Source organism: Flavobacterium sp. P1_E4 (assembly GCF_056405915.1).
In genome coordinates, this window is sequence record NZ_JBFUBE010000020.1 from 1 (window position 1) to 57,671 (window position 57,671).

General features: G+C 32.9%; 43 protein-coding genes and 1 other RNA gene (1 of these 44 running past the window's edge). 35 read left to right on the plus strand and 9 right to left on the minus strand.

Going from position 1 to position 57,671, the window contains the following annotated elements; all coding sequences use genetic code 11:
• The 23 genes from AC1DY0_RS15795 to bshA form a co-directional block, all read left to right on the plus strand.
• On the plus strand, nucleotides 1-799 hold a 799-nt coding region (locus AC1DY0_RS15795; protein ID WP_477189547.1), incomplete at its 5' end, for an N-acetylmuramoyl-L-alanine amidase.
• Between the two features lie 55 nt (nucleotides 800-854).
• Complete coding sequence (locus AC1DY0_RS15800) at nucleotides 855-1,814, plus strand: MlaD family protein (protein WP_477189548.1); 960 nt, start codon at nucleotides 855-857, stop codon at nucleotides 1,812-1,814.
• 5 nt (nucleotides 1,815-1,819) lie between these two features.
• Nucleotides 1,820-3,154: a 4Fe-4S dicluster domain-containing protein gene (locus AC1DY0_RS15805; RefSeq protein ID WP_477189549.1), complete on the plus strand. Its 1,335-nt coding sequence runs from the start codon at nucleotides 1,820-1,822 to the stop codon at nucleotides 3,152-3,154.
• A gap of 84 nt (nucleotides 3,155-3,238) precedes the next feature.
• Entirely contained in the window at nucleotides 3,239-4,030 is a 792-nt protein-coding gene (locus tag AC1DY0_RS15810) for a (Fe-S)-binding protein (protein ID WP_477189550.1), read from the plus strand.
• A 199-nt stretch (nucleotides 4,031-4,229) separates the two neighbouring features.
• The gene (locus AC1DY0_RS15815; protein WP_477189551.1) at nucleotides 4,230-4,712 is read left to right on the plus strand and encodes an ABC transporter ATPase; all 483 of its coding nucleotides are present in this window, start codon (nucleotides 4,230-4,232) and stop codon (nucleotides 4,710-4,712) included.
• A gap of 142 nt (nucleotides 4,713-4,854) precedes the next feature.
• On the plus strand, nucleotides 4,855-5,352 hold the full coding sequence (locus AC1DY0_RS15820) for a phosphatase PAP2 family protein (RefSeq protein WP_477189552.1): 498 nt from the start codon (nucleotides 4,855-4,857) through the stop codon (nucleotides 5,350-5,352).
• Nucleotides 5,353-5,415: 63 nt separating this feature from the next.
• A complete protein-coding gene (locus AC1DY0_RS15825; protein WP_477189553.1) occupies nucleotides 5,416-6,441 on the plus strand; it encodes a YncE family protein in 1,026 nt (341 codons plus the stop codon).
• Between the two features lie 99 nt (nucleotides 6,442-6,540).
• The gene (locus AC1DY0_RS15830) at nucleotides 6,541-7,701 is read left to right on the plus strand and encodes a TolC family protein (RefSeq protein WP_477189554.1); all 1,161 of its coding nucleotides are present in this window, start codon (nucleotides 6,541-6,543) and stop codon (nucleotides 7,699-7,701) included.
• A 4-nt stretch (nucleotides 7,702-7,705) separates the two neighbouring features.
• A complete protein-coding gene (locus tag AC1DY0_RS15835; RefSeq protein WP_477189555.1) occupies nucleotides 7,706-8,620 on the plus strand; it encodes an efflux RND transporter periplasmic adaptor subunit in 915 nt (304 codons plus the stop codon).
• 76 nt (nucleotides 8,621-8,696) lie between these two features.
• Nucleotides 8,697-11,750, plus strand: coding sequence for an efflux RND transporter permease subunit (locus AC1DY0_RS15840; RefSeq protein ID WP_477189556.1), 3,054 nt, complete (start codon nucleotides 8,697-8,699; stop codon nucleotides 11,748-11,750).
• A 154-nt stretch (nucleotides 11,751-11,904) separates the two neighbouring features.
• On the plus strand, nucleotides 11,905-12,222 hold the full coding sequence (locus AC1DY0_RS15845) for a DUF6660 family protein (RefSeq protein ID WP_477189557.1): 318 nt from the start codon (nucleotides 11,905-11,907) through the stop codon (nucleotides 12,220-12,222).
• Nucleotides 12,223-12,330: 108 nt separating this feature from the next.
• On the plus strand, nucleotides 12,331-16,632 hold the full coding sequence (locus tag AC1DY0_RS15850) for a CusA/CzcA family heavy metal efflux RND transporter (protein ID WP_477189558.1): 4,302 nt from the start codon (nucleotides 12,331-12,333) through the stop codon (nucleotides 16,630-16,632).
• A 9-nt stretch (nucleotides 16,633-16,641) separates the two neighbouring features.
• Nucleotides 16,642-17,796, plus strand: a complete 1,155-nt coding sequence (locus tag AC1DY0_RS15855) for an efflux RND transporter periplasmic adaptor subunit (protein ID WP_477189559.1) — start codon at nucleotides 16,642-16,644, stop codon at nucleotides 17,794-17,796.
• A 63-nt stretch (nucleotides 17,797-17,859) separates the two neighbouring features.
• Nucleotides 17,860-19,851 (plus strand): heavy metal translocating P-type ATPase, encoded by a 1,992-nt coding sequence (locus AC1DY0_RS15860; RefSeq protein ID WP_477189560.1) that lies wholly within the window; start codon nucleotides 17,860-17,862, stop codon nucleotides 19,849-19,851.
• 133 nt (nucleotides 19,852-19,984) lie between these two features.
• Entirely contained in the window at nucleotides 19,985-20,356 is a 372-nt protein-coding gene (locus AC1DY0_RS15865; protein ID WP_477189561.1) for a hypothetical protein, read from the plus strand.
• A gap of 213 nt (nucleotides 20,357-20,569) precedes the next feature.
• Nucleotides 20,570-21,136, plus strand: coding sequence for a DUF3347 domain-containing protein (locus tag AC1DY0_RS15870; RefSeq protein WP_477189562.1), 567 nt, complete (start codon nucleotides 20,570-20,572; stop codon nucleotides 21,134-21,136).
• 1 nt (nucleotide 21,137) lies between these two features.
• Nucleotides 21,138-21,608: a heme-binding domain-containing protein gene (locus tag AC1DY0_RS15875; RefSeq protein WP_477189563.1), complete on the plus strand. Its 471-nt coding sequence runs from the start codon at nucleotides 21,138-21,140 to the stop codon at nucleotides 21,606-21,608.
• A gap of 5 nt (nucleotides 21,609-21,613) precedes the next feature.
• Nucleotides 21,614-22,903: an efflux RND transporter permease subunit gene (locus AC1DY0_RS15880; protein WP_477189564.1), complete on the plus strand. Its 1,290-nt coding sequence runs from the start codon at nucleotides 21,614-21,616 to the stop codon at nucleotides 22,901-22,903.
• Between the two features lies 1 nt (nucleotide 22,904).
• Nucleotides 22,905-24,842 carry an efflux RND transporter permease subunit gene (locus AC1DY0_RS15885; RefSeq protein ID WP_477189565.1) on the plus strand — a complete coding sequence of 646 codons (1,938 nt, stop codon included), beginning with the start codon at nucleotides 22,905-22,907 and terminating at the stop codon, nucleotides 24,840-24,842.
• Nucleotides 24,829-26,082 (plus strand): TolC family protein, encoded by a 1,254-nt coding sequence (locus AC1DY0_RS15890; RefSeq protein WP_477189566.1) that lies wholly within the window; start codon nucleotides 24,829-24,831, stop codon nucleotides 26,080-26,082. Before AC1DY0_RS15885 ends, AC1DY0_RS15890 begins: the two co-directional genes overlap by 14 nt.
• Before the next feature lie 2 nt (nucleotides 26,083-26,084).
• Nucleotides 26,085-27,329, plus strand: coding sequence for a heavy metal-binding domain-containing protein (locus tag AC1DY0_RS15895; protein WP_477189567.1), 1,245 nt, complete (start codon nucleotides 26,085-26,087; stop codon nucleotides 27,327-27,329).
• A gap of 2 nt (nucleotides 27,330-27,331) precedes the next feature.
• Nucleotides 27,332-28,549, plus strand: coding sequence for an efflux RND transporter periplasmic adaptor subunit (locus tag AC1DY0_RS15900; RefSeq protein WP_477189568.1), 1,218 nt, complete (start codon nucleotides 27,332-27,334; stop codon nucleotides 28,547-28,549).
• 135 nt (nucleotides 28,550-28,684) lie between these two features.
• Nucleotides 28,685-29,818 carry an N-acetyl-alpha-D-glucosaminyl L-malate synthase BshA gene (gene bshA, locus AC1DY0_RS15905; RefSeq protein ID WP_477189569.1) on the plus strand — a complete coding sequence of 378 codons (1,134 nt, stop codon included), beginning with the start codon at nucleotides 28,685-28,687 and terminating at the stop codon, nucleotides 29,816-29,818.
• 48 nt (nucleotides 29,819-29,866) lie between these two features.
• Here bshA and AC1DY0_RS15910 read toward each other — a convergent pair whose 3' ends face one another.
• Nucleotides 29,867-30,394, minus strand: a complete 528-nt coding sequence (locus AC1DY0_RS15910; RefSeq protein ID WP_477189570.1) for a hypothetical protein — start codon at nucleotides 30,392-30,394, stop codon at nucleotides 29,867-29,869.
• Nucleotides 30,395-30,709: 315 nt separating this feature from the next.
• Here AC1DY0_RS15910 and aroC point away from each other — a divergent pair, with 315 nt between their 5' ends.
• From aroC to AC1DY0_RS15925, 3 genes are all read left to right on the plus strand, one after another.
• Nucleotides 30,710-31,771 carry a chorismate synthase gene (gene aroC, locus AC1DY0_RS15915; RefSeq protein ID WP_477189571.1) on the plus strand — a complete coding sequence of 354 codons (1,062 nt, stop codon included), beginning with the start codon at nucleotides 30,710-30,712 and terminating at the stop codon, nucleotides 31,769-31,771.
• 63 nt (nucleotides 31,772-31,834) lie between these two features.
• Complete coding sequence (locus tag AC1DY0_RS15920; protein ID WP_477189572.1) at nucleotides 31,835-33,109, plus strand: dicarboxylate/amino acid:cation symporter; 1,275 nt, start codon at nucleotides 31,835-31,837, stop codon at nucleotides 33,107-33,109.
• A gap of 198 nt (nucleotides 33,110-33,307) precedes the next feature.
• Nucleotides 33,308-35,512, plus strand: coding sequence for a response regulator (locus tag AC1DY0_RS15925; protein ID WP_477189573.1), 2,205 nt, complete (start codon nucleotides 33,308-33,310; stop codon nucleotides 35,510-35,512).
• A 33-nt stretch (nucleotides 35,513-35,545) separates the two neighbouring features.
• Here AC1DY0_RS15925 and AC1DY0_RS15930 read toward each other — a convergent pair whose 3' ends face one another.
• The 3 genes from AC1DY0_RS15930 to AC1DY0_RS15940 all read right to left on the minus strand — a co-directional run bounded on the left by AC1DY0_RS15930 (nucleotide 35,546) and on the right by AC1DY0_RS15940 (nucleotide 38,585).
• Nucleotides 35,546-36,010, minus strand: a complete 465-nt coding sequence (locus AC1DY0_RS15930; protein WP_477189574.1) for an Hsp20/alpha crystallin family protein — start codon at nucleotides 36,008-36,010, stop codon at nucleotides 35,546-35,548.
• 174 nt (nucleotides 36,011-36,184) lie between these two features.
• Complete coding sequence (locus tag AC1DY0_RS15935) at nucleotides 36,185-37,435, minus strand: DEAD/DEAH box helicase (protein ID WP_477189575.1); 1,251 nt, start codon at nucleotides 37,433-37,435, stop codon at nucleotides 36,185-36,187.
• A gap of 109 nt (nucleotides 37,436-37,544) precedes the next feature.
• On the minus strand, nucleotides 37,545-38,585 hold the full coding sequence (locus AC1DY0_RS15940) for a formimidoylglutamase (protein WP_477189576.1): 1,041 nt from the start codon (nucleotides 38,583-38,585) through the stop codon (nucleotides 37,545-37,547).
• 87 nt (nucleotides 38,586-38,672) lie between these two features.
• Here AC1DY0_RS15940 and AC1DY0_RS15945 point away from each other — a divergent pair, with 87 nt between their 5' ends.
• Nucleotides 38,673-39,548 (plus strand): hypothetical protein, encoded by an 876-nt coding sequence (locus tag AC1DY0_RS15945; protein ID WP_477189577.1) that lies wholly within the window; start codon nucleotides 38,673-38,675, stop codon nucleotides 39,546-39,548.
• 85 nt (nucleotides 39,549-39,633) lie between these two features.
• Here AC1DY0_RS15945 and hutI read toward each other — a convergent pair whose 3' ends face one another.
• Complete coding sequence (gene hutI, locus AC1DY0_RS15950) at nucleotides 39,634-40,872, minus strand: imidazolonepropionase (protein ID WP_477189578.1); 1,239 nt, start codon at nucleotides 40,870-40,872, stop codon at nucleotides 39,634-39,636.
• 7 nt (nucleotides 40,873-40,879) lie between these two features.
• A complete protein-coding gene (locus AC1DY0_RS15955) occupies nucleotides 40,880-41,950 on the minus strand; it encodes a glutaminyl-peptide cyclotransferase (RefSeq protein WP_477189579.1) in 1,071 nt (356 codons plus the stop codon).
• Between the two features lie 88 nt (nucleotides 41,951-42,038).
• Between AC1DY0_RS15955 and ffs the strand changes: the two genes are divergently transcribed.
• From ffs to fsa, 3 genes are all read left to right on the plus strand, one after another.
• An RNA gene (ffs, locus tag AC1DY0_RS15960) (signal recognition particle sRNA small type) lies at nucleotides 42,039-42,136 on the plus strand.
• Nucleotides 42,137-42,313: 177 nt separating this feature from the next.
• The gene (locus AC1DY0_RS15965) at nucleotides 42,314-43,117 is read left to right on the plus strand and encodes an SDR family oxidoreductase (RefSeq protein ID WP_477189580.1); all 804 of its coding nucleotides are present in this window, start codon (nucleotides 42,314-42,316) and stop codon (nucleotides 43,115-43,117) included.
• Between the two features lie 141 nt (nucleotides 43,118-43,258).
• Nucleotides 43,259-43,915: a fructose-6-phosphate aldolase gene (gene fsa / locus AC1DY0_RS15970; RefSeq protein WP_111410476.1), complete on the plus strand. Its 657-nt coding sequence runs from the start codon at nucleotides 43,259-43,261 to the stop codon at nucleotides 43,913-43,915.
• 259 nt (nucleotides 43,916-44,174) lie between these two features.
• On the opposite strand, the gene AC1DY0_RS15975 is transcribed toward fsa, so the two are convergent.
• The 3 genes from AC1DY0_RS15975 to AC1DY0_RS15985 form a co-directional block, all read right to left on the minus strand.
• Nucleotides 44,175-45,614, minus strand: coding sequence for an MFS transporter (locus AC1DY0_RS15975; RefSeq protein WP_477189581.1), 1,440 nt, complete (start codon nucleotides 45,612-45,614; stop codon nucleotides 44,175-44,177).
• Between the two features lie 198 nt (nucleotides 45,615-45,812).
• Entirely contained in the window at nucleotides 45,813-46,514 is a 702-nt protein-coding gene (locus tag AC1DY0_RS15980) for a LytR/AlgR family response regulator transcription factor (RefSeq protein WP_477189582.1), read from the minus strand.
• Complete coding sequence (locus AC1DY0_RS15985) at nucleotides 46,504-47,358, minus strand: sensor histidine kinase (protein ID WP_477189583.1); 855 nt, start codon at nucleotides 47,356-47,358, stop codon at nucleotides 46,504-46,506. Before AC1DY0_RS15985 ends, AC1DY0_RS15980 begins: the two co-directional genes overlap by 11 nt.
• Nucleotides 47,359-47,823: 465 nt before the next feature.
• Here AC1DY0_RS15985 and AC1DY0_RS15990 point away from each other — a divergent pair, with 465 nt between their 5' ends.
• From AC1DY0_RS15990 to AC1DY0_RS16010, 5 genes are all read left to right on the plus strand, one after another.
• Nucleotides 47,824-50,907: a SusC/RagA family TonB-linked outer membrane protein gene (locus tag AC1DY0_RS15990; protein ID WP_477189584.1), complete on the plus strand. Its 3,084-nt coding sequence runs from the start codon at nucleotides 47,824-47,826 to the stop codon at nucleotides 50,905-50,907.
• Between the two features lie 12 nt (nucleotides 50,908-50,919).
• Nucleotides 50,920-52,506, plus strand: coding sequence for a RagB/SusD family nutrient uptake outer membrane protein (locus AC1DY0_RS15995; protein ID WP_477189585.1), 1,587 nt, complete (start codon nucleotides 50,920-50,922; stop codon nucleotides 52,504-52,506).
• 360 nt (nucleotides 52,507-52,866) lie between these two features.
• On the plus strand, nucleotides 52,867-54,804 hold the full coding sequence (gene nagB, locus AC1DY0_RS16000; protein WP_477189586.1) for a glucosamine-6-phosphate deaminase: 1,938 nt from the start codon (nucleotides 52,867-52,869) through the stop codon (nucleotides 54,802-54,804).
• Nucleotides 54,805-54,945: 141 nt separating this feature from the next.
• Nucleotides 54,946-57,015 carry a beta-N-acetylhexosaminidase gene (locus AC1DY0_RS16005; RefSeq protein ID WP_477189587.1) on the plus strand — a complete coding sequence of 690 codons (2,070 nt, stop codon included), beginning with the start codon at nucleotides 54,946-54,948 and terminating at the stop codon, nucleotides 57,013-57,015.
• A gap of 275 nt (nucleotides 57,016-57,290) precedes the next feature.
• Nucleotides 57,291-57,671, plus strand: partial view of an ABC-F family ATP-binding cassette domain-containing protein gene (locus AC1DY0_RS16010; protein ID WP_477189588.1) — the beginning only. Its footprint extends 1,239 nt past the window's final position; the window shows 381 of its 1,620 coding nt (coding positions 1-381); it begins with the start codon at nucleotides 57,291-57,293; the stop codon falls past the right edge of the window.

Here is a 57,671-nt window from a genome sequence, read left to right on the forward strand (position 1 = left end):
AACCTATGTGATGGGGATGAATAAGATTGCTTCAAATCTTGAGGCAGCCAAAAAGGAAAATGCGGTAATCACAATGGAAAAAGATTATAAACAAAAATATGAAGGATTTGATCCAAATTCTCCTGAAACAATGATCGGTATGACTTTGATGCAAGAAGAATATTTAGATAATAGTATTTCATTGGCAGGTAAGGTAGAAGATGAATTTGCAAAATTAGGTAAGAAATTAAGACATGGAGGAGTGAAGCAAGCGCCATTTATGGTTTTGCATAAAGCCTATATGCCAAGGGTTTTAATTGAAACTGGTTTTATATCCAATCCTGTTGAAGGGGATTTGTTAAATTCAGAAGATGGACAAAATGATATTGCTAGAGCTATTGCTAATGCAATAATCAGTTATAAATATGATTATTTTGGAGATGGAGGAGCAGAAACTTTTGGAGAAAAGCCTTCTCAAATCCTTAAAGAAAATCCTATAAAAAGTTCTGAAACTCCAGAAGTTAATAAACCAGAGATTAATAAAGGAATCATTAAAAAAGACACTTTAGGTTCGATTTATAAAATTCAGTTATCGGCTAGTAAAAAAAAGTTAGCATTGGAGCCTAAAAACTTTAAAGGTTTGCAAAATGTCAAACTCGTTTACGAAGATAATATTTATAAATATCTATACGGCGAAACCTCAGATTATGAAAATGCTAAAAACCAATTAAATGAAGTAAAATCCAAAGGTTATGATTCTGCTTTTTTAATTGCTTTCAAAAATGGAAAAAAAATAAGCATTCAAGAAGCAGTCAAATAATACTTATAAATTAGAATATTTTATATTAAATTTGCCCATTAAAAAAACAAAAATTTTGAAAATTACAAGAGAAATAAAAACTGCCATTTTAGTTATTACGTCAATTTTATTATTCCTCTGGGGATACAGTTTTTTAAAAGGAAAAGACCTTTTTAATAGTTATAAAACTTTATATGTTGAATATGCAAATGTAGAGGGACTTGCGCCTTCTGCACCAGTTACAATCAACGGACTGAGCATTGGAAAAGTGAAAACTATTACAATTAGTGAAAAAGGAACATTATTGGTTGAATTGCAAATCGATACAGATTTTCCGATATCAAAATCAAGCACAGCTACAATCTATGATGCCAGTCTTATTGGGGGTAAACAAGTAGCTATCCATCCTAATTATGAAGATAAAATGATCGCTGAAAACGGTGATTATTTAAAAGGAACTTTAGAAGCCAGTCTTATGGCTTCATTAGGTGATAAAGCCGCTCCAGTTATGGCTAAAGTAGAAAAATTAATGACTAGTGCAGATAAATTAATTACTAGTTTTAATTCTGTTTTAGATGCAAAAGGTCAAGCCGATTTAAAAAAGAGCTTAGCTGAACTTAGCGCTACTATGGAACAATTTCATAAAGTAGCATCAAATGCCAATGTGATTTTAGATGAAAATAAAGGACAGTTGAAAGGTATGGTTTCTAATTTCAACAAAGTCTCTGATAATTTCGTTAAAATTTCAGACTCGTTGAATAAAGCTGACTTAGGAAATACAGTAAGGAATTTGAATGCGACATTAAGTAAAGTAGATGCATTGATGAAAGGTTTAGAATCTGGAAAAGGAACTATGGGGAAATTACTTAAAGATGAAGCCTTATATGCTAACTTGGAAAAAACTTCCAAAGAGTTGGAATTGCTTTTGCAGGATGTAAGATTAAATCCAACACGTTATGTAAATGTCTCTGTTTTTGGAAAGAAAAACAAACCATATGTTGCTCCAAACGATTCTATAACAAAAGTTAAAAACTAGTATTTATGAGTTACCTTAGTAATGTGTTATTTGCCATAGTATTGATTATTGGCTTCGGGTATTTTTATTCGAATGTAAAAAAAATCATTAGAAATATTAATCTTGGTGTTGATGTTAATCGTAAAGATAATGCAAAAGCACGTTGGACAAATATGGCAATGATTGCTCTTGGGCAGTCCAAAATGGTAAAAAGACCCGTTGCTGGAATACTGCATATTATAGTATATGTTGGATTTGTTATCATCAATATCGAATTATTAGAAATCATTATTGATGGTTTATTTGGAACACATAGAATTTTTGCTTCAATCGGAGTTGTTTATGATGTTTTAATTGGATCTTTTGAAGTATTGGCTTTTTTAGTCTTATTTGCTGTTACTGTATTTTTGATAAGAAGAAATGTAGTTAAGCTGAAAAGATTTATTCATTCCGATTTAAAAGGTTGGCCAAAAGGTGATGCTAATTATATCTTGTATTTTGAGATAACCCTAATGACGTTGTTTTTATTAATGAATGCCACTGATTTGCATTTGCAAAATGTACCTGGTGGATTTTCTCACTTTATTAAAGCAGGTTCTTTTCCAATAAGTCAATTTATTGCTCCGGTTTTCAATGGAATGTCCAATGAGTTGGTGATGTTGTTAAACGAAGGTTTTTGGTGGTTGCACATCGTTGGGATTTTGATTTTTATGAATTATTTATATTTCTCAAAACACCTTCATATTTTATTAGCTTTCCCAAATACTTATTTTGCAAATTTAAATCCACAAGGACAGTTTGATAATTTAGCTTCTGTAACTGCTGAAGTAAAATTGATGATGGATCCAAATGCTGACCCATTTGCGGCAGCGCCAGTTTCTGAAAATGAAGCTCCGAGTAAATTTGGCGCCAGTGATGTTCAAGATTTAAACTGGGTTCAGTTATTAAACGCCTATACTTGTACAGAATGTGGTCGTTGTACTTCTTCTTGTCCAGCAAATCAAACAGGGAAAAAATTATCTCCTCGTAAAATTATGATGGATACAAGAGATAGATTGGAAGAGGTAGGGAAAAATATTGATGCCAACAAAGGTGTTTTTGTACCGGACAATAAATCTTTATTGAACGATTACATAACTCCAGAGGAATTGTGGGCTTGTACTTCTTGCAATGCTTGTGTAGAGGAATGTCCAGTTAATATCAGCCCGCTTTCTATCATTATGGATATGAGACGTTATCTTGTAATGGAACAAAGTGCCGCTCCAATGCCTATAAATGCTATGATGACCAATATTGAGAATAATGGTGCACCTTGGCAATACAGTCAACAAGATCGTTTGAATTGGAAAAACGAAAATTAGTATTGTCTTTTGTTATAAATAAAAAAATATAAAATACATCAAAATTAAGGCTTTTGCCTTTGTTGTGAAAAAAATATAAAAGTTATGTCAGAAAATTTAATTGTGCCAACAATGGCCGAAATGCTAGCCCAAGGAAAACAACCAGAAGTTTTATTTTGGGTAGGTTGTGCAGGAAGTTTTGACGATAGAGCAAAGAAAATAACAAAAGCGTTTGTGCGCATTCTAAATCGTGCCAATGTTTCTTTTGCTGTTTTAGGTGCTGAAGAAAGTTGTACTGGAGATCCAGCAAAAAGAGCAGGGAATGAGTTTTTGTTTCAAATGCAAGCAATGATGAATATCGAAGTGCTTAACGCTTATGAAGCAAAAAAAATTGTTACTGCTTGTCCACATTGTTTTAATACTTTAAAAAATGAATATCCAGAATTGGGAGGACATTATGAAGTGGTACATCACACAGAATTTCTTAAATCATTGTTGGATTCAGGACGTTTAACTATCGAGGGAGGACAATTTAAAGGAAAGCGTATTACTTTTCATGATCCTTGTTATTTAGGCCGTGCCAATAATGTATATGAAGCTCCAAGAGATTTAATTCAGAAATTAGATGTTGAGTTGCTTGAAATGAAGCGTTCTAAAGCAAATGGCTTATGTTGTGGTGCTGGTGGAGCACAAATGTTTAAAGATGCGGAATCGGGCAATAAAGAAATTAACGTAGAAAGAACAGAAGATGCTCTTGAAACGAAACCTGATATTATAGCTGCTGGTTGTCCTTTTTGCAATACAATGTTAACGGATGGAGTTAAAAACAAAGAGAGAGAAAGTGATGTTAAAGTAATGGATATTGCTGAATTGATCGCCAACGCTCAGGACTTGTAAAAAGAGATTTTAAGAAAATTTATTTTCATAAATATAAATTTAGAGCATAAGCTCAATATTGATTGTTTTCTAAAGTGAATAAATTATTTGCATTAGAAAGTAATCTAAATAAAAAATCTGCGTTTATTTCTTATTAGAAGCTAAATGCTAAAAATTAAAAATATGCAGTTAAAACCTGCAATCTAAAATAATAAATACCATGTACGTTCCTTTTGAAAATTTACCCGAAGAATCTAGAATTTGGATTTATCAATCGAATAGAAAATTTTCGGATGCCGAGTTTTCTGAAATCGAAACTGATTTGCAATCTTTTCTTAACGAATGGGCTGCACACGGTACTAGCCTTGAATCCTCTTATTTGTTGAAATACAATCGTTTTATTATTTTAGCAGTAAATCAGGATGTACAAGCAGCAACAGGATGTTCTATTGATTCTTCTGTTGAATTTATCCAAGGCTTAGAAAAAAAATACAATGTTGATTTATTGGATAAAATGAATGTAACCTTCAAGCTAGGAGAACACATTGCGCACAAGCCATTGATAGATTTCAAAAAAATGGTAAAAGATAAAGCTGTTACCGAAAATACGATTGTCTTTAATAATTTGGTTAACAATATTGAAGAGTTCAATGAATCTTGGGAAGTTCCTGCGATAGATAGTTGGCATAGCCGATTTTTTTAAATCAATTTACAAATTCAAGATGTCTAAATTTTTTCCCTTTTTTGCATTCTTTTTTTGCTTTTCAATTTCAAATGCCCAAAATTCGGATATAGATCTTCTAAAGAAAATAAATCTAAATAGGAATACAAACATTGAGTCTTCAATGATTGGAATAACAAATAGTGCACTTCCTGTTAGTGTTGGAACTCCTATTGTCATCTATGCAGTTGGACTAATTGAAAAAGATAGCATCACAAAGAAAAAGGCAATTTTCATTGGCGAATCTTTGGCCGCTTCTGTATTTATTTCTTTTGCCTTAAAAAACATCACGAAAAGGGATAGACCTTATGAAACTTATCCTGAAATAGATAATGTTACAGAAGAAGCTAGTTATTCTTTTCCTTCAGCCCATACTTCATCAGCTTTTGCAACAGCGACATCATTGAGTATGGCTTACCCAAAATGGTATGTTATTGCTCCGTCTTTCTTATGGGCTGGGGCAGTTGGTTATTCCCGTTTATATCTTGGAGTTCATTATCCTACCGATGTTTTAGCTGGAGCAATCGTAGGTAGTGGTTCTGCTTTTTTGTGCTATAAATTGAATAAATGGATTAATAAGAAAAAAAAGAAACCCATTTTATTTGATGGACAAAAACAATAAATTAAGCAATATTTAATTTAATATCAAATTGGAATTCCGATATTTATACTCAAAATCGGTCCAATGAAAAAAACATTTTCTGTAGCACTTATCCTTTTCTCTTTTTTGACTTGTATTAGTCAAGAATATAAAGTTTTAAAAAAGATTAAAATAGCAGGAGACGAAGGTTGGGATTACCTTGCTGTTGATGAAGTAAATCAAAATTTGTTTATTTCGCACGGAAATGTTGTTAATGTAGTGGATTTAAAATCGGACGAAAGTATTGCAACCATTAGTGATACCAAAGGTGTTCACGGAATTGCAATCGCAAATGATTTAAACAAAGCTTTTATCACCGACGGGAAGGATAATTCCGTTACAATTGTTGATCTTAAAATTTTTGAATTGATTGCAAAAGTAACCATTGAAGGTCAAAAGCCGGATGCGGTTTTGTACGATCAATTCTCTCATAAAGTTTTTACTTATAATGCCAGTTCAAAAGATGCAACTGTTTTGGATGCCATTACCAATAAAGTTGTAAAAACAATTCCATTGGGCGGAAAACCCGAATTTTCGGTTACTAATACCAAAGGCCTGATTTATGTCAATATTGAAGATAAAAACGAAATCAAAACAATCGATGCCACTAAATTGGAAGTAATCGCAACTTGGAGTATTGCACCTGGTGATGAACCATCAGGACTGGCCATTGATTTAGATTCTAATAGATTATTTTCGGTTTGTGGCAATAAATTGATGGTAGTTGTTGATGCTTCAAATGGAAAAGTTATCAAAATATTACCTATTGGAGATGGTTGTGATGGTGTTGCTTTTGATGCCAAAAAGAAACTTGTTTTTAGTTCCAATGGTGAAGGGACAATTACTGTTGTTAAAGAACAAAACACAAATACCTTTTCGGTTCTTGAAACGGTAAAAACTCAAAAAGGAGCAAGAACCATTGCATTAAACAAAACTAAGGGGGATTTATATCTAACCACCGCTGATTTTGGTGCAAAACCCAAAGCAACTACTGAAAATCCTAACCCAAGAGCTTCTATTGTTCCCAATTCTTCTGTGGTTTTGGTTGTAGCGAATAATAGTAAAAAATAATTTTATTATATAAATCAGTTAATGAGATTCATCTTTTTTTTCATTCTTAGCTTTATTTGTCTAAAGTCTTTTTCGCAAGAAAAAGATTTGCGATTTTATATGGAAAAGGCACAAAATAATTCACCTTTACTAAAGGATTTGTCTAGTCAGATTCAATCCAATACTATAGATAGCTTGCTTAAACGAGCAGTTTATAAGCCTCAGATAGCAGGAAATCTGAATGCAAATTATGCACCTCTTATCAATGGAGTGGGGTATGATAAAGCGATAACTAATGGACAATCTGTTTCGGGTTTGGTTGGAATCAATCAAAAAATAATTGGTAAGAATATTGCAAATTCACAGGCCGAAAGTTTTAAAATTTTAAAAGAGAGTTTGGTTTTAAATAAAAAAATTGCTCTTAAAGATTTGAATAAAGTGATTATCGATCAATATGTCACAGCTTATGGAAGTGCAGAACAAATTGTCTACAATCAAAAGATGATTGTACTATTGAATAACGGCGTCAATACTCTGAAAAAGTTAACCCAAAATTCCATTTATAAGCAAACCGATTATTTAATTTTTCTTTCGACTCTAAAACAACAAGAATTGCAGGTTTTGCAACTGAAACAACAATATCAAAATGATTTAGGATTACTGAATTATTTGTCAGGTGAAACCGATACCACTTTTGTGAATTTGGCAAAACCAGATATTGGTTTAAAAACGATTTCAAGTGCAGAAAAAACTATATTCTTTAAACAATTTGAAGTCGATAGTTTAAAAATTGTCAATCAGAGTAAGTTGATTGATAACGCATATAAACCAACATTGGCTTTGCTTGGTGACGCGGGTTATTTGTCCAGTTTTGAGTATCAACCGTATAAAAATTTTGGCTTTAGTGTTGGATTAGGTTTGTCAATTCCTATTTATGACGGAAACCAAAGATCATTGCAACATCAGAAAAATGAGCAGGCTGTAGCCACTAATTTGGCTTATAAAAATCATTTCAATAAGCAATTTCAACAGCAATTGCTGATGCTTAATCAAAAATTGAAACAAACTGTGGAAACCGGAAACCAATTGCAGTCTCAGCTTCAAATAACTGATGCCCTTATTGAAGCGGACAAAAAATTATTGCTATCCGGTGATGCGCAAATCACCGATTTTGTAATCGCGATAGGTAATGTTATCACGCTAAATAATTCAATTTCCCAAAACAAAATCAACAAATTACTGCTTATTAACGAAATCAATTATTGGATTTCTAATGACTAATATGATGAAGAAAATATTTTCTGTTTATATACTAATTACAGTTTTTTTTATTTCCTGTAAAGATAAGCCAGAACCCGAAACACCAACTGATGTTAGAGTTCCAGTTACATTAACTTCAATTGATACGATTGGTATACAAAGCGTTATTGACCTAAATGCAACAGCTACTTATTTGGTAAAAAACGTCATTAAAGCCAACGCAACTGGCTATCTGAATTCTGTAAATGTGGCACCGAATGATTTTGTAGCCAATGGGCAGGAATTATTTTCGATAAAAACACGAGAAGCAAAAGTGTTGGGGAATTCTATTAATAAAATAGATCCAACTTTGGGTTTTGGAGGAGCGATTAAAGTGCTTTCGAACACCAACGGAACTGTAACCATGGTCAATGTGCAACAAGGTGATTATGTTCAGGACGGAGATGCTTTGGTCACCATCAATGATATCAAAAGTTTTGTAATTGTTTTGAGTTTACCATATGAACTAAAAAAACATATTTCGGTTGGTCAAGAATTAAGTGTTTTTTTACCTGATAATTCAATACGAACAGCCACGGTTGAGAAATTTTCGCCAACGGTTGATGCCATTTCTCAAACACAAAATGTGATTTTACAAATAAATGGCAAACAAGATATTCCTGAAAATTTAATTGTGAAAGTTAGGGTAAATAAAGGTTCTAATTCTAAAAGTATTTCATTACCCAAATTAGCTGTTTTAAGTGATGAAACCGAAACTGATTTTTGGATAATGAAAATGATAAACGCTGATACAGCTATAAAGATTCCGATAAAAAAAGGAATTCAAACAGAAGATAAAGTCGAAATTCTTTCCCCTGCTTTAACAGCGAAAGATAGAATTTTGTTAACGGGAAATTATGGTGTTGGAGATACAATTAAGGTCAGAGTGATTAAAAATTAAAAGGGTTTACCATTGATTAGAAGGATTTTCACAGATTCAATATAATCTTTAAATCTGTGGCTTAAAAAAAATATAAATGAATAACTTTTTTGTAAAGCATAGAAACGGATTAAGCACCATTATTTTCCTGATTATTTTGGGTGGTTTTTTTGCGTATTCCAAAATGCAAACCAGTTTGTTTCCTGAAATTACTTTTCCAAAAATAAAAATCATTGCCGATGCGGGCCAGCAACCCATTGATAAAATGATGATAACGGTTACTAAACCGCTAGAAGCGGCTATTAAAAAAGTACAAGATTTAAAAACTGTACGCAGTACTACGAGTCGTGGAAGTTGTGAAATTTCGGCTTTTATGGATTGGAATGCAGATATAGATTTGAGTAAAACGCGTATTGAAGAGCAAATTAGCCAAATCCAAAATAACCTTCCGCCAGATACTCAAATAACGGTGGAAAAAATGAATCCGTCAATCCTTCCAGTAATAGGTTACGCGATTGAAGGCAAAGGAATGTCTCCCATTGAGTTAAAGAAGATTGCCAATTTCACTATCAAACCCTTTCTTTCCCAAATTGACGGCGTTTCAGAAATTAGAATCATTGGAGGAAAAGAAAAAGAGTATTGGCTGTCGTTGGATTTTGAAAAAATGAGAGCACTTGGCATTTCGCCAAATAGTATTTCACAAATTTTAAGCCAAACCAATTTTATTAAATCCAATGGTTATCTATCGGATTATCGGTATTTGTATTTAACCATCACCGATGCACAAGTAGATAAAAAAGAAGAATTAGAAAACCTTGTAATTCTTAATAATGGCAAAGGAATTATTACGCTAAAAGATATTTCTACAGTTGAAATCAAAGAGGCAAAAGAATACATAAAAGTCAACGCCAATGGGAAAGAAAGCATTTTGGTTGCCGTAATCAAACAGCCAAATGCTAATTTGATTACACTTAGTACTGATATGAATACAAAGCTAGAATCTTTAAAAAAGATTCTGCCAAACGGGATCAAAATCAAACCTTTTTATGAACAGGCTACTTTTGTAAATGATGCGGTTAAAAGCGTTACCGATAGTTTGTTATTAGGCTTGTTGTTGGCTATCATTGTAGCAGTTTTGTTTTTAAAATCGGTTAAAGCCAGTGCTACCATTTTAATCGTCATACCCGTAACTTTAGGTTTAACCTTAATTGTTTTATACCTCACCGGAAATAGTTTTAATATTATGACTTTGGGAGCCATTGCTGCTGCTTTGGGATTAATAATAGACGATGCGATTGTGGTTGTTGAGCAAATTCACAGAACACACGAAGAACACCCTGAGGAGCCTACTGTGAATCTTTTGCAAAAAGCTATTCACTACTTATTCCCAGCAATGGTCGGTTCATCGATTAGTACTATTGTAATTTTTATCCCTTTTGTATTAATGAGCGGTGTAGCTGGTTCTTATTTTAAAGTACTGACCGATACAATGATCATCACCTTGATTTGTTCTTTTTTTGTTACTTGGTTATTGCTTCCGGTGGTTTATTTGTTGCTTACAAAAAATGAAAATTCAGCTAGCGGAATTCAAAAAGAAATTCAGAGTCATGAGGTTAGAACACAGAATTGGGTAGCTTATTTTATTTCAAAACCTATAATTAGTATTGCATTTTGTATTGTTTTGGTTCTTTCCATTTTTATTATTTTGCCCAACCTAGAGACTGGTTTTTTACCTGAAATGGACGAAGGGAGCATCATTTTGGATTACGAAAGTCCACCAGGAACTTCACTTGCTGAGACCGATAGAATGCTTAATGAAGTAGAGAAAATCATAATAAAAAATCCAGAAGTAGAGGCTTATAGCCGTAGAACAGGAACACAGATGGGCTTTTTTATCACCGAACCCAATCGTGGTGATTATTTGATTCAATTAAAGAAAGACAGAAACAAAACCAGTAATGACGTAATAGACGAAATTCGAGCCCAAATAGAAGCAACGCAGCCTGCATTGCGGATTGATTTTGGTCAGGTTATTGGAGATATGCTTGGGGATTTAATGAGTTCTGTTTCTCCGATTGAAGTCAAAATTTTTGGAAGTAATCAAATAGAATTACAAAGGATTGCCAAAGAAGTTACCGGAATTGTTGAGAATGTAAAAGGAACCGCAGACGTTTTTAATGGTATTGTTTTGGCGGGACCTGAAATTACTATTCATCCTAATTATGTGAAATTGGCACAATATGGAATCACACCAACCGATTTACAATTTCAAATGCAAACTGCTTTAGAAGGAAATGTGGTGGGCAGTTTATTGGAAAATGAAAAGCAAACGCCTATCCGATTAATTTATGCCAATGGTCAAAAACGCAGTTTGGAAGATATTAAACAACTCAAGATATTTCTACCGAATGGACAAGCTATTCCAATTTCAAGCTTGGTTGTGATTTCGGTACAAAAAGGAATTGCCGAAATTGAACGAGAAAATCTTCAAATGATGAATGTCGTTACGGGGCGATTGGATAATCGAGATTTGGGAGGTGTAATGCAGGAAATTCAAACGAAAGTTACAGATAAAATTCATTTGCCAAGTGGCTATTATATCGAATATGCTGGAGCTTACAAGGATCAACAGCAATCATTCGAGGAATTATTGATGATTTTGATCGCGTCTTCTTTATTAGTTTTCGGAGTTATTTTGTTTCTTTTTAGAGATTTTAGAATTGCATTGGTTATACTTTTAATTTCTGTTTTAGGTATTGCAGGTAGTTATATTTTGCTTTTCATAACTGGAACTCCTTTAAACGTGGGAAGTTACACGGGAATTATTATGATAGTGGGTATTATTGCAGAAAATGCGATTTTCACTTTTCTTCAATTTAGAGAAACTTTTAAATTAACCCGAAACGTAAACGAATCTATAATTTATTCAATTTCTACACGATTACGCCCCAAATTAATGACTGCTTTGGGAGCAATAATTGCGCTTTTGCCTTTGGCTATTGGAATTGGAACGGGTTCAGAGTTGCATCAACCTTTGGCGATAGCGGTAATTGGCGGATTTATTATTGCATTGCCTTTGTTATTGATTGTTCTTCCAAGTTTGTTGGCTCAAGTTTATAAAAATGAAAAACATTTTAAACATTTTATGTAGTTTTTTGAAAGAATAAATAAATTGTAATTCAATTTGCAATAGTGATTAGTTTGTTGCGATTTTTTCCAATTTATTGACGTTGTGTTCAATTCAATTATGTTTGGCTTCAAAATTTATTTTCTTTCTTTTAAATTTAAACCGTAATTTTGTTTTTGTGAAATGGACTAGTACTATATTGTCGATTATGCTTTTATTACTTTCTTGTTTGCCGTGCGCAGATAAGGAGGGGAATAGTGCTTCAAAGGATGTTGTTGTTAAATGTAGTTCAGAACATAATCAAGATAACGACGCTTGTTCTCCATTTTGTATTTGCAATTGTTGTAGTTCTCAAGTTTTTGCTTTCGGAAATACGATTTATAGTTTTGATTTTGTGATCGTAAAAACGATTGTTGAAAATAAAATACCTGAATACAAATCAGTTTTTGCTTCCAATTTCTTCGGAAGCATTTGGCAACCCCCTCAGATAGTATAATGAAACCTAATTCCAATAATCATTGGAAATTAGGATAGAGAGTTGTGGCCTCTCCACAAAAGTGATAGACCTTTTTGGGTCTGATTTCTCATTCATTATATTTTAAAAATGATACATAAAATCATTAAATTTTCAGTAAACAATAAACTGATTACAGGAGTTCTATTGTCCATATTTGTTATGTTTGGTGTTTATTCATTCACACAATTAAGTGTGGACGCATTGCCGGATGTTACTAATAATCAGGTGCAGGTAATAACCAATGCACCAAACCTCGCTACGCAAGAAGTTGAACAATTCATTACTTATCCATTAGAGACTGAATTTAAATCATTGTCGGAAATGATTGAATTGCGAAGTACGAGCCGTTCTGGTTTGTCTGTAATTACAATTGTTTTCAAAGACAATGTGCCCGTTAATATTGCTCGACAACGTGTTGATGAAAAAATAAAAATGGCAGCTGATAATATTCCAAAGCAATATGGAATGCCAGAATTATTGCCTCCAACAACGGGACTTGGCGAAATTTTTCAATATGTATTGGTTCCCCAAAAAGGCTATGAAAAAAAATACAATTTAACAGAGTTAAGAACGATTCAGGATTGGATTGTTCGTCGCCAATTATTGGGTACTGTTGGAGTTGTGGATGTAAGCAGTTTTGGAGGAAAACTGAAACAATACGAGGTTTCGGTAAAGCCCGAAAGATTGGCGGCCAATAATCTTACCCTTATAGATGTTTTTGATGCTTTACAAAACAACAACGAAAATACGGGTGGAAGTTACATAGACAAAGGTCCCAATATTTATTTTATTCGTGGAGAAGGATTAATCCAAAATATTGATGACATTAATAATGTTGTTGTGAAAAACAACTCAGGTGTTCCAATTTTGATAAAAGACATCGCCGAAGTCAAATTTGGATTTGCCCCTCGATACGGAGCAATGACAAGAAACGGAAATGGTGAAACAGTTGGTGGTGTGGTTTTAATGCAAAAAGGAGAGAATGCTGTTAGGGTAATTGAACGTGTTAAAGAAAGAATACAGTCAATTGAAAAATCCTTGCCTAAAGGCGTTAAAATTGATGTTTTTGTTGACAGAACAAAGCTTATAGAGAAAACGGTCAGTACAGTTTCTACCAATTTATTGGAAGGAGCTTTAATCGTAATATTAGTTTTAGTGCTTTTTTTAGGAAGTTTGAGAGCCGGTTTAATAGTTGCATCTGTTATTCCTTTGGCAATGCTTTTTGCAATAATCATAATGAATCTCTTTGGGTTGAGTGCCAATTTGATGAGTATGGGGGCTTTGGATTTTGGATTAATTGTCGATGGGGCCGTAATTGTTGTCGAAGCTACTTTGCATATCTTTTCTAAGCATTATAAGAACAATATGCTTTCTCAAAACAAAATGGATCACGAGGTAATAAAAAGCTCATCCAAAATTATGAGTTCTGCCATTTTTGGACAAATAATAATTCTGATTGTTTACATCCCATTGTTTGTTTTAAGTGGAGTAGAAGGTAAAATGTTTATGCCAATGGCGCAAACGGTAAGTTTTGCAATTGTTGGTGCGTTACTGCTTTCACTTACGTATGTACCTTGGGCGAGTAGCATTTTTTTAAGCAAAAACATCACTAATGAACCCAATTTTACTGACCGTTTTATCAATAAATTAAATAATTGGTATCAACCGATTTTAGTCATTGCACTAAGACGAAAATTTGAAGTTATTAGCATTTCGATTTTTTTATTTATAGCCTCAATATTTATTTTCAATTCGTTGGGAGGTGAATTTATTCCTGAATTGGACGAAGGTGATTTTGCAATGAATTACACAATTCGTCAGGGAAGTAGTTTACCGCAAAGTATTCAAGTTGGAACACAATTAGAAAAACTAGCACTTACTTTTCCAGAGGTAAAAGAAGTAGTGAGTAAAATTGGTACTAGCGAAATTCCAACTGATCCAATGCCAATAGAAAGTGCTGATATTATTATGGTATTGAAAGATAAAAAAGATTGGACAACAGCAGGTAATAAAGAAGATTTGGCCGAAAAAATGAACGAAAAACTAAGCCAGATTCCAGGCTGTAATTTATCGTTTGAGCAACCCATTCAAATGCGTTTCAATGAATTGATTGCTGGTGTAAAATCGGATATAGCCATAAAAATATTTGGTGATGATTTGGATAAATTATTTTCTGATGCTAATAAAGCTGTCCCAATTATCAGAGGAATTAATGGCTTAACGGACATCAAAGTAGAGCAAGTTACAGGAATGCCTCAATTGGTCGTAAAATACAACCGTAATAAAATTGCTCAATACGGTTTGAATATTGCCGAAGTGAATCGGATTTTGAATACCGCTTATGCTGGCGGAACAACAGGAGTGGTGTATGAAGGTGAACGCAAATTTGATTTGGTTGTTCGTATTCCCAAAAATGGCGATACCGATATTGATGCCTTAAAATCATTATTGATTCCGACGCCAAAGGGGAATCAAATTCCATTGAATGAAGTGGCTGAAATCGCTTTTAAAACAGCGCCTTCACAAATAAGTAGGGAAGAGGCACAGCGAAGAATTGTTGTTGAAGCCAATGTTCGAGGACGAGATGTAGAAAGTGTAGTTTTGGAAATTCAAAAGAAACTGGATGCTAAATTAAAATTGCCGGAGGGGTATTTTATAAAATATGGCGGGCAATTCCAAAATCTTCAAGAAGCCAAAGGAAGATTGCAATTGGCTGTTCCAGTTGCGCTTTTGCTTATTTTTTTCTTACTCTTTTTGTCGTTCCGCTCTCTAAAGGAAGCAACGATAATTTTCTCGGCAATTCCGCTGGCATCTATTGGTGGCGTTTTAGCTTTATGGGGACGGGGAATGAATTTTAGCATTTCGGCAGGTGTCGGTTTTATCGCGCTTTTTGGTGTTGCAGTTCTTAATGGGATTGTATTAATCAGTCATTATAATCAATTAAAAGAAGAAGGAGAAGATAATCTTTTGCAACGCATTTACAAAGGAAGCAGTGCTCGATTAAGACCAATTTTGGCGACAGCCACAGTAGCTTCATTAGGTTTTCTGCCAATGGCATTAAGTACAAGTGCAGGTTCAGAAGTCCAAAAACCATTGGCTACCGTAGTGATTGGCGGTTTATTGACTTCAACACTACTGACCTTATTTGTTTTACCCGTTTTATATTATTTAGTTATGACACCAAGGAAAATAAAGATAAACCCTAAAATTTCATCAATTATTATATTGATTTTTAGTTGTTATTCTTTTAATGCAAATGCCCAAAATAGTCCTTTGCAATTAAACGATGCTTTGCAGGCTGCTCTAAAAAATTACCCAACAATGCAACAGGCTGCTTTGCAAACAGAGCAACAACAAGCATTAACCAAAACTGCCACTATTCTGGATCCATTTAATATTAATAGCAATTTAGGTCAAATGAACAGTAAGTTATTTGATTATAATGTGGGAGTGGCTCAAGGCTTTAAATTGTCGAATAAAGCAGATAGAAATCTTTTGAATCAAAATGTTACCGTTGCCAAATCATTTGAAGCAGTTACTAAAAATGAATTGATTAAAAATGTTTCAAGTGCTTATTTCTTTTGGATTTACAATGTACAACAGTACAGTCTTTTACTTCAAATTGATACAATTTTTTTAGATTATGAAAAGTATGCAGACAAGAAATTTCAAGTAGGCGAAAGCAATAAACTGGAAAAAATTAACGCCACCTTGCAACATAAAGATTTAAAAATGCAATTAGCAGAGGTTAATACTCAAGTATCTTTTTATCTAGCAGAATTGAAAAAATGGACAAGAAATAATGGAGATTATCAAGCTCCAGCAAAATATGAAACGTTGCCTGAAATTAATTTAAGCGATAGTACATTGGTTAAAAATCATCCAGTTTTACAGCTTTTGCAACAGCAAATTATCGCAAAAGAATTAGCAATAAAATCTGAAAAGGCTAAGGCAAATCCATCATTTAATTTGGGAGTCAATGCACAAAGTTTGGACAAAGAAAATGCATTTTATTATGGAAGTGTAGGGATTAATATACCATTATTCAGAAATGGTGTTGAAGCAAAAACGCAAGTAGCTAAATTGGAAACCGAAATTGCTAAAAAAGAATTGGAAAAATCACAACAGGAAATGGTTACTGTTTATTTGCAACAATACCACCTTCAAAAACAATATTTGGAACAACTCAATTATTATAAAACTGAAGGAATCCCAATGGCAGAAATGATTGTCAATTCGGCTCAACGTCTGTACAAATCAGGAGACATTGGTTATATCGAATACACTCAAAACCTGAAAGATGCCAACAAAATTAAAAACGATTATCTGACGGCAATGAACAATTACAATCAAACGGTAATCAATATTCAATTTTTATTAAATAAATAAAATATAGTAATGAAAAATAATATAGCAATCATACTCTTTTCATTTTTGGTATTAGCCTCTTGTAAAAATAATTCTAGTGAAGAGACTGCTCCCAATGATTCCAAGGAGACAGTGACAGATAAATCAGTAGTGACTTTTACGGATGCTCAAATCAAAGCGATTGATTTACAGTTAGGTAATTTTGAAAATAAAAACCTGACTACAACATTAAAAATTAACGGAAAATTGTCGCTGCCTCCACAATATCAAGCACAGGTAAGCATCTTGACTGGAGGTGTTGTGAAAAATATTTTGGTTCAAGAAGGTGAATTTGTAACTGCAGGAAAAACGTTGGCAACTATTGTAAATACTGAAGTAATTCAATTGCAACAGGATTATTTAGAAAACAAGGCTAATCTTAATTATTTGGAAAAAGAGTTTCAGCGTCAAAAGGAATTGAGAGATGATAATATCAATGCTGGAAAAATTTACCAGCAATCACAGAGAGAATTACAGATTGCCCAAGCCAAAAAAGAAACACTAGGATCAAAATTAGCTCAATTAGGTATCAATGTAAATAAGTTATCATCAAAAAATATCGCTTCAAGTATTGCAATTTCGGCACCAATAAGCGGTTATATACAGCATATTAATTTGAGTATGGGTAAATATGCTGACGCAAATGCTGTATTGTTTGAAATCATTGACAATCGTTTTTTGCATTTGGATCTAAAAGTATTTGAAAAAGACATTCACAAAATAAAAATCGGACAATCAATTACATTTAGTGACGCAAATGATGTTTCGCATACTCATCCGGCCAAAATTTACGCTGTCAACAAAGCATTTGAACCCAATGAACAAGCGGTATTGGTACACGCCAAAATAAACGAAACTACTGAAACTCTTTTGCCGGGAATGTATGTGGAGGCGAGGGTAAAAATTGATAATAATAACACAATTGCCTTACCAACGGAAGCTATAGTTAACAATGGTAATGATCATTTTATTTTTATTTCAATAGGTAAAAATAGGTTTGAACAAATAAAAGTGAATATTGGTACATCAGATTTGGGTTTTAGCGAAGTAAAAGTAATTGATAAAGTTCCAGCTGATGCCAAAGTAGTAATCAAAGGAGCTTATTATCTATTGTCAGAATTGACAAAGGGAAGTGGAGAAGAATAAAACAGTGATTTTAAAGACTGTAGTTTTGGTGGTTATGTTGTAATTTTGATATAAATTAGGAAAATGGATAATACATTTAAAGAAACTGAATATATAAAAAAGAATAAACCAGATAGTTGTTGTTCGACTCATGCTGAGCACCAGCATTCGGATTCTGATGGGCACGACCATGACCACGATCATTCACACGGTGATGGAAGTTATTTTCAAATGTTTTTTCCGTCTGTAATTTCTTTTTGCTTATTGCTGATTGGAATTGTTTTGGATAATTATTTTCCTCAAGCTTGGTTTACAGGTTGGATTCGAATTGGATGGTATAGTATTGCTTACATTCCCGTTGGTTTCCCCGTTTTAAAAGAAACCTTTGAGAGTATTAGAAAAGGGCAATTTTTTTCTGAATTTTCATTGATGGTAATAGCAACTTTAGGTGCATTTGCCATTGGACAATTCCCTGAAGGGGTTGCAGTAATGTTGTTTTATTGTATCGGTGAGAATTTCCAAGGACTAGCGGTAAAAAGAGCTAAGACCAATATTAAAGTATTATTAGACCAAAGACCGGATTCGGCTACCATTTTGGAAGGGAATAAAACCGTTTTGAAAAAGGCTTCTGAGATTGCTATCGGCACTATCATTCAATTGAAGCCAGGTGAAAAACTGGCTTTGGATGGAAAACTACTTTCTGAAAGTGCTACTTTTAATACAGCTGCTTTAACTGGTGAAAGTAAACCAAATACAAAAAAAAGAAATGAGGTTGTTTTAGCAGGTATGATTAACTTAAATACAGTTGCCGAAGTTGAAGTTACTACTGTTTACACAGATAGTAAACTATCTAAAATCTTAGAAATGGTGCAGGAAGCGACTGCCAAAAAAGCACCAACCGAATTGTTTATCCGAAAGTTTGCCAAAGTATATACACCAATCGTAGTATATCTTGCATTGGCAATTTGTTTGGTCCCAATGTTTTTTGTCTCTGATTATGTATTTAGTGATTGGTTGTATCGAGCCTTGGTTTTCTTGGTGGTTTCCTGTCCTTGTGCTTTAGTGATTTCAATTCCGTTGGGATATTTTGGGGGAATTGGAGCTGCAAGTAAAAATGGAATTTTATTCAAAGGGTCTAATTTTCTAGATATAATGGCTGCCATTCAGGTGGTGGTTATGGATAAAACTGGAACCTTGACCAAAGGTGTTTTCAAGGTTCAAAAAGTGGTTGCGATTGGGTTTTTAGAAGAGGATTTGGTGAAATATACGGCAGCTTTAGAATCAAAATCGACGCATCCTGTCGGAACCGCGATTGTTGAATATTCAAAAACATTGGATGAAAATCTAAAAGTTACTGAGGTAGAAGAAATTCCTGGCCACGGACTTAAAGGAAAGGTTAATGATTTTGAGTTAATTGTTGGAAATGCAAAGTTGATGCAGAAATATGACATCAAATATGATTTGGAAATTGACACTTCGCCATTTACTATTATAATTGTTGCCATCAATAAGGTGTATTCAGGATATTTTTTAATTGCCGATGAAATCAAAGAAGATGCTAAAGCTACGATTCAAAGCTTACATAAAATAAATGTCAAAACAGTAATGCTTTCGGGTGATAAAGAAACGGTTGTAAAAGCTGTCGCAAAAGAATTGAATATTGATTTTGCTTTTGGTGATTTATTACCGGAAAATAAGGTATTACAAGTTGAAGCATTAAAATTGCAAAATAAGAAAGTCGCATTTGTTGGAGATGGAGTTAATGATGCACCCGTTATAGCCCTTGCCGATGCGGGAATTGCAATGGGCGGGCTAGGAAGTGACGCGACTATCGAAACTGCAGATATTGTCATTCAAAACGACCAACCATCAAAGATTTACACAGCGATTAATATTGGAAAACAAACCAAAAAAATTGTGTGGCAAAATATAACGATGGCTTTTACGGTAAAAGCAGTTGTTTTAATACTGGGAGCTGGCGGGTTGGCAACGATGTGGGAAGCTGTTTTTGCGGATGTTGGTGTTGCTTTATTAGCCATTTTAAATGCCGTTCGTATTCAGAGAATGAAGTTTTAGAGTAAATAAAAAAGGATGTTATTAATTAAAAAAAAACATCCTTTTTGATTTATTTGTATTACGTTTTTAACACGGTATTAGCAATCAATTATTATAAATTGATTAAATTTGAATTGAAATTAGAAAAGTAAAAATGAATAAACTTCACATTTTAATAATTATATTATTTGGTTTCTTATTGATGCCAAGTGGTGTTTTTGCGTGTGAAAAAAATTCTGCTAAACATTATTCTTCTAGAAAAGAGATTTCTTCTAAAACCTGCAATGACGATTGTTGTAAAAAGGATGGTCATTCAAAAAACAAAAGCCACGAAGGTTGCGGTGGTAAATGTAGTCACTCAAAATGCGGTTGTACTTCTTCTTGCAATACATCTGTTTCGATTACTGAATGGAACATCGATACCAATTGTTTTAATTTTCCTTCAGCAAAGCAAAATTTTTACAATTATGAGACCTCAATTTCTTCTGGTTTCAATTCTTTATGGCTTATACCAAAAATAAGCTAAATCAATTTTTGACAGCCATAAGTGCGTCAAATCATAAGCAATTCTTGCTTTAAATCCTTTATCGGTTAATAGAATCAGTGAATTATAGTTTATTGCTATTGATTTATTATTCTAATGCCTTATCAAAATTATTTAAACTTAAAACAAAACGGTTATTTACTAAATCGGATATTTCGATGGAGTCAATTTTCTATTTAATAAAATCAAAAAAAAATGAAAAATTTAATTCTTTCAGTCGTAGTAATGTCATTGGTATTGGTTTCTTGTAACCAAAAAAATAAAGAAAATAAAACAGTTAATTCAGTACTAAATAAAACAGAGACCACAACTGTAAAGGTTAATCCAAATGCTTTTTCAGTTAAAGGAATTGTAGATAATTATTTGTCTTTAAAAAATGCTTTGACCAAAGACGATTCTAATGCTTCTGCTGATGCCGGAAAGACAATGATTGAAACATTGGGGAAAATGGATATGAATAAATTATCCGGAGCGCAGATGAAAATTTATATGGACATTGCTGATGATCTTAAAGAACACGCAGAGCATATTGGAGATAATGCCGGAAACATAGCACATCAAAGAGAGCATTTTGTTTTATTGAGCAAAGACATTAACGATTTGATAAAAACTTTTGGAACAGAACAAAAACTATATCAAGATTTTTGTCCTATGGCCGATGAAGGTAAGGGTGCTATTTGGATAAGCGAGGTAAAAGATATCAAAAATCCATATTTTGGTTCAGAAATGCTTACATGTGGTTCGGTTAGAAAAGAATTCTAGAATGAAAAGAATCTTAAAAAAAATATTTTTTATAGGATTGATTATTCTTTTTCTGATGCAGTTTTATCAGCCTGCTCGAAACATAGCTTTAAAACAGAATTATACTGCCGATTTTACAAAAGTGAATAATGTTCCTAAAAATATAGAAATAATATTGCGAACCTCTTGCTTTGATTGTCACAGCAATAATACTCATTATCCTTGGTATTCGAATATTCAGCCTGTTCGTTTTTTTATGGATAGCCATATAAATGAAGGCAAAGAGGAATTGAACTTTAATGAATATGGAAATTATTCAAAACGCAGACAAAACAGCAAATTGAAAGCTATAATGAAAGAAATCAGGTCGAATGATATGCCATTGACTTCATATACATTGATACACAAAAACGCAATACTTTCTGATAGTCAAAAACAGGAAGTCATAGCTTGGATTCTGAAAACCAGGGACAGTCTTTCGTCCAAATACTAACTATTATGGTAGAAAAATTAATATCATTTTCTTTAAAAAACAGATTTATTGTGCTGCTGGTTTCGGCCTGTCTGTTTGGTTGGGGAATTTATAGCGTCCAGCAAAATCCCATTGATGCCATACCGGATTTGTCCGAAAATCAGGTAATTGTATTTACAGAGTGGATGGGAAGAAGTCCACAGGTTATTGAAGCTCAAGTAACTTATCCTTTGGTATCCAATCTTCAGGGAATTCCAAAAGTCAAAAATATTCGTGGTGCCTCAATGTTTGGGATGAGCTTCGTATATATTGTTTTTGAGGACAATGTTGATATTTACTGGGCAAGAACAAGGGTTTTGGAACGACTCAATTATGCTCAACGATTATTGCCTCAAAATGTGGTTCCTACGCTAGGTCCTGATGGTACGGGCGTTGGTCACGTTTTTTGGTATCATCTAGACGCAAATGGAATGGACTTAGGGGAGCAAAGAGCCTTGCAGGATTGGTATGTGAAATTTGCATTACAAACTGTTCCAGGTGTTGCTGAAGTGGCTTCTTTTGGGGGTTTTGAAAAGCAATACCAATTGGTTTTAGACCCTTTAAAAATGCAATATTACAAAGTCAGTATGATGGAAGTGATGAACGCCGTGAAAGCCAATAATAACGACGTTGGGGGGCGTAAATTCGAAATGAGTGATATGTCATATATCATAAGGGGTTTGGGATATATAAAAAACATAAAGGACGTAGAAGAGATTGCCATTAAGAATTATAATTCTATTCCGGTACGGGTAAAAGACATTGGATTCATTCAAATGGGAGGTGATTTGCGTCTTGGAATTTTTGATGAAGACGGAAAAGGCGAAGTGGTTGGTGGTATTGTAGTGATGCGATATGGCGAAAATGCCGATAAAATCATCAAAGCTGTAAAATTAAAGATGAAGGAAGTCGAAAAAGGATTGCCCGAGGGAGTAACTTTTAAAACTTCTTATGATAGAAGCGAATTGATAGAAAAAGCAATCGAATCTGTGAAAGGAACATTAATAGAAGAGATGATTGCAGTCTCAATTGTAGTGTTGCTTTTTCTTTTCCATTGGAGAAGTGCTTTGATTATTTTGATTCAAATACCAATTTCAGTGGCTGTTGCATTTATATTTCTGCAAGCTTTTGGAATTTCTTCGAATATTATGTCGCTTACGGGAATTGCTTTGGCAATAGGGGTTTTGGTTGATGACGGAATTGTAATGGTGGAGAATGCTTATAGGACAATTTCGGAGAAACAGGAAGAAATGGATAATAACCAAAATGCAATTTAAGATGAAAAATAACCTGAAAAATATATTCAAAAAGGAAAATGATCCGTTGACTTCGGAAGAGAAACTCAAACTAATCGAGGCTTCTTCTAAATTGGTCGGGCCGGGTGTGTTTTATTCGACAATAATTGTAATTGCGTCGTTTTTGCCTGTATTTCTTCTTACGGGAATGGAAGGTAAATTGTTTAGTCCATTGGCTTGGACAAAATCATTTATCCTAATCGTGGATGCTTTTTTTGCAATTACGCTAACTCCAGTATTGATTAGCTTTTTACTCAAAGGAAAACTTCGAACAGAAAACAAAAATCCGATTAATAGAAAATTGGAAAGTATTTATACTCCTATTTTAACTCTTTGTTTAAAATGGAGAAAAACAGTCTTAGCAATTAATATTGTGGCGCTGTTGATTGGTGCATTGATGTTTACACGCTTGGGATCCGAATTTATGCCGCCGCTCGATGAAGGTTCCATTTTGTTTATGCCAGTGACCTTGCCTGATGTCTCTAATTCTGAAGTGAAAAGAATTTTGCAGGTACAAGACCGATTGATAAAATCGATTCCCGAAGTGGCTCACGTTTTAGGGAAAGCAGGCAGAGCCAACACCGCGACTGACAATAGTCCAATTAGTATGATAGAGACAATTGTCTTGCTGAAACCCCACAACGAGTGGAGAGAAGGTAAGACGAAGGCGGATATCATAAATGAAATCAATAATAAACTACAAATTCCGGGAGTAACCAATGGTTTTACCCAACCGATTATCAACCGAATTAATATGCTTTCGACGGGTATCAGAACAGACGTGGGGATAAAAATATACGGCGAGAGTTTAGACACCATCAATGCTTTATCCCAAAAAATAAAAATGGCATTGGAAGGAACTTCGGGAGTAAAAGATTTGTATGCCGAACCCATTACGGGTGGAAAATACATTGATATTGTACCCAAACGAGAAGTCATAGGTAGATATGGACTAAGCATCGATGATATAAACAATGTTGTGGAAGCTTCTATTGGTGGAATGAAACTGACCACAACAATCGAAGGAAGACAGCGCTTTTCGGTCAACGCCAGATATGCACAAGAATACCGAAACAGCATCGAAGCCTTGAGAAAATTACAGGTACAAACAATGGAATTTGGCCCTATTCCGTTAGAAACGGTTGCCGATGTAAAAATAAGCGATGGTCCACCAATGATAAACAGTGAAAATGCTATGCTTCGTGGCAGTGTCTTGTTTAATGTTCGCGATCGTGATTTAGGAAGCACTGTCAAAGAAGCGCAGGCAAAACTGAATGAAATGATTACCAAAATGCCCAAAGGATATTATGTGGAATGGAGTGGTCAATGGGAAAACCAAATCAGAGCCAACAAAACATTGGGCTTAATTTTGCCCATCGTTGTAGTCATTATTTTTCTCATTCTATATTTTACGTATCATTCCATGAAAGAGGCTTTGATTACGATGATAACAGTTCCGTTTGCATTAATCGGAGGTATTTTTATGGTCTATTTTTATGGAATTAATTTATCGGTGGCAGTAGCTGTGGGTTTTATTGCCTTGTTTGGTTTGGCAGTCGAAACAGCAATGCTCATCACGATTTATCTGAATGAAGCTATGAACAAAATGGTAGCCAAACACGGTAACAGTAAAGAAAACTTAACAGAAGAAATAGTAAGAGAATATATTATTGAAGGTTCTGCCAAGAGGCTTCGACCAAAACTGATGACCGTTTCGGTTTCATTATTTGGTTTAATACCGATACTTTGGGCAACAGGAACAGGAGCAGATGTAATGCTTCCCATCACCGTTCCGCTCATTGGAGGAACAATTACTTCAACGATTTATGTATTATTAGTAACCCCAGTTGTTTTTGAAATGGTGAAACTCCAAGAATTAAAAACAAAAGGAAAAATTAGTCTCATAGATGCAAAACATTAAATATTATATCGCCATAAGTTGTTTGATTTTAAGCTTTGCAAATATTAAGGCCCAAACACTTACTTTGGATAATGTTTTGACTACGATCAAAACAAATAATCCACAATTGAAAATGTACGATGCCGATATACAAAGTATGGATGCTTCGGCGAAAGGAGCCAGAAGTTGGATGGCGCCTCAAGTAGAAACGGGTTTCTTTATGACTCCGTATAATTCCAATTTATGGAAAGCCAGTGAAATGGGATCAGGGATGGGAAATTATATGCTTGGTGTTACCCAAATGATTCCGAATGCCTCTAAGCTAAATGCGAATGAAAATTTGATGAAAGCGATGTCTTCGGTCGAAAGTGAAAATAAAAAATTTACATTGAACCAGTTAAAAGCATTGGCTAAAACCTACTATTATGAATGGATAATCATTAAGAAAAAGACGAAAATTGCCCAAGACAACCTTCAGCTTTTGGAGTATATGATCAAAAGCATGGAAATACGCTATCAGTACAATATGGATAAATTGTCATCATATTACAAGGCTAAATCTCAATATGCCACTTTGCAAAGTATGATTGTGATGTTGGAAAATGATGCTTCACAGCGAAAATACATACTCAATACCTTAATGGCTCGCGATAAAAATGTGGATTTTGAAATTGATTCTAATTATGAAATCAAAGATTTTAATCTCCTTGAAGCCGATTTGTCTCCCTATATCAACAACCGTAGCGACATCAAAGCCATTGATAAAACTAAGGAAATCAATAATTATAAGATTGAGGTGGAAAAGGTCGCGACCAGACCTGAATTTGGTGTTAAATACGACCATATGTTTGCTTTTGGTAATCAACCGCAACAATTTTCATTGATGGGAATGATGACTATTCCGGTGTCTTGGTCCACCAAAATGAATAAAGCCAATATGGAAAGTTATCGAATTAAAAATGAAAGTTTGGATTGGCAAAAGCAAATGATTGCCAACGAAGCCAGCGGAATGATAAAAGGTATGAATGCTGAGTTTTTGAACCTGAAAAAGCAATACCAAATTACGCAGGACAACATTATTCCAGCTTTGAAACGAAACTATGATACTGCCATTTTAGCTTGGCAAAACAACACAGGAGACTTGTTCGTGGCGTTGGAAGCCTGGGAAGCTATGAATATGACTCAAATGGATGCTTTAGATAAATTAAAATCGATTTTAACGACACAGGTTGAAATCGAAAAACAACTAGAAATGAATTAATTATGAGTAATTATATAAAGTATAGTTTTATGTTTGTTGTGATTTTAATTATTGGAATTGCAGTCTATCGTTTTGTCACAAAATCAGACAATCATTCGGAAATGGAACATCAAAATGAGGTTTATACTTGCTCGATGCATCCACAAATTATAAAGGAGAAACCTGGAAATTGTCCTATTTGCGGTATGACTTTAGTAAAAAAAGTAACCGAAGACCATTCCGAAATAAATGATTCTGTTAATGATCTTTTGAAACGTACCGATAATTTTGTAGTAGGTAATTATCAAACGATTATCGTAAAAGATACAACTATAAGCAGTGAAATTAGTTTGYCCGGAACTGTAGTTTACGACCCCAATTCATTTGTAAATATCTCAGCAAGAATAAGCGGTCGAATTGAAAAAATGTACATCAATTACAAATATCAAAAAGTAACGAAAGGGCAAAAAATATTTGAAATATACAGTCCTGAATTATTAACCGAGCAGCAGAATTATATTTATTTGGTTTCCAATGACAGCCAAAACACATCGATTATTAATTCAGCCAAGCAGAAATTATTGCTCTATGGGATGACAAATTCTCAGGTAAATGCATTGACTTCCGCCAAAAAAACAAATCCTGTAATCACTATTTATAGTCCTGTCAGTGGAATCATTACCGGAGCCGAAAAAATGACTAATACTAGTGTTTCTTCTATGTCAAATGCAAACAATACAGAAACATTAGACGTAAAAGAAGGGAGTTATATTAAAAAAGGAGATGTTGTTTTTAAGTTGATGAGTTCCGATAAAGTTTGGGGCGTTTTCGATGTTTTGCAGGGCTATAATAGTCTAATCAAAATCAATCAATCAATTGATATTACTTCTGAATTGGATGAAAAAAATGTGATCTACGCAAAAATAAATTTTGTGGAAACACAATTAAACCCAACGGATAAAACCAACAAAATTCGAGTGTATCTCAATAATCAAAATCTAAAATTACCCATTGGCTCAAGATTACAAGGTACTGTGCAATTAAATTCTGCAAAGGGGATTTGGTTACAAAAACAAGCTTTGGTTAGCTTGGGAGAGAAAAAAATAGTTTTTGTAAAAATGGATGGTGGCTTCAAAGCAACTGCAATACAATCGGGTATTGAAATGGATGATTTTGTTCAAATCAATGGTGGTATTTCGATGGGAGACACCATTGCCAAAAATGGACAATATCTTATAGACAGCGAAAGTTTCATTAAAACCAAGTAATTATGAAGAATTTAAAATCAATTGGTATTCTATCAATATTATTTTCAGTATTTATAGCCTGCAATTCCAAAAACAAAGAAGACCATAGTGGACACAAAATGACTGACGAAAAAATATTTTACACTTGTTCGATGGATCCTCAGATAAAAGAAGATAGACCGGGTAAATGTCCTATTTGTCACATGCATTTAACTCCCGTAAAACATGATAATTCCGATCCAAACGAAATAAGTTTGAGCAAACAGCAAATTCGATTGGGTAATATTAGCATGCAGTCCATTGTGGAATCCCAAAGCAGTTTAAAACAAAGTTATATAGGTACTTTGGCAATTAATCAAGAGAAAATCAATTCAGTTTCATCAAGATCGATGGGGCGAATTGAAAAATTGTTTTTCAAGTCTGTTGGAGATTATGTAGCAAAAAACCAAGCGGTTTTTGAATTGTACAGCGAAGATATAGCCATTGCCAAACAGGATTATTTGACTGCGTATAAGCAATTGTCGATGCCGGGAGATTTTGGGAAAAACGCAAAAAATATGCTAGTTAGCGCCAAACAAAAGCTTCTTTTTTACGGTCTTAGCAGTGCTCAAATTGAAAGCATTAAAAACAATAAAGATGTTTCTCCAAATACAATTTTCTACAGCACTTATAGCGGAACAGTTTCAGAAATTATTGCCACCGAAGGAAGTTATGTGATGGAAGGCGGAGCCATAATAAAATTAACGGATTTGAACAACCTTTGGCTGGAAACACAAGTAAATGTAAACTATGCGAAAAGTTTAAAAACAGGTCAGAAAGCTAGTGTAACTTTTACTGATTTCCCGGATAAAACAATTAATACCCAAGTTGCATTTATCAATCCAGAAATTAATAATGACACTCGATTGTTGTTAATCCGAATGGAAATCTCGAATCCGGGTTTACACCTAAAACCCGGAATGCAAGCTGTTGTCCAATTAACCCAATCGAATGCAAAAGGGATTTTTCTCCCGATTGATGCGGTAATCCAAGATGAAAAGGCTTCTTATATTTGGGTCGAAAAAAGACCAGGAATATTTGAAAATGTTATGGTAGAAACAGGTATAGAAACTGATGGAATGATTGAGATCAAATCCGATTTAGATCCTTCAAAAAAAGTGGTAGTTACTGGAGCGTATGCCATAAACAGCGAATATAAATTCCGAAAAGGAAGTGACCCAATGGCAGGAATGAAGATGTAAACGAACAGATATAATTATAAAAAAAAAATATAGAATTTGGTTTCAAATAATGAAGTTTAAAAAGTTAAATTTTAACTTTATTTTATACTAAAAGAGACCTAATCTCCTTAATTTCGTTCCACTTAAAAATTATACATGAAAATAGCAATAGTTTGTTATCCAACATTTGGGGGAAGTGGCGTAGTTGCTACAGAATTAGGTTTAGAATTGGCAAGACGTGGTCACGAAATTCATTTTATAACCTATAGTCAACCAGTACGTTTAGCATTGTTAAATCCCAATGTTCACTATCACGAAGTAATCGTTCCTGAATATCCTTTATTCCATTTCCAGCCTTATGAATTGGCTCTGTCTAGTAAATTGGTTGACATGGTTAAATTGTATAAAATTGAGGTTCTGCATGTACATTATGCGATTCCTCACGCTTATGCTGGTTATATGGCCAAACAAATGTTGAAAGACGAAGGAATCGATATTCCGATGGTAACCACACTTCACGGGACTGATATTACTTTGGTTGGAAATCATCCTTTTTATAAGCCGGCAGTGACTTTTAGCATCAATAAATCAGATTATGTGACTTCGGTTTCACAAAGTTTGAAAGACGATACACTAAAATTATTCAATATAAAAAATGAAATTCAGGTGATTCCGAATTTTATCGAATTGGATAAAAATAATTACGATCCGACGGTTCCTTGCCGACGATCTGTTATGGCAAATCCTGATGAAAGGATAATAACGCATATCAGTAATTTTAGAAAAGTAAAGCGAATTCCAGATATCATTAAGATATTTTATAAAATTCAAAAAGAAATTCCTTCTAAATTAATGATGGTAGGTGATGGGCCTGAAAAAGAAAAGGCTGAAAAAATGTGCAGAAAGTTTGGTATTCAGGATAAAGTGATATTTTTCGGGAATAGTAACGAAATAGACAAAATTTTAGGCCTTACTGATTTATTTCTTTTGCCATCAGAAACCGAAAGTTTTGGATTGGCAGCATTAGAAGCAATGGCTTGCGGAGTTCCTGTTATATCAAGTAATTCTGGTGGTTTGCCTGAGGTAAATATAGATGGAGTTTCGGGTTATTTAAGTGATGTTGGGGAAGTTAATGAAATGGCAGAGAATGCGCTAAAAATATTAAAAGAAGACAGTGTTCTTGCCGAATTTAAAAAGAATGCCTTGCACGTAGCCGAAAGTTTTGACATTAAAAACATTCTGCCAATTTATGAGGCTTTATATCTCAATGCTATAAATAAATATAAATAGGTTAAAAAAAAAAACCATCTTTAGTCTAAAATTTAAAGATGGTTTTTTTTAGAATTTGTATCGCATTGCCAGACCTGCATTAATTCCAAAATCATTTTGCTGGTAATTGTTAAAAACGTATTCCGGTCTTAAGTTAATGGCAATTTGAATAGGAATTTTCTTGAAATTGTACTCAATGCCAACATCTCCATTGATTACTGCAAAAATGCCATTATCACTTCCGTATCCATTATTATAATTATCATCAGTATTCCAGTACCCTAATCCACCACCAAAGCCAGCATGCCAATCTAATTCTTTTTCAATATTCCAATGCCATTGATAAATTCCAGATAGTTTTATTGCATCAGTATTATTATCATTGGTGAAACCCAAATCAAGTTCCAATCGATTTTTTACGGATAGTTTTTTTTGATATGAAATTTCAGCTCCAAAACCATGATTATTTCCAAATCGCAATCCAATCGCATTTTTTGAAATGTTATCTTGTTTTGTAATATTTTCTTGATTTTCTTGTGCTTGACTAGAAAATACCAGCCCAATTAGCAGACATAAGCAATAGTAGTTTTTTTTCATTCGTCTATTTTTGAGGTGTTAATAAACATGCTGCATATAAAATTACAAAAAATAATAAAGGTTGAATTTAGTTATTTTTAAATCAGGTATTTATGATTTTATTTGGAATAATAAAAATACTCTTTCTTTTAAATTGAAATAAATTGATAAAGGTTACTCATCAAATATCAATTGCATTTTAAGAGTTTACATTTTATTTATGCTAAAAAGCAATAGAATTTAGATAGATATTGTGTGTAATTATTGTGAAATATTACTAATTTATAATTTTTAGTTTAATTCATAAAACTTACATTTGCGTAAAATTTTTATACAATGGCAGGAAATAGCTACGGCACACTATATAGAATAACTACTTTTGGAGAATCACATGGGGAAGCATTGGGTGGAATCATTGATGGTTGTCCTTCTGGAATTCAACTTGATTTGGAGGCGATTCAAATTGAAATGTCACGAAGAAAACCAGGTCAATCTGCGATAGTTACGCAAAGAAAAGAACCAGATGATGTTCAATTTTTATCTGGAATTTTTGAAGGGAAAACTACTGGAACACCAATCGGTTTTATTATTCCGAATACCAATCAAAAATCAGATGATTATTCACATATAAAAGATAACTACAGACCAAGTCATGCAGATTATGTGTATGAAAAAAAGTATGGAGTACGTGATTATAGAGGTGGAGGACGTAGTTCTGCACGCGAAACGGCTAGTAGAGTAGTCGCAGGCGCTATTGCTAAACAAATGCTATCTAATATTAAAATAAATGCTTACGTTTCGGCCGTAGGTCCTATTTCTTTGGATACGCCTTACCAAGAATTAGATTTTTCTAAAATAGAAAGCAATCCAGTACGTTGTCCAGATGAAGCGATGGCTGCGACAATGGAAGATTATATTAAGCAAATTCGAAAAGAGGGAGATACTGTAGGAGGTGTGGTTACTTGTGTAATTCAAAATGTACCCGTTGGACTTGGAGAGCCTGTTTTCGATAAATTACATGCTGAAATAGGAAAAGCAATGCTTTCAATCAATGCGGTAAAAGGGTTCGAATTTGGAAGTGGTTTTGAAGGTTCTAAAATGAAAGGAAGTCAGCATAATGATTTATACAATCCTGATGGAACTACAAAAACTAATCTTTCTGGAGGAATTCAAGGTGGAATAAGTAACGGAATGGATATTTATTTCCGTGTTGCTTTTAAACCTGTAGCAACCATAATGCAAAAACAGGAATCATTGGACAACAAAGGAAATATAACCGAAATGACAGGAAAAGGGCGTCATGATCCTTGTGTAGTACCTCGTGCTGTTCCTATTGTAGAAGCAATGGCAGCTATAGTTCTTGCTGATTTTTATCTTTTGAATAAAACATATTTATAATTGCAAAGCATCCTCAGTATTTTGACGAGCTAAATATTGAGATTTAACCTTGAAATTAATTTAATGACTACAATTACAACTGAAAAAACATCATTTTTAAAAGGTCTTACAGGTCAGATCCTGATTGCAATGTTCTTAGGAGCTGTATTAGGTGTTATTATTCACAACTCTACTACAGTCGAAAGCGCACAAGAATTCAGCAATAAAATAAAAATGTTGGCCACTATTTTTATTAGACTGGTACAAATGATTATTGCACCATTAGTTTTTACAACTTTAGTAGTTGGAATTGCCAAATTGGGGGATATAAAAACGGTTGGTAGAATTGGTGGGAAAGCTTTGGCCTGGTTCTTTACAGCTTCATTTATTTCATTATTAATTGGAATGTTATATGTGAATTTATTGCAACCTGGAGTTGGTTTAAATTTATCTAATGTTGATTTAGCTTTGGCTACAGATGTTACCGCAAAAACTCAAAATTTGTCTTTTGAAAATTTTATTGAGCATATTGTACCTAAAAGTCTTTTTGAAGCAATGGCTACCAATGAGATTTTACAGATTGTTATATTTTCTATCTTCTTTGGATTGGCGGCTGCATCAGTAGGAGATTTTGCAAAACCTGTAACCGACTTTTTGGATAGAACTTCGCATATTGTATTGAAAATGGTGAATTTTGTAATGAAATTTGCTCCAATTGGAGTTTTTGGTGCTATTGCAGGAGTTTTTGCTGTTCGAGATTTTCAGGAATTAGCTATTACATATTTTAAATTCTTTGGTTCGTTTCTAATAGGTATTGGTACACTTTGGGTGGTGTTAATTATTGTTGGGTTTCTTTTTCTTGGGAAAGGAATAAAAGTATTACTGAAACATATTGTGAGTCCATTGATTATTGCTTTTAGTACGACCAGTTCTGAAGCCGTATTTCCAAAACTTACTGAAGAATTAGAAAACTTTGGTGTAAAAGATAAAATAGTTGCATTTATGTTACCATTAGGCTATTCATTCAATTTAGATGGGAGTATGATGTACATGACCTTTGCAGGTATTTTTATTGCTCAAGCCTACGGGATACATTTGGATTACCCTACTCAGTTTACAATGCTTTTTGTTTTAATGCTTACCAGTAAAGGGATTGCAGGTGTGCCAAGAGCAAGTTTAGTAGTTGTTGCTGCTACTTGTGGAATGTTTAAAATACCAATTGAGGGTATTGCTTTAATATTGCCGATAGATCATTTTTGCGATATGTTTAGAAGTGCTACGAACGTTTTAGGTAATGCATTAGCCACTTCGGTAGTCGGAAAATGGGAAGATGAAAAAGAAGAAAAACAAAGTATTTAAAATGTAATTTAAAATCTTTGTTATTTGATTTAAAAGTCAAAAAGTAATTATAATATAATTTTATAAAAAAAGCAGTTACAACTCAAATGTAACTGCTTTTTTATTTATTAAATTGAATGTTATATTTTGAAATATTCTGAATTAAAATGTAATTTATCTATAGATTATGATGTATATTTGAATAAACAACTAGTATTTATGCCCTCTATAAGAATAGTTCTATTAATTATTTTGTGGTTTAATCTTTTAGGTACTGCATTTGGTCAAACGCAATTACCAACCAATAAAGTAATTGATAAATTAACCAAACAAGCTGCTAAACTACGTGAATCTGGTGATTTTGAAAAATCTTTATTGATTTCAAGGTTAGCATTGCGTAAAGCGGTATCTATACATGAGAATGTTCTTATTGCTGAAAATTATAATAATGTTGCAGCCAATTATAATGCTTTAGCTGAATTTGACAAAGCCATTTTTTACTACAATAAAGCCTTGATTTATGCTAATCAGACTCAAAATGATACTATAAAACAAAGGATTAATAATAATCTTGGAAATATGTATTGCTTTGAAAAAAAGAAATACGAAAAAGGAGTAGCTTATTATAGAAAGGCACTTGAACACAGTAAAAAAATATCCGATTCTTCTCAAATAGCTTTTACGAATCTCAACATAGCTTGGGCTTTTTTTGATGTTGGTAAATTTAAAGAAGGGGAAGAAAGTTTGAAAATGATTAATCATTATTATGAAAAACATAATAATGATTTTATTATTGTTGTATTAAACATGCTTAACGGTATGTATTGTAATTATAAAAATGAAGATACAAAAGCTGAATTTTATTTTAATGAAGCTATTCGGTTTGGAAGAAAACTTAATGAGAAATCAGATTTATCTTTTTCTCATTTAGAGTTTTCAAAATTTTTGTTGAAACGAAAAGATTATAAAAGAGCATATGAAAATCTAGATATTTACACTAAACTCAATGAGGAACTTTACGCTGAAGAAAAATTACAAAAGGCAAATGTAGAAGGGATTAATTTTGAATTGGATGAATATAAAAGGACTATTGATAAAATTGAAAATGAAAGAGATTTACAATTTCAAAGTTTGAAAAAATCAAGAATAATTGTTCTGCTTTTTATAATAGCTATTTTTGTTTTATTGCTTTTTCTAAACTCATTGATTAAAAATAATAAGTTCCGATTAAAATCGAATGCTGATTTAATGATAGCCAATGAAGAATTGATTATTGCTAATAAAAAAGCGGAAGAATCATCTATTCTAAAGACACAATTTGTTTCTACAATAAGTCATGAATTACGAACTCCATTATACGGAGTAGTTGGTATTACTGATTTATTATTGGAAGAACATAAAGAACTTGCTTCAAGTCCACATTTAAATTCCTTAAAATTTTCGGCTCGTTATTTGTTGTCTTTGGTTAATGATATTTTGCAGATCAATAAAATTGAAGAAAACAAAGTTATATTGGATAACTTGACTTTTAATTTGGCCGATGAATTTCATATGATAAAAAATTCGTTGTCTTTTATTGCTAAAAAAAACAACAATAAAGTATATATAGATGTTGATCCATTAATTCCAGAAAGTTTAATAGGAGACAAACTGAGATTCGCTCAAATCCTTATGAATTTAGTAAGCAATGCCTTGAAATTCACAAAAAATGGTGATGTTTATATAATTGCCAAACAAGTTAAAATTCAGGATAAAGTACATTCGTTAGATATTAAGATTAAAGATAATGGAATTGGAATTGCTCCTTTTGATCAAGAAAAAATATTTGATAAATTTGTTCAAGTAGGAAGAAAAGAAGTAGATTATCAAGGGACTGGTCTGGGTTTGCCAATAGTCAAAAGATTATTGGAACTTTTTGGTAGCGAGATTGTTGTTGAAAGTGACTTAGGGAAAGGGACTGCTTTTAGCTTTCTTATCAATTTTGAATGTAATGCGGCCAAAACAATTGAAATTATAAATAATATTCAAGTTGATATGACTTCCAGTCAGGTGTTTAAAGTATTGGTTGTTGAGGATAATCCTATTAATCAATTGATTACCAAGAAAACTATCGAGAAGAATAATTATACATGTGTTGTAGTAGATGATGGTTTTAAGGCTTTGGAAATTTTAGATAATGAAGAATTTGATATTATTTTAATGGATATTAATATGCCATTAATGAATGGGTTTGAAACCTCAAGAAGAATAAGGCAGAAAGATATCGAAACTCCTATAATAGCACTAACGGCCTTTGATAAAAACGAAATTACAGATGAAGCAATAATGGCTGGGATAAATGATATTATTGTAAAACCTTTTGAAGTGGTTCAGTTATTTAAAATTATAAATTGTCTTATTTTAAAAACAAAAAGCGTTGTTTAATTTCAACGCCTTTTTAAATTAAATTTTTGCTATTTATTTTATAGCAATAGTTTTCAATTCTTTTCTTCTGGTATTAGATTTTTTACCAATACTGACATTTAGAATTCCATCTTTGTATGTAGCTTCTATTTTGTTTTCATCTGCATAATCTGGAAGATTAAAGGATCTGTAAAATGATTGGTAATTGAATTCTTTTCGAACATAATCGTCTTTTTTACTTGATTCTTTTTTTTCTTCTTTTTCAGCAGAAATGATTAACATGTTGTTGTCTACTTCAATTTTAAAGTCTTCTTTTTTTAAACCAGGGGCAGCTAGCTCAATTTCAAGTTTTGTATCAGTTTCTTTTAAGTTTACTGAAGGTAAATTTACTCCTATTGCAGGGATACTTCTCTCAGCCCAATCCGAAATATCTCTTGTAAAAAAATCTTCAAATAGAGGATTTACCAACTTGCTTACCACAGATGGGAACATTCCATCTCTTTTAACTAAGGTTTCCATAATTTGAGTTTTTTGAAATTTTTATTGTATTTTTTTTAGTTAAAAAATCTATATCAAATATAATCAAAAAAACACTTTTATATTCTGATATTTACCTAGTTAACTAAAAAAAAACACATTTTAACGTTACATTAAAATGTGTTTTTTTACAATCGTTGAGCTTAATAAAAGAGCTTAGTACCAACGTTTTTTATTTTGTTTGGAGGTCGTTGATTTTCTTGATTTATGAGCACCACCGCTTCGGTTTGAGTTTTTCTGAGCACTTGGATTTTCTGTAGGGTTTCCTGAGTGCCAAGGATAAGGATGATCATTTATAGTTTGAACATCAACTTTGATTAATTTTTGAATATCTTTCCAGTAGTCTTTTTCATCTTTACTACAAAATGAGATTGCAATACCACCATTTCCGGCACGGCCAGTTCTTCCTATACGGTGTACGTATGTTTCTGGAATATTGGGTAAATCAAAATTGATTACAAAAGGCAATTGGTCGATATCAATCCCACGAGCCGCAATGTCAGTAGCTACAAGCACACCAATTTCTTTGTTTTTGAAAGAGTCAAGAACACGTTGTCTCGCATTTTGGGATTTATCTCCGTGTATGGCTTCAGCAGGAATATCTTTTTTTCTTAATGCTTTTACGACGTTGTCAGCTCCATGTTTTGTTCTTGAAAAAACAAGAATATTTGATAAATTTTCATTTTTTATCAAATGGTATAATAAGTTTCTTTTTTCTGTTTTTTCAACAAAATAAACACGTTGTTCAACATTTTCTGCTGTTGATGATACAGGAGATACCGTCACTGTTTCTGGGTCTGTAAGAAACATTTCTGCCAATTCTCTGATAGCAATCGGCATAGTTGCTGAAAAGAAAAGAGTTTGTCTGTTTTTCGGTGTTAGCTTTACAATTTTTTTTACATCATTAACAAATCCCATATCAAGCATTTGATCGGCTTCGTCAAGTACTAGGGTGTGCAAATGATTCAAATCAATAAAACCTTGCTTGTGCAGATCCAATAAACGTCCAGGCGTTGCAATCACGATGTCAACACCGTTTTTTAAAGCATCTACTTGTGGATTTTGAGAAACACCTCCAAAGAGTGTTATTTGTGTTAAGTTGGTATATTTGCCATAGGTATCAAAACTTTGTCCAATTTGAACCGCTAATTCTCTTGTAGGAGTAACAACAAGTGCACGAATTACTTTTGCTTTTTTCGATGAACCTACGATTCGGTGTAATTGATGTATAATTGGAATTGCAAAAGCTGCAGTTTTCCCCGTTCCTGTTTGTGCACAGCCCACCAAATCTTTTCCAGCCAATACAACTGGAATAGATTGTTCTTGAATAGGAGTTGCATGTGTATAGCCTTCTTCAAATACAGCTTTTTGTATACTTTTTGAAAGTGATAAATCTTCGAATAACATAATTTTTGTATTAAATATCTTGTATTAAGTACGTAGATAAGTCAGCAAAGATAGTGTTATTATTTTTGATGGGTATTAATTTTGAATTTCCGCAATGTTGATTTACGATTTATAGTATAGTAGAATTTTGCGCTTTCATAAAATCAGTAACTAAATAGCCAATCAATTTTCCAATTAAATGATTGTTTTTGTCTTCACCTAAGTCTGGAGCACCTTCACAAATATGTAAATAAGCTGCATTTTTATTTTTTCCAAAAAAAGAAACAAATTGGCGTAATTCTTCAATTGAAAAACCACTTAAAGTCATAGCACTGCTTGCAATATTCGGAATGGCATCCAAATCAATTTCAATTCCAAAAGGGTCATTTTTAATAAAATCAAGGGCTGTTACCATTTCTTGGCCAAAGTCTTTTTCTTTTCTGATATTAACGCTATCATAAGTGTTGTAACGAACTCGATCTTCAATCTTTTTTATAATATCCAAAACACTTTTGGAAGTATAATTTTCATGAAGACCAAATATGAAATATTTTTTTAAAAAGCCTTCTTCAAAGGCATATGAAAAACCGTTTCCGCTGTGACGTCCTTCCAAAATTCTAAAATCGGAGTGGGCGTCAAAGTTGACTGCATTAATAGCTTTTCCTTTTGCAAGTGCCGCACCTTTGATATTTCCGTATGCATTGTTGTGTCCACCTCCAATAACAATTGGAATTTTACCACATTGTATTATTTTACAAATTATATGAGAAACCTCTTTGTCAATTTTTTCTACCAAATGACTTAATTTAGATCGGTCGTCGATATCATTGAAATCGAGATGTTCTACCTCTTTCATTTCTTGTTTTACATTCAGATGGCCTAGCGCAATAATTTGATTACCTTTTGAAAAACGATTGTGTTGTATATTGGCTATACTTTTAATGGCGCTTTCCCATGCAGATGCCGCTCCAGGTCTTCCATAATTAGCTCTTACTCCAATGTCTTCCGGAATTCCAAATAAGACAAATTTTGCTTCGCTTGATTTTATAAAGTCTATAGGGTCAGTGTTCTTCGGTATTGTAAGTATTTTTTCGCCAAATTTGATTTCTCCACTTCGATGATTAGTGATTTTAGCTAGGTCGTTAATACTGAGTGTAATAAGTTTTTCCATAAAAAATATATTTCCCAAAAATAATATAATTGTATTAAGTTGCGTTATATATATTATTAAATTTGTAAAAAACAATTATATTTTAACATGGAAAATCAAAAAAACAATTCAAGTCTAAAAGCTGTTATAGCAGTTTTAGCTATTTTATTAGTAGGGAGTTTAGTTTATATTTTTAAAATGTCTTCTGAAGTTGAAGCTGTTCATACCGAAGTTGTAAAAGTTGGATCCGAAAAAGAATCGGTTATGAAAGATTTGCAAGATCTAAAAGCGACTTATGATGCTGCTATTGCTGAAAATACCTCAATGTCTGAGGAATTGATTCAAGAAAGGGATAAAGTCGTTAATTTGATGGATGAACTTAAAAAATCTAATGGTGATTTGTCAAAATATAAAAGCCAAGTTCATACTATGCAAGCTCATATGAGTGAATTGATGAAAGAAAATGAAGGTTTGAAAAAACAAAATGTAACTTTGACTAACCAACGTGATAGTACGGTTGTTGTTTTGGGGCAAGCACAAAAATTCAATGAAGTTTTAGTTGGACAAAATGAAGAATTAGCAAAAACTGTTGATAAAGGATCTAAATTATCAATATTGAATTTACAAACGGCTGCTTACAAATTAAAAAGCTCTGGTAAAGAAATTGCTACTGATAAAGCGAGTAGAGCTGATGTTTTAAAAATAAGCTTTACTATTGCTGAAAACTCAATTGCAAAATCTGGAGATAAAGATTATTATGTACAAGTAATTGATAGTAAAAACAATGTATTAGGTGAGGCCAAAACTATTACTTTTGGTTCTAAAGAATTGTCTTATAGTTTTGTTTCTAGTGTAAAATATGAAAATAAAACAGTTCAAGTTTCACAAGATTTAGCTGGAAAAGATTTTGCAAAAGGAATGTATGCTGTTAATGTTTATGATAAAGATCAATTGGTTTCATCAACTAATTTTTCTTTAAAATAATAACCATGTTTTAAAGAAAAAAAGAACGATGTTCAATCTGAATATCGTTCTTTTTTTTTACTTATATTTTAAAAAGGTAAAATTATTATTCAATAATTTTACCATCAAGCATTACTTTATCAATTAGATTACTGCCAAAAGCATATGGTAATTGATAATATGAAGGTATAGCTTTTGTGATGATTAAATTTGCTTTCTTGCCTTTGGTGATGCTTCCATGGGTGTTAGAAATTCCCATAGCATAGGCGCCGTTTAAGGTAGCAGCATTTATGGCTTCTTCGGGAGTCATTTTCATTTTGATACAAGCTGTTGCAACAACAAAATTCATATTTCCCGATGGGGTGGAGCCTGGATTATAATCAGTAGCAAGAGCCAAAGGAAGTCCTGCAGCAATCATATCGCGTGCCGGTGTATAAGGAATGCTTAAAAAATAGGAACAAGAAGGTAAAGCTACTGGCATTGTTTCGGTATTTTTTAAGGCTTCTATATCTTCAGGTTTCATTATTTCAAGGTGATCTACTGAAAGGGCATTGTGTTTTACACTAGCTTGAATTCCGCCAATTGAATTGAATTGATTAACATGTATTTTTGGCTTAAGGCCAAATAGAATTCCTGCTTCCATAATTTGTTCGGTCTCTTCGACTGAAAAATATCCAGTTTCGCAAAAGACATCAATAAAATCCGCCAATTTATTTTTTGCAATTTTAGGAAGCATTTCGTTGATGATTGAATCAATATAACCTTTTTTATCATCTTTAAAAGCGATAGGGAAGGCGTGTGCACCAAGAAAAGTTGCTTTTATGGTTATGGGGTGATTTTTGGATAATTGCTTGATTACGCGAAGCATTTTGAGTTCTCCTTCAATGGTGAGACCATAGCCGGATTTAATTTCGATTGCACCAGTTCCCAATTGTATTACTTCTTCGAGTCGTGCTTTCGATTGATTATAAATTTCTTCTTCGGATGTTTCGTTAAGTTTTTTAGCTGAGTTTAAAATTCCACCACCACGATTGGCAATTTCCTCATATGTCATTCCATTTATGCGGTCTACGAATTCTTGCTCACGATTACCAGCGTAAACGATGTGAGTATGGCTGTCACACCAAGAAGGAAGAATCGTTTTTCCAGTAGCATTAATTGTTATATCTACGACAACTTTCGGTAAATTATCCATAGAACCAAAATCAGCAATTAAATCGTCTTTAATAAGTAAAAAAGCATTCTTAATTGTTGGCAAAATAGCCATCTCAGTTCCAGATACTTTTAAAACGGAATTTTCTCGAACTTGAAGTAGTTCTTTAATATTAACTATTAATGTTGTCATTATATATTTATTCAAAAACTGTTATTTCGAACATTTTGTCCCAATTTTTTCCAGTAACAAAAATGGTTTTGGTTTTGGGATTATAGGCAATTCCGTTTAAGGAATCATCAGTAGTCGTATGTGTTAATTTTCTTAAACCCGACATGTCTAAAATACCTTCAACAGCTCCGCTATTTGGATTTACTACTGCAATTGCATCTTTTGTCCAAACATTCGTGTAAATTTTACCATTGATCCATTCCAGTTCATTGATGGCTTTTATTTTTGAATCTCCAGAATATACATTGATATAATCTATCATTTTTTGAGTTTTTGGATCCATTTTCCAAATTTTTTCTGTTTTGTCGGTTTGGTAAATATAAGTGCCATCATTTGTCATTCCCCAACCTTCAATGTCTTTGTCATAAGTAAATGTTTTTTCCAATTTAAGCGTTTTTGCATCATATATAAAACCTGTTTTTTCTTGCCAGGTCAATTGATATAATTTACTGTTTATAAAGGTTATTCCTTCTCCAAAATATTTTTCGTCAAGGTTAATTTGCTTATATACTTTTCCTGTTTTATAATCGTATTTTCTTAAAAAGGATTTGCAACTTATTCCAGAACTAGTAGTGCCAGAACCAGTACTCTCATATAATGTATCATTATAAAATTCTAAACCTTCAGTGAAAGAAGCTGTGTCGTGTGAGTAGGTATTTATAATTTTAAATTTTAATAATTTAGGCTGTATATTAGAAACCAATTCTATTCTCGCAGTTGCTTCAGAGTTTTCACCTCCAAAATAAACCAAAGCCTTAAAATTTTGGTAACCCAGTTTTTGATTTTTTAAGTTGAAGTTTAGTTTTTCATTTCCTTTTTTGAAACCTACTTTTTTATCGTTTACGAAATAGACAATACTGTCAATTTCTTTAGAATTTGGGTTTAAAATACCCAACGAAATAGCATCATCAGAGATATAATGTGCCTTATAATTGGAATTATCGAAGGTAAATATAGAATTTTCACCATTTTTTGTGTTTCCACAATTAGATAAAATGATTCCTAAGAAAATGATAAATAGGAAGTTATAGTTTTTCATAGTTTTGAAATTTTAAAAAGCCAATATACAACGATAATTTTAAGAGGCAAAGCCCTTGCAAAAATATAAAAAGATTGTATATTTGCACCGGCAAGTCCTACACGACCAGCTCCTGCAGACTCCCCCAGGATGGGAACATAGCAAGGGTACGTGGTTGAGCGGTGCGATGTAGATCGCTTGCCATTTTTTTCTTTTTAAATTTAAAATTGTTTCAACAATTATACAAAAGTAGTCTTCCTTCGGGAGGATTTTTTTATTTTTACCCAAATTGAAATCAGAATTTTGAAGCAAATTAAAAAACTGGTTGTTTTGAATCTCAGTGTTTTGTCTTTGTAAAACGCTTATAATTTATAACATTAAACGATGAATAAAGTAGTATTGATAACAGGAGGATCTTCAGGAATTGGTAAATCTATTGGAGAGTTTTTGCATCATAAAGGATTTGTGGTGTATGGAACGAGTAGGAATCCGGAACGAGTTCTTAATTCAATTTTTCCTCTAATTACTTTGGATGTAAGAAATGCAAATTCTATTCATTTGGCTGTTGATGAAATTATAGCGACTTCTGGAAGGCTTGACGTAGTGATTAATAATGCAGGGGTTGGTATTACAGGACCTTTGGAAGAAATTCCTATGGAGGAAATCAAAAATAACTTTGAAACCAACTTTTTTGGCCCAATTGAAGTAATGAAAGCTGTTTTACCACAAATGCGTTCGCAACAATCGGGATTAATTATAAATATTACCTCAATTGCTGGGTATATGGGTTTGCCATATCGCAGCATTTATTCAGCTTCCAAAGGAGCTTTAGAATTAATTACCGAAGCATTGCGCATGGAGGTGAAGTCTTTTGGAATTCAAATTACCAATATTGCTCCTGGTGATTTTGCTACCAATATTGCAGCAGGTCGTTTTCATGCACCAGTAATAAAAGGTTCAGCTTATGAGGTGCCTTACGGAAATAATCTAAAAACCATGGATGAGCATGTGGATAGTGGAAGTAATCCGAATGAAATGGCTGAAGCGGTTTATGCGGTTATTCAAAATTTAAGTCCGAAAATTCATTATAAAGTCGGTGCTTTTATGCAAAAGTTTTCTATTGTATTAAAGAGAATTCTGCCTGATAAAGTATATGAAAAGATGCTTATGAATCATTATAAACTTTAGGAATTCAAAATGAAGAAACAATGAGGATTTGATTTTTGATTTTTGAAATTGAAATTGCCATTGAAATTGCCATTGTTATTGATATTGATTTCGTAATTTTGCACCGAATTTTTCAAACACACAATTAAATATAAATAGATTATGAAATTTTTTATTGATACAGCTAATTTAGCTCAAATTAAAGAAGCACAAGCATTAGGAGTTTTAGATGGAGTTACTACTAATCCATCTTTGATGGCTAAAGAAGGAATTACAGGAAAAAACAACATTTTGAAACATTATGTTGATATCTGTAATTTGGTTGAGGGTGATGTAAGTGCCGAAGTGAATGCGTTGGATTACGACGGAATGATTAAAGAAGGTGAGGAATTAGCTGATTTGCACGATCAAATTGTTGTTAAATTACCAATGACAAAAGAAGGAGTAATGGCTGCTAAATATTTCTCTGATAAAGGAATTAAAACTAATGTTACTTTAGTGTTTTCTGCAGGACAAGCTTTATTGGCTGCGAAAGCAGGTGCTACTTATGTTTCTCCATTTATTGGTCGTTTGGATGATATTTCTACAGATGGTTTAGCATTGATCGAAGAAATTAGAGAGATTTATGATAACTATGGCTATGAGACGCAAATCTTGGCTGCTTCTGTACGTCACACCATGCATATTGTAAATTGTGCAAAAATTGGTGCCGATGTAATGACAGGACCATTATCAGCAATTTATGGTTTATTGAAACACCCGTTGACTGATATCGGTTTGGCACAATTTGTTGCTGATTTCGAGAAAGGAAACAAATAATAAGAGTACTCAGCTTTTAGGTTGCAGTATTAAGTTAAAAGAACTAATAAAAAAGTCCCATTTTGTAATGAAATGGGACTTTTTTTTGTTTAGCTGAAAATGGTCAAAAATTCAATATTTGATTCTATGTTTGAATGAAAATCATATATGCGATTCTCAGCAATTTGAATTCTATAAAAAAAGCCCATTCTGTTTTATTAGAATGGGCTTTTTAGGTATTTATTTTTCTGAAAACTGTATGCTAAAATCTGAAATCTTCCTAGTGTCCTCCAGCTACTTTTTTGTCAAAATCGATTCCGTGAGCTTTTAAAATGGCACTTACTTTCCAAGCATAAAATGCTAGATAAGCAAAGCAAATGATACCAACGATATAACTGCTTTGTATTCCAACGAAATCAGCAACTTTACCTTGAAAAACACTCACAAAACCACCCCCCATAATCATCATAATTAAGAAACTACTTCCTTGACTAGTGTGTTTTCCTAAGCCACTTACTGCTAAAGTAAAGATACATGGCCATAATGTGCTGCAAAATAAACCAACACTTGTAAAAGCATATACACTAATCATTCCGCTAGTTGTTATTCCTACAGCAGTAGCCAAAATACCTAAACTAGAAAAAATTAGAAGCATCCTGGCTGGATTTCCTTTACTAGCCATATCTGCTCCGATTAATACTAAAATTACTAGTCCGTAGATGTAAAAAGGAGTTAAATCGTGATTAGCCATTGCATTTACTGCTAAAAATACTCCAAATGCTAAGTAAGGCGCTAGAAATCTTAATATTTTTAGTAAGCTCATATTTTCAGTGAATGCTTCAACTGCTCCAGTCCAACGACCAATCATTAAACTTGCCCAATATAAAGATATGTATGGAGCAACATCTTTGGTTAAAAAGCCCAATTTGCTTTCCATGTAAGCTGGTAAATTACTTGCTGTAGATACTTCAACACCTACATATAAAAAGATAGCGATCATCCCCATTACCAATTGAGGATATTGTAGGGCAGATGTTTTTACTGATACTTTATCATTAGAATCATCTTCTTCAATTAATTCTGGTCGCTCTGGCAATGATGAGAATTTTAATAAAATAGCAACTACTAAAAATGCAAATCCTAAGACTAGGTAAGGAATTTTTACGCTTTCAATACTTGCATTGGTGTTACCACTTGCACTTGAACCAAAAATGGCAAAACTAACAATTAATGGTCCGATTGTAGTTCCAAAATTATTGATTCCACCTGCTAATGTTAAACGTTGTGAACCTGTTTTAATTGGTCCTAAGGCGATTGCTAATGGATTTGCAACTGTTTGTTGTAGCGAAAATCCAAGACCAACAATAAAAAGACCTGCTAACATTAATGTAAAAGAGCCTGTATTGGCAGCTGGATAAAATAAAAGTGTACCTAATGCAGAAATAAGTAATCCAAGTGACAACCCATTTTTGTATCCAATTTTGTTTACTAAATCTTCTTTTATCAAAACGGAAACTCCCATATATATAAGAGAACCAACAGTATAAGCTATGTAAAATGCAAAAGCTACTAATTGACTTTCACCTTGTGTTAAATCAAATGCTTTTTTGAAAACTGGGATAAGAATGTCGTTACTTGCAGCAACAAATCCCCAAAAGAAGAATACGATGACTAGGGGGATAAATTGTCCCCATTTGGTTTGTGAATTTTCTGAACTCATAATTTTTAAAAATTTAATTTTTTTTTGGTTATTATTAATTTTTTTGATGCTGCAAGACTGTAAATATATTTGTTAAGAATTTCAAAAAAAAATTTTATGATATAAAGTTTTTCACTTTTATATAAACGACATTATTTCGTCAACAAATGGCGATTTTATTACTTTTTATTGAGTTAATCTGTAGGTTATATGCAGAAATTATTCTAAGATTTTGCTTTTAACTTCTTTACTGTAATTTCGGCCAATAGGGATAGTATAAGATGAAATTTGTATTCGATTGCCTTCTATCGATTTTACTTTATTTAATGCAATTGTGTAGGATTTATGAATGCGCATAAATCGATCAGTAGGCAATTCTTCGGTTAATGAAGTCAATGATTTATGAGTTATATATGTTTTTTCGGGAGTGACAACTTTGATATATTCTTTCATCCCTTCGACAAAAAGTATTTCATCAATATTGATTTTTACCATTTTTTTATCAACTTTGATAAAAAGGTGTGGTTCGACACGATGGTTTTCAATTTTGATATTATTTTTTAAATTGTATTCGGCCTCAATTTTATGAATACATTTTATAAATCTTGGTAATGGAATGGGTTTTACCAAATAATCCAATACTTCCAAGTCGTAACTCTCTGCAGCAAATTCCCTGAAAGCTGTTGTAATGACTATTCTAGTTTTATTTTCAATCAAACTGATTAATTCAAAACCAGTCATCATTGGCATATTGATGTCTAGAAAAACTGCATCGACATTATTTGAATTTATAAATTCAAGTCCGTCTAATGAATTATTAAATGTACCAATAACTTCGAAGTCTGAAAAATTTTCAAAGTAATTGAGTAATACCTTTATAGCTAATGGTTCATCATCAATTAATACACATTTAATCTTCATTATATAAAGGTATTTGTATTTTGATTATATAAAAATTGAATTTTATCATTTGTTTTATGATAAAATTATTTTTGTAAATTAGTTTCAATCTTTTTTTTGTGTTGGATAAACCAATTCCTTTTTTTGTTTTTAACGGTGGTGAAATTACAAAATTATTTATTATTTCAAATTCAAGGTTAGAATTTACGACTCTGAAATTAATTTTTATTTTGAGATTTTCATTGTTTGCACCTCCATGTTTAAAAGCGTTTTCTATGAGTGAGATAAACAATAATGGAGGGACTTTTATATTATCAATGTCAGATTCTAGATTTATTGCCACTTCAACATTTTCAAATCGTAATTTTTCTATTTCGATATAATTCTGCATATAATCGATTTCATTTATCAATGGGACAAATTGAGTGTCATCTATGTCGTAAAGAACATATTCCATCAAGTTGGAAAGTTTTATGATAACATCAGGAACTTTATTCGATGATTCTAATGAAAGAGCATAAAGATTATTTAGAGTGTTGAAAAAGAAGTGAGGCTGAATTTGGTTCTTTAAATATTTTAATTTTATTTTATTTTGATTTTCCATTATTGCTTTGTTGCGATCTCTTTCTCTAAGCCAAGTCAGCATTAAATATATTGAAGAGGCTATTGCAAGAACATACAATTCACCAATACAAACAGCAACTATATGATTAATTTCAAATGGTCTGTAATCTCTATTGGCTTCTGGCCAAATATTTTTTGAAATTATATAATAGGTGAGTCCTGTTTTTAATAAATAGACTACAGCTAAGCTTGCTAATAATGAAAAGGTATATTTAATATATTTTGATTTTAATACAAACATAGGAATGAGTATTAATAAATTGAAATACACTAAAGGTATGTGAAGAGCAAATTCTATTAGATTGGATTTGAAGGAATACTTATAATCATTGAAATAAGCTCCCCAGCGTAAAAAATTAAGTAAAAAGTAGATTCCCCAAAACCATACGTGGTTTTTGAATTTAATAGTAAAGTTTATTTTTTTCATTTTAACACTTATAATATAGCATTGAATAGAAATTCGAATTTGTTACTGTTTTATTATGCAACAATAATCATTTTGTCATTAAAAACGGTGTTTTGCTAAATAAAAAGTTGAAAAAATGTTATAACGGTTAAAAAAACACAGAAGAAAACGTTTTCGAAAAACACATTATTGATTAAAACATGTCGTTGGTTTAAAAAGTCATGCTGTTGGTTTAAATTATTTTTTTTAACAATACGTTAAGGATAAATTTACACCATAACTAACAAAAATAATTTAAAAATGAGAAAAATTTTTTTAATCGTGATGATTATTTTTACGACGCAAGTAACCCTTGCGCAGGTAAAAAAAGTCAATGGTTTTGTTTCAGATGCGACGGGTACTCCGATACCAGGTGCAAATGTTAACGTAAAAGGCGAAGCTAATGGTGCCTCAACAGATTTTGATGGTAAATTTTCAATTGAAGTTAAGCCTGGTGCTACATTAGTGATTTCATACTTAGGATATGAAACGCGAAATATAGAAGTAGGCGAGTCTTCTACTATCAATGTAAAGTTAAATTCAGCTAGTTCTACTGCTTTAACTGAGGTAATAGTAACTTCATTAGGTATTAAGAAATCTAAAAAGGCTTTGACTTACTCTGCACAAGAGCTAAAAGGAGAAGAATTGGTTAGAGCAAAAGATCCAAATCTTATTAATACAATTGCTGGTAAAATTGCGGGAGTTGCTGTAGTTAAGAGTTCAGGTGGAGCGGGAGGTTCTTCTAAAGTAACTATTAGAGGTAATTCATCTGTTACAAATAACAATCCACTATATGTAATTGATGGTGTGCCGATGTTGAATATTGGTTCAGGTCAACCGAACGATACTTTTGGATCACTTCAAGGAGGTAACCGTGATGGAGGAGATGTTGCTTCACTATTAAATCCTGATGATTATGAAGGAATGACTGTATTAAAAGGTGCATCTGCTGCAGCTTTATATGGTAGTCAAGGTGCCAGAGGGGTTATTTTATTGACTTCTAAAAAAGTCAAAGCTGGTAAAGAAACTTTTAGAGCTTCTTCAAACTCTACTTTTGAAACAGCAGCTTATTTGCCAAAATTTCAAAATGACTATGTAACTGCAGGAAATGAATTTTCTTGGGGTGCTAAAGGTGCTTCTAAAGATCACGTCGAAGATTTTTTTCAAACTGGTCATACTCAAATAACTTCGTTTGGTTTTTCTACAGGTGCTGAACATTCTACAACTTCTGTTTCTTATGCTAATACTATAGCAAGTGGAATTATTGAAGATAATGATTTGAAAAAACACAACTTTAGTTTGAGACAAACAGCTAAATTCTTTAATGATAAATTAACTGTTACTGCAGCTGCTAATTATATTTTTCAAAAAATTGATAACAGACCTACAAATGGTTTGTATTACAACCCGCTTACAGGTGTTTATTTGTTTCCTAGAGTTGCTGAAGGAGGAAAAGATTTTAATTATTATAAAAATAATTTCGAAGTTTTTGATCCACTAAGAAATATGATGGTTCAAAATTGGCCAACAATACAAAACTATGCTAATCCTTTAGCAGGTAATGTTGACATAGAACAAAATCCTTATTATAGTATTAAAAGAAATACATCAATAGACACAAATGACTATTTAAATATTGCTACAGGATTGAGTTATGAAGCTAATAAATGGTTAACCATTGGTTCTAGGTTTAATTATGATAGAGTTAATAATACATTAGAAAATAAAATTAATGCTTCTACAAATAGTGTTTGGGCTCCTGAGACAGGTAAGTATATAAATATTAATAGCTTAAGTGTTCAGAAATATGCTGATTTAATTGCTACCATCAATACTAAATTCAATGATGATTTCAGTTTTTATGCTAATGTTGGTACCAGTATTACTAATTCAAAATTAAATGATCAATCAGTTCTTGATTCAGGAAATAGCGGATTGAAAGCGGCTAACTGGTTTACAATTCACAATTTTAAAGATACAGAAGGAATTTATCAAAATATGGGTGCAAGTAAAGAAGTTCAATCTGTTTTTGCGGCGGCAACTTTTGGATATAAATCTATGTTATATTTAGATGTTACAGGTCGTAATGATTGGTCTTCTACTTTAGTTAATACTGAAAGTACATCTTTCTTCTATCCTTCTGTTGGAGCTACAGCTATCTTATCAGAAATGATAAAAATGCCGGAATCAATTAGTTTTGGTAAAGTTCGAGCTTCTTATGCTCAAGTGGGTAATGATGTTGCTTCATTTGTAACTACTCCAGTTAACTTGTACACTTCTGCAAACACTTCTGCAATAAGTCCAGTTACAGGTGTAAGACCAGGAACAACTTTACAACCAGAAAGACAAGATTCCTATGAATTTGGTACAGAATGGAGATTTGTTAATAATAGAGTTGGTTTTGAATTGACTTACTATTCAAATGAGACAAAAAATCAATACTTAACTATCCCTGCTCCAACTAATGCAGATGGTTTTCAAAATTATGCTTACAATGGCGGTATAATATCTAATAATGGTATAGAAGCGGTTGTTTTTGGTAAAATTATTGATAATGATAAATTCAAATGGGATGCAACAATCAATTATTCGCAAAATAAAAATAAAGTTACAAATTTACCTAAAGACCAAGGTGGTGTAGTAGTTATTACTCCTGATTCAAACAATAATTATAGATATGCTTTGACTGAAGGGGAACCTTTTGGAACAATTCAAGGATGGAAACCAATTAGAAATGATAAAGGGCAGTTGGTTTTAGATGATAAAGGTGCTATTCAAAAATATGTGGATGCAAATGATAATCCTTGGGTAAATATTGGTAATTCAAATCCAGATTTTATGTTAGGATTTTCTAATAGCTTCAAATACGGTAATTTTAATTTGAATTTTACTATTGATGGTCGTTTTGGAGGAGATGTTTTGAGTATGACACAAGCTATTATGGATATTAATGGAGTTTCTAAAGCTTCTGGAGATGCTAGAAATGCTGGAGGTGTGACAATTGATGCTGTAATGCCTGATGGAACTGCTGTAACAAAAATGGATGCAAACAAATATTACTCATCAATAGGTGGTAGAAATGGTTTGTCTAGCGAATATATCTATAGTGCAACAAATGTGAGTTTGAGAGAATTATCTTTTGGTTATACTTTTAATCTTGGACAAAACACTGCATTAAAATCAGCTAATGTATCATTAGTGGGTAGAAACTTATTTTTCTTCTATAAAGATGCGCCATTTGATCCAAATATTTCATTGAGTACTGGTAATGGTTTACAAGGAGTTGATGTTTTCGGAATGCCATCAACAAGAAGTATTGGACTTAACATAAATGTAACTTTCTAATAAAAGATAACAATGATACTAAATAAAATAAAAACAACAGTTTTATGCACGTCATTAGTTTTGGCGGCAAGTTGTACAGGGGATTATAATGATATAAATACAAATAAGTATGGTATAACTAATGCTGATTTGACTCAAGATAATAATAACATTAAATTACTGTTTGCTCCTGTAAATAATAATGTAGTGCCATCTGTGCATTGGGAATATCAATTGGCTCAAAGTTTATCAGGAGATATTTGGGGAGGTTATAATGGTATTCCAACTCCTTTTGGAGGAGGTGTAAACAATTCTACTTATAGTCTTAATCGCGGTTGGTCTAGTTTTCAATGGAACGATGCTTATACAGATGTGTTAGCAAATGTCACAAAAGTAATTAAAGAAACAAAAGGAACACCTGCTAGTCAGTATTATGCTTGGGCTTTGATAATGAAAGTAGAGGCGATGCACAGAATTACGGATTCATTTGGTCCTATTCAATATTCTCAATTCGGAAAATCAACAGGTACAACAACTCTTTATGATAGTCAACAAGAGGTATATACTCAAATGTTCGAAGAGTTAGATATAGCTGTTGCTGAATTTGATAAAAAAATTCAAAATGGTGAAAAATCTACATTTGGAGATGCTGATCAGACGGATTATAAAGGAGATTATTCACAGTGGGTTAAATTTGCAAACTCATTACGTTTACGTTTGGCAATGAGAATTGTAAAAGTTGATCCAGCAAAAGCTAAAGTTGAAGCTGAAAAAGCAGTTGCCAATCCTTATGGTGTTTTAGAAGCTATTGCAGATATTGCACTTATAAATATTACCAATCCACATCCATTATCTGTAGTTTCAAATTCATGGGGAGATGCAAGAATGTCTGCTGATATGGAATCTATATTAACAGGTTATAATGATCCTAGAATTGCTAAATTTTTCAATAAAGCAACAGATCCACTGGTAGCAGGACAATACAGAGGTATTCGTACAGGTATAGATATCAAAGCAAAATCAGATCACGTTGGAATGTCTGCTTATGGTAAAGTAACAGAAGCTAAAAAAATCGTTTGGATGACGGCTGCTGAAGTTTTCTTTCTACGATCAGAGGGTGCTTTGAGAGGTTGGAATATGGGTGGTACAGCACAATCTCTGTATGAGCAAGGAATCACTGCTTCATTTGCTCAATTTGGAGTTACTGGTGCCGATGCTTACATTGCTGATAATACAAAAATGGCAAAAGATTTCGTAGATGCATTTGATAGTGCAAACAATGGAGCAGCAGTAAATAAAGTTACTATTGCTTGGGATGCAAATGCTACTAATGAAGTGAAATTGCAAAAAATTATTACTCAAAAATGGATTGCTAATTTCCCTGATGGTCAAGAATCTTGGTCTGAATACAGAAGAACTGGTTATCCAAAATTGTTACCTGTACTTAAGAATGATAGTAATGGTGTTATTTCAACTCAGTACGGACCACGTAGAAATCTTTTTTCTCAATCTGAAATCGACGGTAATAAAGCTGGATATGATTCTGGAGTAACAAAATTAGGTGGCCCTGATAATGGAGCAACTAGACTTTGGTGGGATACTACCGGACCAAATTTCTAAAATTACAAATAGTTATTTTTTATTCCAGACAGGTGAAAGCCTGTCTGGATATAAAAAAATGAAGAATTGAAAAATGATGCTGCAAGATTTTTTTAATTGATTTTAAAGGTTTTATAACCAATCGCTCCGATTTGTAAAGTGATTTTACTTTGTTTTAAGAGCTTATTACTATTGAAATTTCTTTTTATTTTTTTAGAAAATAAAAATTTATATATAAACAGAACATATATGGTTTTGTTTCAAAACAACAAGATTTAAAATTATAAGCACAAGATATAAATATTTCAAGTTTAAGAATTTAATGACTTAATAATATTTATATTATACTCTTTCAGATTAAAAATATATAATTATAAAAACATGAGAACTACATCAATTAAAGGTAATGACATCAGCTTCAAAAAAGCAGGTCAGTTTGAAGATACCCGTTTTGAAAAAATCCACAACGTAATTTTTAAAAACTCAGCTGATGCTTCAATAATCGTTGCTCAAGAGATTGCCGATTTAATTCGTTCCAAACAAGAAAAAAATAAAAAGTGTGTATTAGGACTTGCTACAGGTTCTTCYCCAATAAAAGTGTATCAGGAATTGGTTCGTATGCAYAAAGAGGAAGGATTGAGTTTTGATAATGTTGTGACTTTYAATCTGGATGAGTATTATCCTATGCCGAAGGAAAGCAAYCAAAGTTATTATTACTTCATGCACCAGCACCTTTTTAACCATGTTGACATCAGACCCGAAAATATMAATATTCCGGAYGGAACSGTTGCYTTGGARGAYYTGAACCAGTTTTGTGTTGATTATGAAATGAATATCAAAAATGCYGGAGGACTCGATTTTCAATTGTTGGGAATTGGTCGTACGGGACACGTTGGTTTTAATGARCCAGGTTCACACATCAATTCTGGAACTCGAATTATTACTTTGGACCATATCACCAAAGTGGATGCTTCGGGTGATTTCAACGGAATTGGGAACGTTCCMAAAAAAGCGATCACGATGGGAGTTTCAACCATTYTGAGATCCAAAAGAATTGTTTTGATGGCTTGGGGACAAAACAAAGCATCGATTATCAAGAGAACCATTCAAGGCGATATCAGTTCKGAAGTTCCTGCTACTTTTTTGCAAAACCACAACAATACCACATTTGTRTTGGATGAAGGTGCCGCTTCGGAATTRACCAGATTGGAAACACCTTGGTTGGTAGGGGAATGTATCTGGACKGAACAGTTGAAAAACAAGGCAATTGTTTGGCTTTGTCARCATACCGATCAATCMATWCTTAAATTRACMGAYAGRGATTACAACAACAACGGAATGTCCGATTTATTGGCAGCCGGAAGTTCATCATATGATTTAAATATCAATATGTTCAATGTGTTGCAACATACCATTACGGGATGGCCGGGAGGAAAACCAAACACGGATGATTCTCACAGACCGGAAAGAGCAAATCCAKCCAAGAAAAGAGTRATTCTGTTCAGYCCTCATCCGGATGACGATGTTATCTCGATGGGAGGAACATTCGCCAAATTAATCAAACAAGGTCACGATGTGCATGTGGTKTATCARACTTCAGGAAAYATTGCGGTWACTGATGATGAGGCWTTRAAGTTTGCYGAAGTGTGCAATGATTTTACWGARGGAAATAAATCTGGAATTGATTTTCAATCGGTAATWGATTCTATTAATTCTAAACCACTAGGGCAAAGCGATTCTGACGAAGTKMGWAAATTAAAAGGATTGATMAGAAGACGCGAGTCGTACGCGGCAACGAGATACATCGGTTTGAAAGACGAAAACACCCATTTCCTGGATATGCCATTCTATGAAACGGGTATGGTTCAAAAGAATCCATTGGGGCCACAAGATATAGCTATCGTAAAAGATATTATTGAGAAAATCAAACCGCATCAAGTATTTGCTGCAGGGGATCTTGCAGATCCACACGGTACTCACGAAGTATGCTTGAATGCGATTTTTGCGGCCATGAAAGCATTAAAATCAAAACCATTCATGAACGATTGTTGGTTGTGGTTGTATAGAGGCGCTTGGCACGAATGGGATATCCACGAAATTGACATGGCCGTTCCATTGAGTCCGGACGAAGTAATGTTGAAAAGACAAGCCATTTTATACCACCAGTCCCAAAAAGACAGAGTGATGTTCCAAGGAAATGATTCGAGAGAGTTTTGGGTTAGAGCCGAGGACCGAAATAAAAATACGGCAAAATTATACGATAAATTAGGACTTGCCGAATATGAGGCGATTGAAGCTTTTAAACGTTTTGAGTACTAAATACAATACCACTTTTGTTTTGAGTGTTTATTAAAGGGCTAGGCTCTAAGTTTTTGTATGAACTATGAATTCTAGAGTTTAGCACTTGATTTACATCATTTTTTTTGAAATTCAGATTTTTAATATACTTTCTTATATAAAATGAAATACATCATAATTTTTTTATTTGCCTCTATTATTTCATCAGCTCAAATTAGTAAAGAGCAATTAAATATTATGCCGTGGCCTCAAAACATTTCGCTTTCAGAAGGTACATTTCCATTGACAAAGAACTTCAAAGTTAATATCACTGGAGCTCCAAATTCAAGGATATTTATTGGTGCCACTAATTTTTTAAGACGATTGGACGGAAGAACTGGTTTGTTCTTCAATCAAGGCTTTGTAACAGGTTTAAATGAAGTTCCTGATGCAGAATTGCAAATCAATTGTGTTCGATCTGGAAAAATTGAATTGTATGAAGATGAAAGTTATTTATTGGATGTAAGCTCAAATAAGATTACCATAAATGCAACAACAGATGTAGGAGCATTGCATGCACTGGAAACCTTGTTGCAATTGTTGCAAAATAATAATAAATCCTTTTATTTTCCGACTTCTAAAATTTCAGATTTTCCAAGATTTACTTGGAGAGGTTTAATGATTGACGGAGCAAGACATTTTATGCCAGTTGATGTGATAAAACGCAATTTGGATGGAATGGCATCTGTAAAGATGAATGTTTTTCATTGGCATTTAGTAGATGATCAAGGTTGGAGAATCGAAATGAAAAAACATCCGAAACTGATACAAATGGCATCGGATGGAAATTATTATACTCAAGAAGAAATAAAAAGTGTTGTAAAATATGCTGCGGATAGAGGGATTTTGGTAGTTCCAGAACTGGATGTACCAGGCCACGGAACGGCTATATTGACTGCTTATCCAGAAATAGGAAGTAAAGTGGTGAACTTGCATTTAAATTCAGGTGAAAAAGGACAACAGTTTACACAAATACAATCTTATAGTTTGGAAAGAAATGCGGGGATTTTTTCACCTACATTAGATCCTTCAAATCCAAAAACGTACCAATTATTAAGTGAATTCTTTGATGAAATCTGTCCGCTCTTTCCCGGTAAATTTTTTCACATAGGGGGTGATGAAAACGAAGGGAAAGACTGGGACTCAAATCCTAAAATTCAAGAATTCAAAAAGAAACATAATTTAGCAAACAACCATGAATTGCAAACGTATTTCACGATGCAATTAATTCCAATGCTCAAAAAGCATAATAAAGAATTAATGGGGTGGGAAGAAATCATGACTAAAAATATGTCCAAAGATGCTATTATACATTCTTGGAAAGGAAGTAATGAGGGAGTTCCAGCTGGTAAATCTCTTATTGACGCTGTAAAAGGAGGATACAAAACGGTATTATCCAATGGATTTTATATTGATTTGGTTTTTGGAGTTGAAGATCATTATAAAGTTGACCCAATGCCGAAAAATGTTGCACTAACTGATGAAGAAAAAGCTAGGATTTTGGGAGGTGAGGCTGTTATGTGGTCAGAATTGGTGACGCCAGCAACCATTGATTCCAGAATTTGGCCAAGAACTGCGGCCATTGCCGAACGTCTTTGGTCCAATGAAAATATTACAGATATCAATAGTTTGCGTAAAAGACTAAATACAGTTTCTTTCAGATTGGAAGAACTTGGATTGACACACTTAAAGAGCAAAGAGGGATTGTTGAGAAATATTAGCAATAATCAAAAAAATGAAGCATTACTTGATTTGTCTAATGTTTGTGAACCACTTAAACAGTATACAAGAAATAGTGGAGGGACTGAATATCAAATGTATTCGCCGTTGACTTTATTTGCCGATGCTTGTACTCCAGATGCATTTGATGCAGTAGGATTTGATGGTGCTGTAAGTAATTATTTGAATAATAAAACAAATGAAAATCAAATTATTGTTGCTAATTATTTAAATAAATGGATTAAGATGAATAAAGACTTAATAACTTTAAGTAATGATGCACCTCTAGTCCAGCCACTTTTACCTTTGGCTAAAAATTTAAATGATATATCAGAGCAACTTTTGCTTAAAATAAATAAACAGAGTATAGATGCTTCTGTATTGAATGAATTACTAGAGAAATGTAATTCGAAAGAACATGCCGATGTTGAATTAGCGGTATATAATAGCTTGAAAAAGTTAGTTCAAGCTTGATTTAAATTCAAAAATAAAAGTTGTAATAGTTAAGATTGAGTTTGGTTATTTACATTTTAATATGATTTTTTATTTTGAATTGCTATTGTTTTTCTGTGAAAACAATATCTCTAAACCTGGTAATTCGTTGCCAGGTTTTTTTGGTTTTTAATGTATAGATTCAAAATCAGATAAGAATTGTTGGAAATTTATTAATAAACTAATTGTTGTTTTTGAGTAAAAAATATTTGACATTTTTTTGTACTTTTGCACAAAATTTTAATAAAGAGACATTCATGTTAACAGTCAATAATTTATCAGTTCAGTTTGGCAAACGAATTTTGTTTGACGAAGTAAATACAACCTTCACACACGGAAATATTTATGGAGTTATTGGAGCCAATGGTGCTGGAAAATCAACTTTTCTTAAAATAATTGCAGGTGATATCGACCCAACTTCGGGACATATTCATTTGGAACCAGGAAAACGTATGTCGGTTTTAAACCAAAACCACAACATGTTTGACGAACATACGGTATTGGAAACCGTGATGATGGGTAATAAAGTTTTATATGCTGTGAAAACAGAGATGGACGCCCTTTATTTGGATTACAATGATGCAAACGCAGATAGAATAGGGGAGTTACAAGTACAATTTGAAGAAATGAACGGTTGG

What these genes read in the sequence shown, in the direction of transcription:
- AC1DY0_RS15980 (WP_477189582.1), bottom strand. Translation starts at nt 46,514, where the DNA reads ATGAAGATTAAATGTGTATTAATTGATGATGAACCATTAGCTATAAAG.
- aroC (WP_477189571.1), top strand. Translation starts at nt 30,710, where the DNA reads ATGGCAGGAAATAGCTACGGCACACTATATAGAATAACTACTTTTGGA.
- AC1DY0_RS15810 (WP_477189550.1), top strand. Translation starts at nt 3,239, where the DNA reads ATGTCAGAAAATTTAATTGTGCCAACAATGGCCGAAATGCTAGCCCAA.
- AC1DY0_RS15890 (WP_477189566.1), top strand. Translation starts at nt 24,829, where the DNA reads ATGCAAAACATTAAATATTATATCGCCATAAGTTGTTTGATTTTAAGC.
- bshA (WP_477189569.1), top strand. Translation starts at nt 28,685, where the DNA reads ATGAAAATAGCAATAGTTTGTTATCCAACATTTGGGGGAAGTGGCGTA.
- AC1DY0_RS15825 (WP_477189553.1), top strand. Translation starts at nt 5,416, where the DNA reads ATGAAAAAAACATTTTCTGTAGCACTTATCCTTTTCTCTTTTTTGACT.
- AC1DY0_RS15840 (WP_477189556.1), top strand. Translation starts at nt 8,697, where the DNA reads ATGAATAACTTTTTTGTAAAGCATAGAAACGGATTAAGCACCATTATT.
- AC1DY0_RS15850 (WP_477189558.1), top strand. Translation starts at nt 12,331, where the DNA reads ATGATACATAAAATCATTAAATTTTCAGTAAACAATAAACTGATTACA.
- AC1DY0_RS15985 (WP_477189583.1), bottom strand. Translation starts at nt 47,358, where the DNA reads ATGTTTGTATTAAAATCAAAATATATTAAATATACCTTTTCATTATTA.
- AC1DY0_RS15965 (WP_477189580.1), top strand. Translation starts at nt 42,314, where the DNA reads ATGAATAAAGTAGTATTGATAACAGGAGGATCTTCAGGAATTGGTAAA.
- AC1DY0_RS15820 (WP_477189552.1), top strand. Translation starts at nt 4,855, where the DNA reads ATGATTGGAATAACAAATAGTGCACTTCCTGTTAGTGTTGGAACTCCT.
- AC1DY0_RS16005 (WP_477189587.1), top strand. Translation starts at nt 54,946, where the DNA reads ATGAAATACATCATAATTTTTTTATTTGCCTCTATTATTTCATCAGCT.
- AC1DY0_RS15920 (WP_477189572.1), top strand. Translation starts at nt 31,835, where the DNA reads ATGACTACAATTACAACTGAAAAAACATCATTTTTAAAAGGTCTTACA.
- AC1DY0_RS15995 (WP_477189585.1), top strand. Translation starts at nt 50,920, where the DNA reads ATGATACTAAATAAAATAAAAACAACAGTTTTATGCACGTCATTAGTT.
- AC1DY0_RS15865 (WP_477189561.1), top strand. Translation starts at nt 19,985, where the DNA reads ATGAATAAACTTCACATTTTAATAATTATATTATTTGGTTTCTTATTG.
- AC1DY0_RS15815 (WP_477189551.1), top strand. Translation starts at nt 4,230, where the DNA reads ATGTACGTTCCTTTTGAAAATTTACCCGAAGAATCTAGAATTTGGATT.
- AC1DY0_RS15940 (WP_477189576.1), bottom strand. Translation starts at nt 38,585, where the DNA reads ATGGAAAAACTTATTACACTCAGTATTAACGACCTAGCTAAAATCACT.
- AC1DY0_RS15830 (WP_477189554.1), top strand. Translation starts at nt 6,541, where the DNA reads ATGGAAAAGGCACAAAATAATTCACCTTTACTAAAGGATTTGTCTAGT.
- AC1DY0_RS15870 (WP_477189562.1), top strand. Translation starts at nt 20,570, where the DNA reads ATGAAAAATTTAATTCTTTCAGTCGTAGTAATGTCATTGGTATTGGTT.
- AC1DY0_RS15935 (WP_477189575.1), bottom strand. Translation starts at nt 37,435, where the DNA reads ATGTTATTCGAAGATTTATCACTTTCAAAAAGTATACAAAAAGCTGTA.
- AC1DY0_RS15885 (WP_477189565.1), top strand. Translation starts at nt 22,905, where the DNA reads ATGAAAAATAACCTGAAAAATATATTCAAAAAGGAAAATGATCCGTTG.
- AC1DY0_RS15925 (WP_477189573.1), top strand. Translation starts at nt 33,308, where the DNA reads ATGCCCTCTATAAGAATAGTTCTATTAATTATTTTGTGGTTTAATCTT.
- AC1DY0_RS15855 (WP_477189559.1), top strand. Translation starts at nt 16,642, where the DNA reads ATGAAAAATAATATAGCAATCATACTCTTTTCATTTTTGGTATTAGCC.
- AC1DY0_RS15930 (WP_477189574.1), bottom strand. Translation starts at nt 36,010, where the DNA reads ATGGAAACCTTAGTTAAAAGAGATGGAATGTTCCCATCTGTGGTAAGC.
- AC1DY0_RS15860 (WP_477189560.1), top strand. Translation starts at nt 17,860, where the DNA reads ATGGATAATACATTTAAAGAAACTGAATATATAAAAAAGAATAAACCA.
- AC1DY0_RS15990 (WP_477189584.1), top strand. Translation starts at nt 47,824, where the DNA reads ATGAGAAAAATTTTTTTAATCGTGATGATTATTTTTACGACGCAAGTA.
- AC1DY0_RS15880 (WP_477189564.1), top strand. Translation starts at nt 21,614, where the DNA reads ATGGTAGAAAAATTAATATCATTTTCTTTAAAAAACAGATTTATTGTG.
- AC1DY0_RS15945 (WP_477189577.1), top strand. Translation starts at nt 38,673, where the DNA reads ATGGAAAATCAAAAAAACAATTCAAGTCTAAAAGCTGTTATAGCAGTT.
- fsa (WP_111410476.1), top strand. Translation starts at nt 43,259, where the DNA reads ATGAAATTTTTTATTGATACAGCTAATTTAGCTCAAATTAAAGAAGCA.
- AC1DY0_RS15955 (WP_477189579.1), bottom strand. Translation starts at nt 41,950, where the DNA reads ATGAAAAACTATAACTTCCTATTTATCATTTTCTTAGGAATCATTTTA.
- AC1DY0_RS15910 (WP_477189570.1), bottom strand. Translation starts at nt 30,394, where the DNA reads ATGAAAAAAAACTACTATTGCTTATGTCTGCTAATTGGGCTGGTATTT.
- AC1DY0_RS15875 (WP_477189563.1), top strand. Translation starts at nt 21,138, where the DNA reads ATGAAAAGAATCTTAAAAAAAATATTTTTTATAGGATTGATTATTCTT.
- hutI (WP_477189578.1), bottom strand. Translation starts at nt 40,872, where the DNA reads ATGACAACATTAATAGTTAATATTAAAGAACTACTTCAAGTTCGAGAA.
- AC1DY0_RS15975 (WP_477189581.1), bottom strand. Translation starts at nt 45,614, where the DNA reads ATGAGTTCAGAAAATTCACAAACCAAATGGGGACAATTTATCCCCCTA.
- AC1DY0_RS15805 (WP_477189549.1), top strand. Translation starts at nt 1,820, where the DNA reads ATGAGTTACCTTAGTAATGTGTTATTTGCCATAGTATTGATTATTGGC.
- AC1DY0_RS15900 (WP_477189568.1), top strand. Translation starts at nt 27,332, where the DNA reads ATGAAGAATTTAAAATCAATTGGTATTCTATCAATATTATTTTCAGTA.
- AC1DY0_RS15835 (WP_477189555.1), top strand. Translation starts at nt 7,706, where the DNA reads ATGAAGAAAATATTTTCTGTTTATATACTAATTACAGTTTTTTTTATT.